The sequence below is a fragment of the Haemophilus parainfluenzae genome, from assembly GCF_014931375.1.
Lineage (GTDB): Bacteria > Pseudomonadota > Gammaproteobacteria > Enterobacterales > Pasteurellaceae > Haemophilus_D.
In genome coordinates, this window is the sequence record NZ_CP063117.1 from 692,060 (window position 1) to 749,730 (window position 57,671).

Genomic DNA, 57,671 nt, shown 5'->3' on the forward strand with positions numbered 1-57,671 from the left:
GCCATCGTTTTGAGAAATTAGGCGGATTAATGATGAATGGTGATAGCGCATTAAAAGCTCATTTTCATGGCAACAAAGTTCGTGCTATTCAAACGCGTTTGCACGAAGAGGAAGAAATCACGGCTGAGCATTTTGTCTTAGCTTCCGGCAGTTTCTTCAGTAAAGGTTTAGTCTCTGAATTCGATAAAATCTACGAGCCGGTATTCCATTCAGATATCATCGGTGTAGAAGGTTTTAACGATACTGATCGCTTTACTTGGACTGATCATCGTTTCTCAAATCCACAACCGTACCAATCTGCGGGCGTGGCGATTAATGCGAAATGCCAAGTTCAAAAGGGCGGTCAATTTTTAACGAATTTATATGCAGTGGGTAATGTGATTGGTGGTTTCAATGCACTAGAACTCGGTTGTGGTTCAGGCGTGGCAGTGGTAACAGCGCTTGCTGTTGCTGATGAAATTCTTCACAACACACATTAAGGAGGCGTTATGAACATTCAACAATTAATTGAAAATGCAAAACAATCCCTTAATGCACCACAGCATCATCATGCTTTTGATGAAAGTTTTGAGAGCTGCATTAAATGTACGGCGTGTACAGCAGTGTGTCCGGTTTCGCGTCAAAATCCAAACTATCCGGGTCCAAAACAATCAGGCCCGGATGGTGAGCGTTTACGCTTAAAATCAGCCGAGCTTTATGATGAAGCATTGAAATACTGCACTAACTGTAAACGTTGTGAAATTGCGTGTCCGTCTGATGTAAAAATTGGTGACATTATCGTTCGCGCAAGAAACAAATACCTTGCTCAACAACACAAACCAGCCGTGCAAAAATTACGTGATGCGATTTTAAGTAACACCGATATTATGGGGTCACTTAATACACCACTTGCGCCGATTGTTAATACCATCACCGGTTTGAAAGCAACAAAATTTGTGTTGGAAAAAGCGTTAAAAATCAGCCGTCATCGTACGTTACCAAAATATTCCTTTGGTACGTTCCGTAGCTGGTATATGAAGAAAATGGTGGAAAGCCAACAAAAATTTGAACGCAAAGTGGCGTATTATCACGGCTGTTATGTGAACTACAATAATCCACAATTAGGTAAAGAATTTATTCAAGTGTTCAATGCTATGGACATTGGTGTGGTGTTATTGGAAAAAGAAAAATGCTGTGGTTTGCCATTGAGCGTGAACCAATTCCCAGAACGTGCGAAAAAAATCGCACAATTTAATACCGATTACATCAGCAAAATGGTGGATGAAAATGGCTTAGATGTGATCAGTGAAGCATCAAGTTGTTCCCTAAATTTACGTGATGAATATCATCATATTTTAGGTATCGACAATGCCAAGGTTCGTCCGCATATTCACATGGTTACACCATTCTTATATCAACTCTTTAAAGAAGGTAAAACCTTACCACTTAAACCACTCAAATTGCGTGTGGCTTATCACACTGCATGTCACGTGGATAAAGCAGGTTGGGCACCATACACCTTGGAAGTGTTAAAACAAATTCCAGGTTTAGAAGTTGTGATGTTACCATCACAATGTTGTGGTATTGCAGGAACATACGGTTTCAAAGAAGAAAACTACGAGGTTTCCCAATCTATCGGTAAAAACTTATTCGATAACATCAATGCAGGTGGATTTGATTACGTGATTTCTGAATGCCAAACTTGTAAATGGCAGATCGATATGTCATCTAACGTGACTTGTATCCATCCATTGACGTTATTGTGTATGTCGATGAATCAAGCTTAGTGAAAAGAGCGGAAACTGATAAAAAAGTGACCGCTCTTTTTGTTATTCAATCCAATATGGAGAATTAATTATGCAAAAAATCTTCAAGGTTTCTTTACTTGCTGTGCTTTCATCTCTTGCAGTAAACAGCTTCGCCAGCACGGCAGAAGTGAAAGTGCTTGAGCCTCAATTAAATTATCAACAACTTCTTACTCAAAGACAGGTTGTGGATGAGTTGCTTGAACAAGCGGTGAAAATCCAAAACTCACCGGCTCGTGTTTCAAATGCAGGTTTTACCGCGAAACTTCCTTCCAATATGGAGCGTATTGCGGATCTTTTATTAGAAGCGTATAAGCTTGAGCCTTATCGTGTGGATTTTTTGTTTGGTGCAGCGAATGCCAATATTTATAACGGTAATACAGATAAAGCCATTGAGCTTTACCAAAAAGTGCTTGATGTGGCGCCAGATGATGTGAAAGCACACACTTACTTGGCCGCATGGAATCGTTTTAAAGGCGATCAAGCGGAAGCGACAAAACATTTAGAACGCTTAAAACAACTTTCACCTGAAAGTGCGAGCAAATTAGAGAAAGTTTTTGCCGTAATTGACAAAGCAGCTAATCAACCAATTACCGACAAACTCGAAACCAAGTTACCAGAGCAATCGGCGATTATTACATTGGGCTATGCGTTAAATCCAGACGGCAGCATGCATGATATTTTAGTGCAACGTTTAGAAAAAACCTTAGAAATTGCGAATCAAAATCCAGATGCGTTAATTATTGTGACAGGCGGTGTGCCGCAAAACAATAAAACAGAAGGGGATTTGATGAAACAATGGTTGATTGAGAAAGGCGTTGATGCAAGCCGTATTTATTCTGATAACTATGCACGTTCAACAGTCGAAAATGCGCTTTTCTCTCGTTACTCTTTAGCGAAACACAAAATCAAACATGCCGTGTTGATTAGCTCAGGTAGCCATGTTCGTCGTGGACAAGCATTATTTGAAATTGCCACACAAGAATCCGGTCCACAAGGTCTTGTAATTGAAACGGTCGCCGCATTAGATAAACCGTTAGATCAGTTACAAAAAATTACGGAGAAAGACTTGCTGGGTATTTATCGCGATAGCTTAAAAACCATGGGATTGCCAATGTTTAACAGTGGGGCATTACAAGATTAATTAATTTCCTAAAAACAAAAGTGCGGTGAAATTTCACCGCACTTTTTTATTTTCTCTTTTGATTAAAGAATATGTTGATATTGTTCTAACATTTCTTTTGGCCATACGCTTGATTGCACTTCACCAATGTGTTTTTTGTGAAGTAAAAGCATTGCCATACGAGATTGACCGATACCGCCACCGATAGTGAGAGGTAATTTACCGTTTAATAAATCTTGGTGCCAATCCATTTTTAAGCGATCTTCATCACCGGTTAAACTAACTTGTAAACGTAACGCGGATTCATCCACACGAATACCCATTGAAGAAAGCTCAAATGCTTTACCTAACTCAGCGTTCCACACCAAAATATCACCGTTTAAGCCTTTGTAGCCGTTTTCAGATTCTGTTGTCCAGTCATCGTAGTCTGGGGCACGGCCATCATGTGGTTTACCGTCTGACAATTTGCCACCGATACCAATTAAGAACACGGCGCCATATTCTTTACAAATGGCGTTTTCACGCTCTTTGCTTGAAAGATCTGGGTAGCGTTTCACTAAATCTTCACTGTGAACGAAGGTGATTTCTTTTGGCAAGCTTGATGGGATATCAAAGCGAGCTTCTACGGCTAATTCAGTTAAACGGATTGCACGATAGATAGAACGTACCGTTTCTTTTAAATAAGCAAAGTTACGGCGACCTTCAGGAATCACTTTTTCCCAGTCCCATTGGTCCACATAAACAGAGTGAGTTTGATCCAATGAATCTTCATCTGGACGTAATGCTTTCATATGAACAAATAAGCCTTCACCTTCTTTAAAGTGGAAACGAGCGAGAGTATGGCGTTTCCATTTAGCCAATGAGTGAACCACTTCATAAACCGCATTTGGGATACATTTCACGTTTACTTGAACAGCTTTCTCAATGCCTGATAAGTTATCTTGCATACCGTTACCAACTTCACTAAGGATTGGACCTTGTACTTCGATAATGCCAAGTTGTTCAATCAAGTTTTGAGTAAAGGTGTTCTTCACAAAGCTAATTTCTTGTTGTTGTAAAATAAACGTCTTTTTCATATTTATCCTTCTTTTTATAATAACTGGTAAGATTTGTTGAGCATTATTCAATAAAATGACAAATTATTTCAAGTAATTTCTTTACATTGTTTTAAATGTTGAATATTATCAAAAATAAATAAGATATTTTGAAAAAGATCTAATAAGGAGTGTTTTATGAACAATATCGATACACTTGATCGCCAAATTCTCCGTGTGCTGACTAAAGATGCTCGTACACCTTATGCAGAAATGGCCAAAAACTTTGGCGTGAGCCCGGGGACAATTCATGTTCGTGTAGAGAAAATGCGTCAGTCTGGCCTGATTGAAGGCACAAAAGCGATTATTGATGAGCGTAAGTTGGGTTACGATGTGTGTTGCTTTATTGGCATTATTTTGAAAAGTGCAAAAGATTATGAAAAAGTGATTAAAAAGCTAGACACCTTTGATGAAGTGGTGGAAGCCTATTACACCACGGGAAATTATTCTATTTTTATCAAAGTGATGACACACACCATTGCTGAATTACATTCCGTGCTGGCGACTAAGATCCAGTTAATTGATGAGATTCAATCAACGGAAACCTTGATTTCCATGCAAAATCCTATTTTACGAGACATTAAACCTTAAATGTCATCGAAACAATAAAGGCGTGTTTGATACACGCCTTTGCTTTTTTTGATTAACGATAACGATCGAGGAATTTGTAATAGAGTACGCCGATCTTGGTGGCTAAGTTTTTGAGGGATTTTCCACCGTAAAACGAAGGCACTTTCAATCCTTCAAAAATTCTCAAACGTTCGTCATTGCCTAAAATCGCTTCGGCAATAATGCGTCCAGCAAGTCCAGTGAGTGCGACACCGTGTCCAGAATAGCCTTGAGCAAAATAAATGTGCGGTGAGATACGCCCGAAATGTGGGCTTGCGTTGAGTGTCATATCAATCGGTCCAGCCCAGCCATAGTCAATTTTGACGTTTTCCAATTGAGGGAAAACATGCAACATATTGCCACGCATAATTTTTACCATATCTTTTTCAGAACTCGAGTCACTACCAAATAACAAACGGTTATCCGCACTCAAACGATAGTAATCGAGCAAGATATTATTATCACAAACAGACATGCCATTATTGATCACGGAATCAGCTGTAGCTTGATCTAAGGGTTCGGTCGCAATAATAAAGCTTTCTACTGGCAAAATTTTACGATTAATGCCTCGATGAATGGATTTTGGTAGCGCATCAATATAAGCGTTGGTGGCTAAAATAACGTCTTGAGAAATGACCGCACTTTTATCGGTTTTAACTTCAATACAACCTGATTTTTCCACTAAATCCACAACGGGTGATTGCTCGTAAATCTGCACGCCCAAATCTAAGCAGGCTTTTGCTAAGCCTAAGCAATAGTTTAATGGGTGTAAGTGGCCAGAATTGCTATCGTATAAACCGCCTACATAAATATCACTGCCTAGATGTTGTTTCAGTTTGGCCTTATCCCAAAGTTGCATTTTGTCATAGCCAAAAGTCGCGTGGCTGGCTTTTTCCATTTCAATGAGATCGTCCATTCGACGTTCATTTAACGCCAATGTGGCATAGCCTTTTTTCCAATCGCATTGAATACCATATTTCGCAATGCGTTCATCAATAATATCAATGGCTTCTAGCGACATATTCCAAAGTTGTTTCGCTTTATCAAAGCCTACTTGAGCAATATATTCATCAATGCCTTCTTCAAAACCGTTGATGGCTTGACCGCCACTTCTACCAGATGCACCAAATCCGACTCGCGCGCCTTCTAGCACAATCACTTTTTTGCCTTTTTCTGCTAATTCAAGGGCAGCAGATAAGCCAAAGAAACCCGCACCGATGACACAAACATCCGCTTCTTCTTGCTGAGAGAGAGGCGGCAGTTCAAAGGTTTGATTCCGACTATCGAGATAATAAGATTTGACGTGTTCTTGATGAGCAAATTCGAGCATAGTTGATGACTGATTAACATAAAATAGAGATGAGAGAAATCTTACCCTGATGGGAAAATATGTCAAACCTTTTGCAAAAAAGGTGCTATACTCCCCAAGTTTACATAGGTAAACGATTGCTTAAGGTTTGTTTTGATTGTCCTGAGGAGGTCAATAAATTGAAAAAAAATGCTGTTCAATACATTAAATCTCTTTGTCTGTCTGCCGTCGCATTCGTCGCAACCTCTGCGGCATTTGCTGCTGAAAAACTTTATGTTTATAACTGGACTGACTATGTGCCATCTAATTTGGTTGCGGAATTTACCAAAGAAACCGGCATTGAAGTGATTTATTCAACATTTGAAAGTAATGAAGAAATGTATGCTAAATTGAAGCTGACCTCTAGTACAGGTAGTGGTTATGATTTAGTTTTCCCATCAAGCTATTACGTCAATAAAATGGCGAAAGAAGACATGTTACAAGAGCTTGATCACAGCAAATTAAGTAATTTTAAACAAATTCCAGCAAATTTATTAAACAAGGAATTTGACCCAAATAACAAATATTCTCTGCCTTACGTTTATGGCTTAACCGGTATCGGCGTGAATGCGGATGATATTGACCCAAGCAAAATTACGAGTTGGGCTGATTTATGGAACCCAGAATTTAAAGGCAAGGTATTATTAACCAGTGATGCGCGTGAAGTGTTCCACATTGCATTACTTTTAGATGGCAAATCACCCAATACCACGAATGAAGAAGACATTAAAGCGGCTTATGAGCGCTTAGTGAAATTATTACCAAATGTGGTGACCTTTAACTCTGACTCGCCAGAAGTGCCGTTTGTTCAAGGTGAAGCTTCTATCGGTATGTTATGGAATGGTTCGGCTTATTTAGCACACAAAGAAAATCCAAGTATCCAATTTGTGTATCCAAAAGAAGGCGCGATTTTCTGGATGGATAACTACGCGATTCCAAAAGGTGCGAAAAATACAGAGGGCGCTTATAAATTTATCGACTTCTTACTTCGTCCTGAAAATGCGAAATTAGTGGTTGAAAAAATGGGCTTCTCAATGCCAAATGAAGGCGTGAAAGCGTTACTTTCACCTGAAATGGCGAATAACCCAACCTTGTTCCCATCTGCTGAAAACATTGAAAAAGGCATTATGCAAGGCGATGTGGGTGAAGCAGTGGACATTTACGAAAAATATTGGAATAAATTAAAAACCAATTAATCAAATATTGATGAAAAGTGCGGTGAATTTGACCGCACTTTTGCTTTGTAAAGGATGACAAATGAGTTTTCTTGAGCGACTTTTTCATGCAATCTTGTTTGAAACCACGGTTGTGTTGCTTTCTGTTTTCGCTTTGTATTTCTTTACAGAAGAAAGTGTTTCTATTCTCTTTGGGTCCATGGTACTGGTTTCCTTAACCGCCATGCTATGGAACCTCGTCTTTAATTATTTTCTTGATAAAGTCTTTACGGGGCCGCGAGAAAAGCGAGGCGTCATATTTCGTACTTTACATGCCATTTCATTTGAGGGCGGTTTGCTTATTTTCACCGTGCCGATCATTGCTTACTTTTTAAAAGTGGATTGGATAACGGCTTTTATGATGGATTTCAGCTTAACGGTGATGGTGACCGTTTATACCTTTATTTTTAATTGGGTGTATGATCATGCGCGATTGCTGTTTATTAAGCGTGAATGATGCAATAGGTAAGAGAAGAAAGAAAAAAGTGCGGTCAAAATCTAAAATGTTTTTGACCGCACTTTGACTTTTTAGGGCATGAAAAGCTGCCCTTTTCTTTATTAAAGTTTTTCCACTAACTCAATGGCGGCACCAATATAGGTTGCAGGAGTGAGTTGTTGTAAACGTGCTTTTTCATCTGCTGGGATAGCCAGTTTTTCGATGAATTCACGCATTGCTTTTTCATCAACACGTTTACCACGTGTAAGCTCTTTTAATTTTTCATATGGTTTTTCAATACCATATCGACGCATCACCGTTTGAATTGGCTCAGCTAAAACTTCCCAGTTTTGGTTGAGTTCATCACGGAGATGTTGTTCGTTCACTTCTAATTTGCTGATACCTTTACGCGTTGCGGCATACGCAATTAAGCAATAACCTAAACCCACACCTAAATTACGTAATACAGTGGAGTCGGTTAAGTCACGTTGCCAGCGAGAAATTGGTAATTTTTGACCTAGGTGAGTCATCACGGCATTGGCTAAACCTAAGTTACCTTCTGAGTTTTCGAAGTCGATAGGATTCACTTTATGTGGCATGGTGGATGAACCAATTTCACCTGCGATAGTGCGTTGTTTAAAGTGATTTAACGCAATGTAGCCCCATAAGTCACGATCGAAGTCGATGATGATGGTATTAAAACGTACCACGGCATCAAAGTATTCAGCAATATAATCGTGAGGTTCAATTTGCGTAGTGTATGGGTTCCAATCTAAACCTAATGAAGTGACAAATTCTTCACTGAATTTATGCCAGTTAATATTTGGATAAGCTGATAAATGCGCATTGTAGTTACCCACAGCACCGTTGATTTTACCCAAGATTTCATTTTGTTGGAGTTGTTTGAATTGGCGTTTTAAACGGTAAACCACGTTCGCCATTTCTTTACCCACAGTACTAGGTGAGGCAGGTTGGCCGTGTGTACGAGAAAGTAATGGGATGGTTTTGTATTCGTTCGCTAGACGGGTGATTTCATCAATCAGTTTTTGCCATTCCGGTAAGAACACTTCTTCACGTGCTGTTTTTAACATTAGGGCGTGAGAAAGGTTGTTAATATCTTCCGAGGTACAAGCAAAGTGAATAAATTCAGAGACTTTGGCTAATTCTGGTAAAGCTTCACTTTTTTCTTTTAAGAAATACTCAACGGCTTTTACGTCGTGATTCGTGGTGCGCTCAATTTCTTTGATACGTTCAGCATCTTGAAGACTGAATTCTTCCACAATTTTATTAAGGTAATCGTTTGCTTCTTTGGACAAAGAAGAAACTTCTTGGATTTCAGCGGTCGCCGCCAATTTTTGTAACCAACGTACTTCCACGGTGACACGGAATTTGAGCAAGCCAAATTCACTAAAAATACCACGCAATGCAGTGGCTTTATCTTGATAACGACCGTCAATCGGGGAAAGAGCGGTTAATGCGGAAAGTTGCATAAGAGTTCTCCAAGGATTAATTTAAAGTTAAGTAGAGTTGTCGTGCCGCTTGCACTAATTTTTTACGATGAAATAACAGTTGCCATTTGCTGCCGCCGACTTGACGCCACAAAACGGCAGAACGAATGCCGGCAAGTAAACACGCACGAATTTTGTCTTGTACGCTTTGTTGCTGTAAATGATATGCCGAACCAATAATGTGGATGCGTTTGCCTAAAGGGCTAATCGTATCGACGTAAATGTTTGCCATGATAGAAAACATCTCATCATCAAATTGATTGTCGTGATAAGCAAGTTGTTCCGGTAAGCGAGCAATACGGCGGCCAAGTTCTTGTTTGATTTCAGGTTGTTTGTTTAATTTGCTCTCTAACGCTAACAAGCTGCCCCAATAATTTAATAAATTTTTATCGTTTAATTGGGTGAGTTGCTCGATAAGTGTGTTTAATCCCACTTTAAGATGTTGAACATCACCGCCAAATACGGCTAATGTATCTTCGGGTTGAGTAATGAGAAGAGAATGAATGGTGGTTTGAAATGCATCTTGGTTATCAACTTCGCCTTTTTGTGCTAATTGACTGATTAATAAGACTGATTGACAAACACCGGCAAGTGCCAGAGCCATATCATTATAATTTTTCATTGGGATTATAAATTGTGAGCTGCAGAAATTTTTGGCGTAATATAGCATTTTTACACATTGTTTTGAACTCAATCATTAAAAAACGCCCTATCTTTTGTTATCATAGCGCCAATTCAGTTTACAGAATAAAAGGATAACCAATGACAAAACCAATTGTATTCAGTGGCGTGCAGCCTTCCGGCGAATTAACTATCGGGAATTATTTAGGTGCACTTCGCAACTGGGTGAAAATGCAAGAAGATTATGAGTGTATTTTCTGTGTGGTGGATTTACATGCCATCACGGTACGTCAAGATCCTGTAGCACTTCGCAAAGCCACCCTTGATGTGCTCGCCCTTTACTTGGCTTGTGGCATTGATCCGAATAAAAGCACGATCTTCGTGCAATCTCATGTACCAGAACATACTCAATTAAGCTGGGTATTAAACTGCTACACCTATTTTGGTGAAATGAGCCGTATGACTCAATTTAAAGATAAATCAGCACGTTATGCCGAAAATATTAACGTGGGTTTATTTGATTATCCGGTTTTAATGGCAGCAGATATCTTACTTTATCAAGCGAAAAGCGTGCCAGTAGGGGATGACCAAAAACAACATTTAGAAATTACCCGTGATATTGCCGCTCGTTTTAATGCGCTTTATGGTGATATTTTCACTATTCCTGAAATCTTCTTAGGCAAAGCCGGTGCGCGTATTATGTCTTTGCAAGATCCTGATAAAAAAATGTCTAAATCTGATGATAACCGTAATAACGTGGTGACCTTGCTTGAAGATCCAAAATCGGTGGCGAAAAAAATCAAACGCGCGGTAACTGACTCGGATGAACCGCCTGTTGTACGTTATGACGTGAAAAACAAAGCGGGCGTGTCTAACTTATTAGATATCCTTTCTGCAGTGACGGATAAATCTGTGGCAGATCTTGAAAAAGAATTTGAAGGTAAAATGTACGGTCACTTAAAAACAGCGGTGGCTGACGAAGTGTCAAACTTACTTGCGGGTTTACAAGAACGTTTCTATCAATATCGTAACGATGAAGCACTTTTAGACGAGATTTTACGTCAAGGTGCAGAAAAAGCCCGCGCAAGAGCGAAAGAAACTCTTGCCAAAGTGTACGAAGCCGTCGGCTTTGTTGCTGCAAAATAATTTTAAACTTAATAAGCCGTGTTATATCACGGCTTTTTTAGATAAGGAGAAAAAGATGGCCATTCAAACTGAAAAACCAATTGAATGTGTAGGCTGTAATACTTTCGATATGAAATCATTGTTTGATAACAGTGATTGTAGTTTACCTATCGAACAGTTTTACGCGACTCGTCAAGATGCAGAAGGCGCATTGGAATATTTCACATTAAAAGCACGTGATGTAGAAAGTGAACCTTGTCAAATTCAATCTGAAATTCAACAGGTTGAAGAGGGATATGTACTTAAAGCGGTTTTCACATTCTGCTGCCAAGCGGAATTAGTGATTTTCCAAATGAAGCTTGTGTAAGTGATAACTTACTTTAGAAAATAGCGTTTTTTGTGACCGCACTTTCTGATATTTATGTTCCCCTGCATCGTATTATTCCTTTTTCTAATGTAGAAGGGCAGGGGAATCGTACCAGTATTTTCTTACAAGGTTGTAAGTTAAACTGCCTTTATTGCCATAATCCAGAAACCATTCCTCGTTATGCAGAAGGCGCTCATCAAGTCAGCCTGCAGTATTTGTATGAGCAAGTAATGGATGCAGTACCTTTCATTCGTGGCGTAACCGTTTCAGGTGGAGAACCCACCATTCATCATAAAAAGCTTGCTCCATTGTTTCAAAAGCTACGTGAGGAAGGGCTAACTTGCTATTTGGATAGTAGTGGTTTCTTTGAATTTGAAGTAATTCGTCCTTTAATTGAGGTTACAGACAAATTTCTCTTTGATTTGAAAGGAGAAGGACTTGGCTTACAGAGTTTGTGCTTTGATAGACAAAATCGCCAAGGCATTGTCCCGAAAAATATCATCCCCACTCATCAACATATTAAGCAAGAAAACTTAGATCGCAATTTGAAGAACTTGGCGCAATTATTACCATTAAATAAAGTGGAAGAAGTGCGGTTAGTTTATGTGGCAAATTTTTTTGATGCTGAAAAGTTGGTGGAACAGGTCGCTGCCTTATTGAACGACTATCCAGATGTGTTGTTCAAAATTATCCGAATGCACACAAAAGGTGCACGAGATGCCGAAGGGCTCACCCCTTATGTCCCAACTGTTGAACAGACCCAAGCACTTGAAAACTATGCGAAATCTTGTGGTCTGACCAAAATTGTGGCCATTTTATAAGCAAACATACCGAAAAGTAGCAAAAATATTCCGACTTTTTCCCGAAAAACAAGTAGAATAGGACAATTTTATTCACTTACTTATCTAACCAACCTAGGGGAAAAAAATGGGTATTTTAGGTAGCGTTTTAGGCATTGTCGTATTACTGGTCATTGCCGTATTATTTTCAAATAATCGTAAGGCGATTAATTTACGTACTGTATTAGGGGCTTTGGCGATCCAAATCGGATTTGCGGCCCTTATTTTGTATGTGCCGTTTGGTCGTGATGCATTACAAGCGACAGCAAATGGTGTATCAAATGTTATCGCTTATGGTAATGAAGGGATTAACTTCGTCTTTGGTGGCTTAGCAGATCCTTCAAATGCCGGCTTTATCTTTGCGGTGAAAGTGTTACCAATCATCGTCTTTTTCTCTGGTTTAATTTCTGTGCTTTATTACTTAGGCATTATGCAAGTTGTCATCAAAGTGATTGGTGGTGCATTGCAAGCGGCGTTAGGTACATCTAAAGCAGAATCAATGTCTGCAGCAGCGAATATCTTCGTTGGTCAAACTGAAGCACCTTTAGTGGTTCGTCCTTACATTAAAAATATGACCCAATCTGAATTGTTCGCTATTATGGCGGGTGGTACAGCTTCTATCGCGGGCTCAGTCATGGCAGGTTATGCAGGAATGGGCGTGCCGTTGACTTACTTAATCGCAGCATCTTTCATGGCTGCACCAGCAGGTTTATTATTTGCGAAAATTTTATTCCCACAAACTGAACAATTTAACGATAAACAACCTGAAACGGATGATAGCGAAAAACCAACCAACGTGCTTGAGGCCATGGCGGGTGGTGCTAGTGCCGGTATGCAATTAGCGTTAAACGTAGGTGCGATGTTAATCGCGTTCGTGGGTTTAATTGCTTTAGTTAATGGTATTTTAGGTGGTGTAGGCGGCTGGTTCGGTTACGGTGATTTAACATTACAATCAATCTTTGGTTGGATCTTCAAACCATTAGCGTACTTAATTGGTGTATCTTGGGATGAATCTGCAATCGCGGGTCAAATGATTGGTATGAAATTAGCCGTAAATGAATTCGTGGGTTACTTAGAGTTCGCGAAATACTTACAACCAGATACAGCAGTTGTATTAAGTGAAAAAACTAAAGCCATCATTACTTTCGCATTATGTGGTTTTGCTAACTTCAGCTCTATCGCAATCTTAATCGGTGGTATCGGTGGTATGGCACCAAATCGTCGTGGTGATGTTGCGCGCTTAGGTTTAAAAGCAGTTGTAGCGGGTACATTAGCTAACTTAATGAGTGCGACTATCGCAGGTTTATTCATCGAGTTAAGCGGCGTAGCAATGTAATTAAAATGTGGTGAATTTTGACCGCACTTTATCTCTCAACACCACGAATCATTCGTGGTGTTGTACTTTAAAGCAAGCGAAAACGTTTGCTTAAATGACTTTTTATTTATCAACAAGAGGAAAAAACAATGACTCCACATATTAACGCTCCTGAAGGCGCATTTGCAGATGTTGTGTTAATGCCAGGCGATCCGCTTCGTGCAAAATATATTGCTGAAACATTCTTAGAAGATGCGAAAGAAGTGACTAACGTTCGCAATATGTTGGGTTATACCGGTACTTATAAAGGTCGTCGTATCTCTGTTATGGGTCACGGTATGGGTATCCCATCTTGCTCAATTTATGCGAAAGAATTAATTACTGAATACGGCGTGAAAAAAATCATCCGTGTTGGTTCTTGTGGTGCCGTACGTATGGACGTTAAAGTACGTGATGTTATCATCGGCCTTGGAGCATGTACTGATTCAAAAGTAAACCGTATCCGTTTCAAAGATAACGATTTTGCTGCAATTGCTGATTTTGATATGGCACAAGCAGCGGTTCAAGCTGCGAAAGAAAAAGGTAAGCAAGTTCGCGTAGGGAATCTTTTCTCTGCAGACCTATTCTACACGCCAGATTTCGAAATGTTTGATGTGATGGAAAAATACGGCATCTTAGGCGTAGAAATGGAAGCGGCTGGTATCTATGGCGTAGCAGCAGAATATGGTGCAAAAGCACTTTGTATCTGTACCGTTTCAGACCATATTCGTACACACGAACAAACTACAGCAGAAGAACGCCAATTAACCTTCAATGATATGATTGAAATTGCGTTAGAGTCTGTATTAATTGGTGATAAAGCATAATTTATCCGATTGATAGAATAAAAAAGAGCGGTCAATTTTGACCGCTCTTTTGTTTTTCTACTTCGCTATTTTTCATACCAAATTCGGTTCACATAGAGCACCACTTTGCCTGAGGGGGTTTCCACATGAATTTCATCATCAACGCCTTTTCCGATTAAGGCACGTGCGACGGGAGAATCAATGGAAATCCAGTTTTTAGCGGGATCGAATTCATCGCAGCCGACAATGCGGTATTGCTTCACTTCACCTTCTTCATCTTCTAGCTCAACCCAGGCACCGAAAAACACTTTGCCTTCTTGTTTCGGGTGGTAATCCACGATTTGTAACACTTCTAAGCGTTTGGAAAGGAAACGCACACGGCGATCAATTTCACGTAAACGACGTTTACCGTAAATATATTCTGCGTTTTCACTGCGGTCACCAAGCGCAGCAGCATCTGAAACCGCTTGGGTAACTTTAGGACGTTCTTCTTTCCACAAAAATTTAAGTTCTTGGTCAAGCGCAAGCCAGCCTTGACGGGTAATGTAATTTGATTTTGCCATGATAAAAATAAAAGAAATTTTTTTGAATTATATTTGAGCCTGTTGTCTAAAACCAGTATTCTATTCCCGTTTTTATCGAATCCTTTAATAACAAAGAAGTATGACAATGTTAAATCAACAAATTAGCCAAATTATTGCGGCAGAATTAACCGTTCAACCCCAACAAATCCTCGCCGCTATTCAATTATTAGATGATGGCAACACCATTCCATTTATCGCCCGTTATCGTAAAGAAGCCACAGGTGGCTTGGATGACACTCAACTTCGTCATTTTGAAACTCGTTTAATTTATTTACGTGAATTAGAAGATCGTCGTCAAACCATTTTGAAATCTATTGAAGAGCAAGGGAAATTGACCGATGAATTACGTGACAAAATCCATGCAACACAAAGCAAAACCGAATTAGAAGATTTGTATTTGCCATACAAACCTAAACGTCGTACGAAAGGGCAAATTGCGATTGAAGCCGGTCTTGAGCCATTGGCTGATTTACTTTGGAACGAGCCGAAGAATGATCCTGAAACGGCCGCAGCTGAATTTGTGAATGATGATAAAGGCGTAACAGATACTAAAGTCGCGCTTGATGGCGCTCGCTATATTTTAATGGAGCGTTTTGCTGAAGATGCGGGTTTATTAGCGAAAGTCCGTGATTATTTAGCGAAAAATGCCGTTATCGTATCTAAAGTGATAGAAGGCAAAGAAACAGAAGGCGCAAAATTCCAAGATTATTTCGATCACCAAGAATTATTGAAAAATGTGCCTTCTCACCGTGCATTAGCCATGTTCCGTGGACGTAATGAGGGCATTTTACAATTAAGCTTAAATGCGGATCCTGAGGCAGAAGAGGGAAGTCGTCAAAGTTATTGTGAAGAAATTATTCGTGATTATTTAGATGTCCGTTTCACGGGGCAGCCTGCAGATAAATGGCGTGAGCAAGTGATTGCGTGGACATGGAAAATCAAAGTTTCGTTGCATTTAGAAACGGAATTAATGGCAAGTTTACGTGAAAAAGCGGAAGAAGAGGCCATTGATGTTTTTGCCCGAAATCTGACCGCACTTTTAATGGCTGCACCTGCTGGCGCGAAAAGTACCATGGGCTTGGACCCTGGCTTACGTACAGGGGTTAAAGTCGCCGTAGTAGATAACACAGGTAAATTATTAGATACCACCACCATTTATCCACACACGGGTCGTGAAGCCGAAGCGCAAGTGGCGATTTTCAGCTTGATCCGCAAACACAACGTAGAGTTAATTGCCATTGGTAACGGTACCGCTTCTCGTGAAACCGAACGTTTTGCGAAAGAAGTGATTAAAGAAATCAAAGAAAATAAACCTCAAACCGTTGTGGTGAGTGAAGCGGGCGCATCCGTTTATTCCGCCTCTGAATTTGCGGCAAATGAATTCCCGAATTTAGATGTCTCTTTACGTGGTGCAGTATCTATCGCCCGTCGTTTACAAGATCCATTGGCGGAATTAGTGAAAATCGAACCGAAAGCCATTGGTGTAGGGCAATATCAACATGATGTAAATCAAACCCAACTTGCGCGTAAACTCGATGCGGTGGTGGAAGACTGTGTAAACGCGGTGGGTGTGGATTTGAATACAGCATCCGCGCCATTGCTTGCTCGCGTGGCAGGGATGACGAAAACTTTAGCGCAAAACATTGTGGAATATCGTGATGAAAATGGTCGTTTTGAAAGCCGTGCAGAATTGAAAAAAGTGCCTCGTTTAGGGCCAAAAGCCTTTGAGCAATGTGCAGGCTTTATGCGTATTGCAGGTGGGAAAAATCCACTTGATGCTTCGGGTGTTCACCCAGAAGCTTATCCTGTGGTCGAAAAAATCTTGCAAGCGACAGCACAATCTATCCAAGATTTAATGGGCAATGCGGGAGTGGTACGTCAGCTTGATGCAAAACAATTCATTGATGAGCAATTTGGTTTACCAACGGTTCAAGATATTTTCAAAGAACTAGAAAAACCGGGGCGCGATCCGCGTGGTGAGTTTAAAACTGCCGTATTCGCAGAAGGCGTGGAAGAAATCACTGATTTAAAACCAGGTATGATTTTAGAAGGTACCGTCACCAATGTGACTAACTTCGGTGCATTTGTGGATATTGGTGTTCACCAAGACGGTTTAGTACACATTTCATCATTAAGCGATAAATTCGTTGAAGATCCACATCAAGTGGTGAAAACCGGCGATATCGTGAAAGTGAAAGTATTAGAAGTAGATGTGCCGCGTAAACGTATTGCGTTGACGATGCGATTAGATGAAAGTGCGGTCAAAAATGACGGCAAATCTGACCGCACTTTAAGTGCAAAACCAAGAAGTAATGCACCTCGCCAAGATCGTAATCCTAGAGGAAATAGTGCAATGGGTAATGCCTTTGCCGATGCGTTGAAAAATTGGAAAAAATAATTTCGTCATTTAGATGAACATTGTGGCCAAATAGGCGTACAATGAAGGGGATCTGGTCAATCATCCAATCCCCTTTTTTATTTCAACGAAAGGAATATTCTTATGGAAAAAGGTATTCTTGGGCCGCATGAAGGCAAGGAGCTGGAATTAATGTTAAGGGGCGAAAAGCAAGTGGCATTATTCAATCAGGAACTCGGCATTCCTGACGCCTTTCTCCCTTATCTTGAGCTAGGAATGCTTCATTCAAAAACAGTGCAACGTCATGTAAATGATGTTTGCTTAACCGATTTTATTGTCTATTTACCTCAATCTCTTGCACTCGCTGAACAAATGGAAGTGCTACTTCCTGCAAGCACTGTGAATGGTTTTGATCCCAAAGTGGAACGTGAAATCGGCCGAATTCTTGGCTACCCAGAAAAAGATATCGAATACTACATTCAGCATTTTCAAGATAATTTAGAGAAGTATCGGCAGCAGTATAGTTGATTGATAAAATAAAAGTGCGGTCAAAAACATAAGAAATTTTGACCGCACTTTTGTTTCCAAAGATGATTATTCTAAGTAAACCTTATAATTTCACATTCATTTTTCTGTAGAAATATCACTATAGATAGCATAACAAGTCAAAGTGGTAAATTAGGTAATTGTTTAATGTATACTAGATCTAAAGGAACTAATATTATTGTTACTAAGGTAAATTAATATGACTAAACCTAAAGCTGCTTTTGTCAGAATTAATAAAGATTTCTTATTGGTTACCTCTTTTATTAGAGGAATGATTGCGATAACAGATCCAGATCAAGATTTTATTTTTAATGAAGTTGATATTTCTGATTTAGATCTAGGAAGGTTAATTAAAGAAAAGCTTAATGAAAGTAAAGAAATTTCGTTCGAAGAGTTTCAGGCTATCTTTAATTCTGAAAAAATGAAAGGACTACAAAAAAATCTCGAAGAAGAGATGAAAAAACGCTATGGATATAAAAATAAAAAATCGATCTATAAGGATATGTCTTTTTTATCTTTAGAACAGGACGCTAGTTTTATAATTATAGCGCCACTTCACCAGGATTCTCTTGGTGGGTACTCAGGAATTTCACTTCCTGACAATTCACCATTAGAATTTAAATATGATAAGAGTATTTCGGATGAAGAATTAGGGAAAGCCATAAGACAAGCCCTGACGTATTGTACGAGTATTTATCGGTAATATATTTCCTCAAAATAAAAGTGCGGTCAAAAACACAAGTGATTTTGACCGCACTTATTATTAGAAGGAAGAATTATTCCGCGTCTTCTTTTGCCCACTCTAATGAGCGTTTCACCGCTTTTTTCCAACCTTTATAACGACGTTCACGTTTTTCTTCGTCATTATCTGGAGTAAAAGTACGTTCTACACGTGCTTTGTCGTGAAGCTCATCTAAATCTTTCCAGAAACCAACGGCAAGACCTGCAAGGTAAGCGGCACCAAGTGCGGTTACTTCTTTCACTACTGGACGCTCAACATTCACATCTAAAATATCCGCTTGGAATTGCATTAAGAAATTGTTGTTGGTTGCGCCACCATCGACACGTAAATATTGTAAGCGTTGACCTGAGTCAGATTGCATTGCTTCTAACACATCACGGGTTTGGTAAGCAATGGATTCAAGGGTTGCGCGTACAATATGGTTACGGTTAGAACCACGAGAAAGACCGAAAATTGCACCGCGTGCATACGGATCCCAATATGGTGCGCCTAAACCAGTGAAGGCTGGTACGACATATACCCCGTTGCTGTCAGGAACTTTTTGTGCGAAGTATTCGGAGTCATGGCTGTCATGTACGATTTTGAGTTCATCACGTAACCATTGGATTGAAGCACCAGCGATAAATACCGAACCTTCAAGCGCGTATTCTGGTTCGCCTTTAGCGTTACACGCGATGGTGGTTAATAGACCATTTTTAGAGGTAATAGCTTTATCACCGGTGTGAAGCAACATAAAGCAGCCTGTACCATAGGTATTTTTTGCTTGGCCTGCGCGTGTACATAGATGGCCGTAAAGTGCTGCTTGTTGGTCACCCGCGATGCCCGCAACTGGAATACGTACACCGCCTTTACCCCCGATATTGGTTTGGCCATACACTTCGGAAGAATTGCGTACTTCAGGCAACATAGAGCGTGGAATATTTAATAATTCCAACATTTTGTCATCCCATTTTTTCGTATGGATGTTAAATAACATGGTACGGGATGCGTTAGTGTAATCCGTTACGTGAACACGGCCTTGGGTTAATTTCCATACAAGCCAGGTATCTACGGTACCAAATAGAAGCTCACCGCGTTCCGCTTTTTCGCGTGCACCTTCTACATTGTCCAAAATCCATTTCACTTTTGTACCGGAGAAGTATGGGTCTACCACTAACCCAGTGGTGTTGCGGATATATTCTTCGTGACCATCCGCTTTAAGTTTGTCTGTAATATCTGCGGTACGACGACATTGCCACACAATCGCATTATAAACCGGTGTGCCGGTTGCTTTTTCCCACACAATGGTGGTTTCACGTTGGTTAGTAATACCAATTGCCGCGATTTCATCTGAGGTAATGCCTGCTTTTGCAACCACTTCGTTTAATGTTGAACTTTGTGTTGCCCAAATTTCCATTGGATTATGTTCCACCCAGCCTGCGCGTGGATAAATTTGTGTAAATTCACGTTGGGCGATTTCGACAACATTCGCATTGTGATCTAATAATACTGCACGAGAGCTTGTGGTACCTTGGTCCAAAGCGATGATGTATTTTTTGTCTGTCATGGTGCTATTCCTTAGAGTGCTTGACACTCTCATTAAATGAATGAAGAAATTTTGAGCTTAAACGAACAAATTGCGAACCTAACTTAATTGAATTCGAACCTAATTGGAACAAGCAATGTTGGGTTTTGTGATAGGTGTCACAGATTTCTCCCCGAAAAAATGTAAACAATTGTGTTAACGCACAAAATAATGTGATCGCTCTCTCATTTTTAGAAAATAGATCGGTTTCATCTATTGAATTAATTGGTAAAAACTAGATAATGGCGCCACTCACTTTGAGTATCTCAATATTTGATCAAACAACGAAACGAATTGCAAAGCAAGATTTCTTTAATGAAATCATTAAGTTAATCATTATTTGGAGATTCTCTTATGAATGCCTATTTTGCAGAATTTTTTGGCACAGCGCTCTTAATCCTGTTAGGTAACGGTGTGGTAGCCAACGTATGTTTAAATAAAACGAAAGGGCAAAGTTCTGGTTGGATTGTGATTACTACCGCGTGGGCATTTGCAGTGTATGTGGCCGTCGTTGTGACAGGTCCTTACAGTGGGGCGCACTTAAATCCAGCGGTAACACTTGGTGTGGCAATGAAGGGTGCATTTGCTTGGGAACTGGTACCAGGCTACATCGCGGCACAAGTTGTGGGGGGCATGGTAGGTGCGTTGTTGGTTTATATTATGTATAAAGATCACTTTGCAGCGACCGAAGAAGAGGGTTTAAAACGCGCTTGTTTCTGTACTGAACCAGCAATTCGTAACTATCCAATCAACTTAGTAAATGAAATCGTTGGTACCTTCGTGCTTGTTTTCGTGATTTTCTATCTTGCGGGAGCAAACATCACTTTACCAGGCACGGCAGAAAGCACGCCAATTGGTTTAGGTTCTATCGGAGCATTACCAGTAGCGATTTTAGTTTGGGCAATTGGTTTGAGCTTAGGTGGCACAACCGGTTATGCGATCAATCCAGCTCGAGATCTTGGTCCGCGCTTAACCTTAGGTCTTTTCCTGGGTGGTACATTAAAAACTAAAGCTGACTGGGGATACAGTTGGGTGCCGGTTGTAGGGCCATTTATCGGTGCGGCTTTAGCAGCAGTATTCTATAATGCGATTATGTAATTTATTCAAATAGAAAGAGCGGTCAAAATTCATGATGTTTTTTGACCGCTCTTTTTATATTTAGGAGGGATTAAATACAATAATCTTCGAATTCCATTGGCATTTTAGCTTGCAATAAGAATTGTTTGGTGCGTTCTTGCTGTGGATGACTGAAGAATTCAGCCGCGGTATTTTGTTCAACTACCTGACCATTTTCCATGAGAATCACGCGATCTGCCACATCTTTGGCAAAATTCAATTCATGAGTGACGATAATCATTGTCCAACCTTCTTGCGCGAGCATTTTGAGCGCTTGTAACACTTCACCGACGAGTTCAGGGTCAAGAGCAGAAGTAGGCTCATCTAACAAGATAATATCGGGTTTAACGGCTAAAGCACGGGCGATCCCGACACGTTGCTGTTGACCACCAGAAAGTTGAGAGGGATATAAATCCGCTTTCGCTTTTAAACCAACTTTTTCCAATAATGCTAAGGCTTTTTCACGTGCAATCTCTTTCGCTTGTTTTTGCACAACTACCATGCCTTCCATCACATTTTCGAGAGCTGTGCGATGGGGAAATAGATTGTATTGTTGGAATACCATTGAAGAACGACGACGCAATTTTAGTTCATCGGATTTGCTGATCTTCTTGCTGAAATCAATAGTTAAGCTTCCATCAGTAAATGCTAATACCCCTTTTTCTGGGCGTTCGAGCAAATTTAAACAGCGTAAAAAAGTCGTTTTGCCTGAACCTGATGGACCCAGAATGGCAACCACTTCACCTTTATTAATTTCAAAATCAATGCCTTTTAATACATGGTGGCCATTAAAACTTTTCTGAATATTCGTGACTTTTAACATAACCAGTCCTTATAAATGGCGAGAAAGGCGTTTTTCTAAACGGGTTTGTCCCATCGACAGCACAAAACAGAAAACCCAATAAATGAGAGCCGCTTCACTATAAATTAAAATAAATTCGTAGTTTTCAGCTGTGATGTTTTGCGCCACACGAAATAATTCCGCAATCCAAACGAGTGAAGCAAGGGATGTATCTTTCACTGTGCTAATAAACGTATTTGATAGCGAAGGGACGGAAATACGTAACGCTTGCGGCATAATGGTACGCACGAAAGCTTGTGTGTAATTCATGCCTATCGCATAAGAGGCTTCCCATTGACCTTTAGGAATCGCAAGAACGGAGGCCCTCACCGTTTCTGCTGCATAAGCACCAATGTTAATGGAGAACGCAATAATTGCGGTTGGAAAAGGTTCTAGCTTGATACCAACCTCAGGTAAACCATAGAAAATAATGAAGATCTGCACCAACATTGGGGTGCCACGAATAATTGAAATATAAGTGCGACAAATGCCCTGCAGAATTTTGGTCATTAAATTGGGATGCGGTAATGTGCAAATCACAGCCACGATAACCGCAATGAATAAACCACAAAAGAAGGAAATGACCGCCAGGGGAATCGTATATAAAATTGCCCCTTCCATCATAGGCCAAAACGAGCTGATTACATAATCAGCTCGTTCTGTGGTCATAAATGGAAGGCTGGCTAACCAATTATTGAGTAATGTCATCGCCAAACCATTTGATTGAAATTTGTTTTAAAGTTCCGTCTTTGCGTAGTTCTTCAAGTGCTTGGTTCACTTTTGCAATAAGCGGTTCTTCACCTTTCAAGAAAGCAAAACCAGTTGGGATTTTTTTATCACTTTCTACAGCAATTTTTAAGCCTGCATTAGGTTGTTTTTTGAAGTAATCTAACACCGCGAGTTTATCATTTACAGTTGCATCAACACGACCTTGTTTTACTGCTTCAAGGTTTTGCGCCAAGCTATCAACGGTCACAATAATTGCACCATTATCACGAGCGTCTTTACTCCAGTTACTGGTTGCAGATTGTGCAGATTTTTTACCTTTTAAATCAGGGAATGATTTAATGCTATCGTTATCGGCTTTCGTCACGATTACGCCAGCAGAGTAGTTATAAGGTGCACTGTAATCATATTTTTTTAAACGTTCTGGGCTTGGATTGGTTTGGTTCGCAATAACATCAAAGCGTTTTGCGTTCAAACCTGCATACATGCCGTCCCAAGCGGTTTCTTTAAATTCGACTTTCCAACCTAATTTTTGCGCCACTTTTTCGATAATTTCCACATCAAAACCGGTTAACTTGCCATCTTTGTCGTGGAAAGTAAATGGTGCGTAAGTACCCTCAGTACCAACTAATAAGGTTTTAGTTTGTTCAACGCGATCAGCAATTTCACCGGCGTTAGCAAAAGTAGAAAGGGCTAATCCTGCCGCTAAAAGTGCGGTGCTAAAAAATGATTTTTTCATAAGTATTCCTTTTTTAGATAAATAACGAAAGTGAAATGAATTATAAGAAGCGAAAAAGAAAAGAAAAGTATTATTTATTTATGAATTATTTCCTTTAGTTATATCAAATAAAATTTGTTTAATTAATAAACAAAAAAGGTCTGTAAAAACAGACCTTAGATTAAATGAATTCAATCAATCGATTAAGCTTCAATACCTTCAAATAACGCCGTACTTAAATAACGTTCTGATGCAGAAGGTAAGATCGCAACAATTAATTTATCTTGGAATTCTGGTAGTTTTGCTAAGCGGTCAGCCGCTGCCACTGCAGCACCTGAAGAAATACCCGCAAGAATACCTTCTTCAGCCATTAAGCGACGAGCGGTCGCAATTGCCGTATCGCTATCTACAGTTTCCACACGATCAATTAATGATAAATCTAAGTTTTTCGGAATGAAGCCCGCACCGATACCTTGAATTTTGTGTGGACCTGGTTTCACTTCTTGACCAGCAAGGGTTTGGCTAATAACAGGTGATTCTGTTGGTTCAACCGCTACAGAGGTAATTTTTTTACCGTGATCTAACTTGATCGCACGAGAAATACCGGTAATTGTACCACCGGTACCCACACCGGCAACTACGACATCAACTTTACCTTCAGTATCTTTCCAGATTTCTTCACCAGTAGTTTGACGGTGAATGTCCGGGTTAGCCGGGTTTTCAAATTGTTTTAGCATCACATAATGATTTGGGTTAGACGCCACAATTTCTTCAGCTTTGGCAATCGCACCTTTCATCCCTTTTGAGCCTTCAGTAAGCACAAGATTCACGCCTAAACCACGTAATAAACGTTTACGTTCAAGACTCATGGTTTCAGGCATGGTTAAGGTGATTTTATAACCGCGCGCTGCTGCTACATAAGCTAAAGCAATACCGGTGTTACCGCTGGTTGCATCTACAATTTCTTTACCCGCTGTTAAAATGCCGTCTTTTTCTGCTTGCCAAATCATATTGGCACCAATACGGCATTTCACGCTAAAGCTTGGGTTGCGACCTTCAATTTTTACGACAACGTTACCATTGTGTCCGAAGTGTTTTAAACGAACTAATGGAGTATTACCGATTGAGTATGAGTTATCTGCATAAATTGTCATTTTACTGTCCTTTTATATTTTGGAATGAGTTGATGCAGTAGTTATAACACCGGCTTTTATATAAAAAAAATAGTTAATAGCTATATTTTATAACTAAATGCTATTTATTCACGATGTTATTTCCTGAAGGCTTAATTTCTGTACTCGTAGAACGTGTCACAATTTGTGTTGAACCTGAAGTGCGGTCAAAATTCATATCAAATTTTAATTGTGAGCGATAATTTTCGACCCACATTACTGTTGCACCACAGACGGCCACAGGAATAATTACTAAGTTCACGATCGGCAATGCGGTACAAAGGGTAATTAATGCCCCGAATATCAGGCTTTGAGAACGTCTTTCGCCTAACGCATTTTTCATAATGCCAAAAGAAATTTTATGGTTATCAAACGGGTAGTCACAGTACTGAATCGCCATCATCCAACAAGTAAATAGGAAGGTTAGTACTGGAATAATGGTTTGTCCAATAACTGGGATAAAACTCAATAAGAACAAGCCCACGAATTTCGGTAAGCTGTACCATAGTTTTTGCCATTCACGATTTAGCATACGCGGCACATCTTTCATAATTTCAGCAAAACCATCATCATTAACAGCTTCGCCAGTCAGCATTTTTTCGACTTTTTCTGCTAACAATCCATTAAACGGTGCGGCAATAAAGCCTGAAAGTGTTGTAAAGGCAAAATAGAAAAATAAGAGAATTGAGCCAATAGACAGCACGAGCAAAATCACACTTAAAAAGCTTAACCAATCAGGAATAAAGCTCATCACCCAGTCGATCATCGTGGAGATTTGTGAAACAAATAGCCAAAATAAGCCAGTGAGTAGGACGACGTTAAGTAAAATCGGCATAATCACAAAACGGCGGAGGCCTTTTTGCGTAATGAAATGCCAACCCATCACGAAATGATTGAAAGCAGATTTTATTTCATTTTGATCGATCATCATTGTTCCTTTAAATTGAAAAGTAAAAAATACAAAATGTCACAGAAAGACAATATTTTTTGAGAAAAATTCCATCTCATCCCTTTTAATATCTTGTTTGCTTTCCTATTTTTTCACCTGTGGAAATGTGGTAGGATTAGCAAAAAATCATTGCGTTAAGGAGCAACAAGAATGGACTTAAATACCATTTTGATTATTTTAGGGGTAATTGCTTTAATTGCCTTAGTGGTACACGGATTATGGTCAAATCGCCGTGAGAAATCAAAATATTTTAAAAGCGCGAATACATTTAACCGCACTTCTAAAAACGGTGAGGTCAATCCTTTTTCGCAAGCTGCTGATCCTAATGCGGATATTCGTTTAACACATCGTGCTCAAGCGGCACAGCCTGTACAACAAAGTGTTCAACCTAAAGTGGCACCACAGGCAGCAAGCCAACAGCAATTTAATTTTGATGAGCAACGTGCTCAAGTGGATGCGCGTCAAATAGAAAAAAGCGTCGATGATATTAAAATCTCCTTACCAAATCAGCCGGTTTATGAGATGAACACGGCGCAACCTGCTCCTGCGCCACAGCCTGAACCTGTGGTTTATCCTGAAACGAATGTACAACCGAAACCACGTTTGGCAGAAATGACAATCGAAGAGTTAGAAGCTCAAAGCAATGATTTTGATGGTGTGAATTCTTCTTCGACTGAATTGCGTGAGCAGTTAGCCGAGATGTCATTAAATCCAACTCAAGAACCTACTCATGAGAACGTACATTTTAACTATCACGAACCGGTAGAAGTGGAAAAACCAAAACAAACCACTGGCTTTGTTCAACTTTATGTCATTTCAAATCAAAATCGTGAATTCTATGGTCCGCAATTATCTCAATCTTTAGAAAACTTGGGATTCATTTTTGGTGAGCGTCAAATGTATCACCGCCACTTTGATTTAAGTGTGGCAAGCCCGGTTTTATTTAGCGTGGCAAACATTGAACAGCCAGGTACGTTTGATTATTACAATATGGCCGAGTTTTCAACTATGGGCGTGGTACTCTTCATGCAGCTACCATCGCCAGGTAATAATTTGGCTAACTTACGTATGATGATTCGCGCAGCGAAAACCATCGCAGAAGATTTAGGTGGCGTGGTGTTGACTGATCAGCAAGAGATTTTTGATGATGTAGCTGAGCAGGATTATTTATCTCGCATCGCATAAAACGCACTAAAAAATAACCGCACTTTGGGCGAGCCGATCGATGGTTCGCCCATTTTAATTCAATGAGTAAACCGTTAGAGAACATTATGAGCCTTCAGCAACAAATTGATACATTACGTCAGGATCTTCGTCGTTATGAATATGAATATCACGTGTTAGATAACCCAACCATTCCTGATGCAGAATATGACCGTTTATTTCATCAACTTAAAGCCTTAGAAGCCGCCCATCCGGAACTCATTACGGCAGATTCACCTACTCAACGTGTGGGTGCAAAACCGCTGTCAGGCTTTGCACAAATTCGTCATGAAATTCCAATGCTCTCTTTGGATAATGCTTTCTCAGATGAGGAATTTTATGCATTCGTAAAACGTATTGAAGATCGTCTTATTCGTTTGCCTGAACCTCTCACTTTCTGCTGTGAGCCGAAATTAGATGGTTTAGCCGTGAGTATTTTGTATGTAAATGGCGTACTGACTCAAGCCGCAACCCGTGGTGATGGGACAACAGGGGAAGATATTACTGTGAATATCCGTACAATTCGAAATATTCCCTTGCAGCTTTTAATGGATAATCCGCCTGCACGTTTAGAAGTGCGTGGCGAAGTGTTTATGCCACATGAAGGCTTTGAGCGTTTAAATCAACAGGCTTTAGAAAAAGGCGAGAAAACCTTTGCTAATCCACGTAATGCAGCCGCAGGTTCGTTGCGCCAGCTTGATCCAAAAATTACGAGTAAGCGTCCATTGGTATTGAATGCTTATGGTCTTGGTATTGCTGAAGGGGTTGATTTGCCGAATACGCATTATGATCGTTTGCAATGGTTGAAGTCTATTGGGATTCCGGTAAACCCAGAAATCCGTTTATGTAACGGCACAGATGAAGTGTTGGATTTTTATCGTGATATTCAAAATAAACGTAGTGCTCTTGGCTACGATATTGATGGTACCGTGCTGAAAATCAATGATATTGCGTTACAAGAGAAATTAGGTTTTATCTCAAAAGCGCCACGTTGGGCGATTGCTTATAAATTCCCTGCACAAGAAGAATTAACTCGCCTAAATGATGTAGAATTCCAAGTGGGCAGAACGGGGGCAATTACACCTGTTGCCAAATTAGAACCGGTATTTGTGGCAGGGGTAACGGTAAGTAACGCCACATTGCATAATGGTGATGAAATTGAACGCTTGGACATTGCTATTGGCGATACGGTAGTGATTCGCCGTGCGGGGGATGTGATCCCACAAATTATCGGCGTATTACACGACCGTCGCCCAACAGATGCGAGACCGATCATTTTCCCTAAAACTTGTCCTGTATGTGATTCGGCCATTGTTCGTATTGAAGGCGAAGCGGTAGCGCGTTGTACGGGTGGTTTATTCTGCGCAGCACAGCGTAAAGAAGCGCTTAAACATTTCGTTTCTCGCAAGGCCATGGATATTGATGGCGTAGGGGGTAAATTAATCGAGCAGTTGGTGGATCGTGAATTAATTCATACGCCAGCCGATTTATTCAAGTTAGATTTAACCACACTGACTCGTTTGGAAAGAATGGGCGCAAAATCTGCTGAAAATGCATTGGCTAGCCTTGAAAAAGCGAAAAATACGACGTTAGCACGTTTTATTTTTGCTTTAGGGATTCGTGAAGTGGGTGAAGCAACGGCATTGAATTTAGCCAATCATTTCAAAACCCTAGAAGCGTTGCAAAATGCAGATTTAGAAGCCTTACAGCAAGTGCCTGATGTGGGCGAAGTAGTGGCAAATCGTATTTTGGCGTTTTGGCATGAACCACATAATGTGTCGGTAGTGAATGATTTGATCGCTCAAGGCGTACATTGGGAAACCGTGGAAACTAAAGAAGTCACAGAAAATCGTTTTAAAGGCAAAACGGTTGTGTTAACCGGAACCTTAACTCAAATGGGCCGTAATGAAGCTAAAGCCTTATTACAAGACATGGGCGCGAAAGTGAGCGGCTCAGTTTCAGCGAAAACGGATTTCGTGATTGCAGGAGATGCGGCGGGTTCTAAACTGACAAAAGCGCAAGAATTAGGCGTGGCTGTTTTAACGGAAGAAGAGTTCCTTGCAGAAATGCAGTCATAATTAAACAGTTAGAAAACAAAATGGGGCGTAAAAATTACGCCCCATTTTTTATCTCAAAAACACGCTCTAAATTGACCGCACTTCATCTCATCTCAAGATTAAGTGCGGTTTAACTTTTCTTCTTAATAAACAATAGCGGACATTTTAAGCTCTTAATTTACTGGCTCCGCGTTCCAGTTGTGTCGCCAAGCATTCTTTGGAGGCAATAATTTGTTTACCAAAACGTTTATATAAACGTTGTTTTAATTTTGCCAATCCTTTCACTTTAGCACTTTTTTCTGCCCCAAATAGCTGCTTAATATGGAGTGTCACCTGGCCAATCTCTTGTAAGGCTACACCTGTTTTGGCTTTTAATTCGTTTAATTGGAACGTGATTTTTTCTTGTACATTCTGTTCCAATCGTTGCGTTAATTCTGTCGTATCGGCGGTTTCATTTTGACACAACTGTTCAAATTCGGCGATTTCTGTACTGAAATCTAGCTGTAACCCTTGTTCCAGTTCAATTAATACTGCCGTGCCGTATTCCAATTGTGACGTTAATTGCTGTTGGCTTTGAACTAATTGATTTTGAATGGCTTCACTTTGCTCAATACATTCATTTAATGACTGTTTTATTTTTGTTTGTTGTTGCATAGCAGAGGCTTTTAGTGAATCAATTCGTTCTTGAATTTGCTGCATAAGATCTGACATTGTTTGTACGTTTTCCATTTTCTTCTCCTTTGGGATTTTTAACCGCACTTAAGAAAAGTGCGGTCATTTTGTTACTTATTTTTTGATGATTTGTTTCACATCAATATCTGTTTTATTCCATTCTTTATCGACTTTACCGATAATTTGAATGTTATCTTGAGGTGCTATCGTTTGACCATTCCATGCTTTTTTGCTGACTTCAATTTGGATTTCTTTTCCACTTGCATCTTTAAATAAGAAATCCTTTTTACCAATTTGTTTTACAATTTGTCCGTCTAAACGAACTGGAGTGTTATCATTGGCATTTAATGCATCAGCGACGGTTTTCACAATGACGCTTTCATCTACAAAACCTTGTTGAGTGACTTGATTCTTGCCATCATTAAATCCTTGCGCCATTGCGGTGTTATATACGGCAACAGAAGATAATGCGATAGCTGCAACAGTAAGTAATTTTTTCATAGTTTGTTCTCCTAAATAAGATAATCATAAAGTAAGTTGAAAGTTTTGCTTTCAGATGTATTAAATCATTCAAATCTTAATCTTTTCTTAAGTGATTAACATTTTTCAGATTTATTTATCGATTGGGTTGTTTGCCTTTCAATGAGTGTATTTAAACAAGAGAATCTTAAGGAAAGATTAAGAGAGGTAAAAAAAATGAAAACTTTTTGAAAATAAAAAAATAGGGCGTTTAAGCCCTACTTTTTATAAGAAAAATGCCTTGAAAATCTACCGCACTTTAGCCTGCCACAGCCGGTAGGTAACCCGCTTGAATTAAGAATGGCACGATCATAATCGCTACACCAATAATTAATGCAATCACTAAAGTCACACTGCCACCGATTACACGATAAGGCAGATTTGGATTCGATTGACGTGTTTTCCATGCTAGTCCGATAGGTAAAATCAAGCAGTAGAACGCACAGAGTAAGCCTGCATAGCTTAATGCGGCAATAAAACCTTCAGGATAATACAAGGCAAACGCAAGCGGTGGAGTGAAGGCGGCAACAGTCAGTGTCAAACGGTTGTGTGGCAATTTGTAACGTTTAAATAAATCGCCTAAACCTTCAAATACCCCGAGCATCACACCTAGGAAAGAAGTGATTAATGCAAGTGCAGAGAACACACGAACGATTTCGCCCATGATGTGGGAGTTCGTGATTTGACGTGTTGCATTGACCAAGCCGTTAAGGGTTGGATCCGCTTGTAACACTTGCACGAATTCATTTTGACTTAATACGCCGTGAGTCGCTAATTGCCACACTAAATAAGCGACGAGTGGAATTGCTGTACCAATTAAAATCGCTTTACGGAATTGGGTAACACTACCATCTAAATAGCTGTTTACGCTGCCCATGATGATGTGGAAGCCAAAGGAGGTAAAGAAAATTGGCGCTGCAGAGATCACGAAAGCATAATTTAAAGGTAAGGCCATCAGGTTATCGACAGACACTTTGGGTAACATCATGAATAACACGAAAGCAAAGGCAATTAATTTACCGATGAACAGAATGCGAGTGGCACCATCAACGCCTCTTGTACCTACAACCACAAAGGCACCGAGTACGACAGTAAATAAAATAATTGAAAGTTCGGAGGAAAAACTTTCAAAGCCAAAAGCGGTAGGTAAACCTGATAATAATGAACCGCCACCGGTGATGTAGGCCGCAGAAAGGGCATAAAGTAAAATGAGCAAGCTAAAAGTCGCTAAGACACGCCCAGTGATGCCGAAGTATTTCTCAGCGAGAGTCGCCACACCATCATTCAAGCGATCGGCAGTTTGATACACTTCAACAAAAAGCAAACCGCTGTAAACCAAAAGTGCCCATAAGCCGACTAATAATAAAACGGTGTAACCAAAACCAATTCCGGCAGAGGTTAATGGCATCGCGAGCATCCCGGCTCCGATGGTCGTGCCTGCAATGATTAAGGCACTGCCGAATGTTTTGTTCTTTAGCATAAAATTGTCCTCCGAGTATAAATTGAAAAATGAGGTTAAAGCTGACCGCACTTTTCTTTGTAATGATAGCGGCAAACCGAAAGATAAGAGTCATTTCCACCGATTTGGATTTGTTCCCCTTCCTTAATGACTTCACCTTGTTCATTTAAACGTAAAACGAAATTGGCTTTACGCCCACAATAACAGATTGTTTTTAATTCTTCTAGTTGATCTGCCCAAGCAAGTAAATACTTACTGCCTTCAAATAGCTCTGCTTGGAAGTCGGTACGCAAGCCATAGCAAAGCACTGGAATTTTCAGTTTATCCACAACATCACTTAATTGATACACTTGTTGTTTCGTTAAAAACTGAGCTTCATCAACCAAAACACAATGAATTTCTTCTTGTTGTAAACGTTGACTCACTTCAGTAAAGAGGTCCGTTGTCGATGTAAATAAATTCGCCTCTTCGTGAATACCAATACGCGATGTGACTTTGCCGACACCAAAGCGGTCATCAATCGCTGCCGTATAAACCATGGTGTTCATATTGCGTTCACGATAGTTATAGGAAGACTGCAGTAAAGTAGTTGATTTGCCCGCATTCATCGTCGAGTAGTAAAAATAGAGTTTTGCCATTATTTAATCACCCATTTCCAGAAATAATAGGCGATGAATCCTGCAACAGGTGGACAGGCAGCTAACATAAAGGTCCCGTAAGTGGCACCGCCTCCTACCATTTTTCCTGCTTCAGCAAGAGCGTCAACAATATCACTGCTTGGCGTGGTAAAAATCCATGCACCAATAATCGCGAGCATCAAAAAACAAGCGATACCGGCTGCACGCATGGCTCTTACTTTAATCATATTTTCCATATTTTTTCCTTAAATTGCAGGGAGTTCGGCCATTGCCCAACGAGGTTTGACATCAATGGCGAGATCGCTGTGCTGACCTTGTTTTAAACGTAAAAAGCCCGTATAGGCAATCATGGCGCCGTTATCGGTACAAAATTGAGGTTGAGGATAAAACACTTCACCGCCAAGATTTTTCATCATAGTGCCAAGGGTTTCACGTAATTTTTTGTTTGCACTCACGCCGCCAGCAATGACTAAACGCTTATAGCCGGTTTCTTTTAAGGCACGTTTACATTTAATGGCGAGTGTATCCACGACGGAATCTTGGAAGGCAAAGGCAATATCAGCTTTGGTTTGTTCGGTTAATTCACCTTCTTGTTTGATCGCCTGATTAATGGTGTTTGCCGCTGAAGTTTTTAAACCTGAAAAGCTAAAATCAAGGCCAGGGCGATCCGTCATTGGGCGAGGGAACACAAAGCGATCTTTTGATCCTTTTTCGGCTAAACGTGAAAGTGCTGCACCGCCAGGATAATCTAACCCTAATAATTTCGCAGTTTTATCAAAGGCCTCGCCTGCCGCATCATCAATGGATTCGCCAATGACTTCATATTTCCCTACGCCATCAACGCGCACTAACTGTGTGTGTCCACCTGAAACTAAGAGAGCAATAAACGGAAAGTGAGGTCGGTTTTCATCAAGCATTGGAGCAAGTAGATGACCTTCCATGTGATGTACGCCAATAGCGGGCACATTCCAGGCATAAGCCAGTGAACGCGCGATCGTTGCGCCCACTAATAATGCCCCCACTAAACCCGGACCGCTTGTATAAGCGATGCCATCAATTTGATCAGCGGTTAAATTGGCTTCTTCTAATGCGGCTTTAATTAATGGCGCCGTTTTGCGAATGTGATCGCGGGAAGCCAGCTCTGGCACCACTCCGCCGTAATCCGCATGCAAGGCAATTTGCGTGTAGAGCTGATTGGCAATTAAGCCCTTATCTTCATCATAAATCGCGACACCTGTTTCATCACAGGAGGTTTCGATTCCTAAAATACGCATTTTATTCTCATTTTATTAAAAAAATTGGCAAAGATTTTACCTTGTTTAGCCCGCTTAAACCAGTTCAAACGCCAAATTTTCAGCAAATAGGCGATCTTTCCTTTGCTTTTGCAGGGAAGATCGATTAGAATTGCGTCCTTTATTGAATTTGCCGTTCATTCGGCAGTAATAAAAATTTAAAATTGCAATTAAATTAAACTCATTGAGGTGATTGGCTTATGCCTGTAATTAAAGTACGTGAAAACGAATCATTCGACGTAGCTTTACGTCGTTTCAAACGCTCTTGCGAAAAAGCTGGTATTTTAGCAGAAGTTCGCGCTCGTGAATTCTATGAAAAACCAACTACAATCCGTAAACGTGAAAAAGCAACACTTGCTAAACGTCACGCTAAACGTAACGCTCGCGAAAACGCGCGCAATACCCGTTTATACTAATTTGTAGTATTTTCTAACTCGAGTTAAGACAAACCGTGAAACCTTTTGGGTATCACGGTTTTGTTGCTTTAAACTCATCGAAAAAAAAGTCACGCAAAATCAACCGCACTTTCGCATCGTATTCAAGGAGGCAAGGCAATGAAAGGCTCTATTCCACGCCAGTTTATTGATGATCTGCTCACAAAATCGAATATTGTCGATGTGATTAATGCACGCGTGAAACTCAAAAAAGCGGGACGAGATTATCAAGCTTGCTGTCCGTTTCATCACGAAAAAACACCCTCCTTCACAGTAAGTGAAAAAAAACAATTCTATTATTGCTTTGGTTGTGGTGCGAAAGGCAATGCGATTTCATTTTTAATGGATTATGACAAATTAGAATTTGTTGAAGCCGTTGAAGAACTTGCTGCTTCGGCAGGAATTGAAGTGCCTTATGAAAAACGCCCAAATCAATTCGGCAATAAACCGGATGTGAGTTATCAGACAAAACGTAATTTATACGATTTGATGCAAGAGATTGCGTCGTTTTATCAAGCGCAACTCCCACTAAATATTCCGGCTCAAAGCTATCTTCAGCAACGTGGTTTATCGCCAGAAATTATTGCTCGTTTTCAAATTGGTTATGTACCCAATGCGATGGATACGGTGTTACGTCAATTCGGCAAAAATCGAGAAGAACAGAAAAAGCTGTTTGATTTAGGTATGCTTTCTCGCAACGATCGTGGAAATGTGTACGATAAATTCCGTAATCGCATCATGTTTCCGATTCGAGATAAACGTGGTCGTACGGTCGCCTTTGGTGGACGTGTTTTAACGGATGAAAAACCCAAGTATTTGAACTCCCCCGAAACCATTACATACCATAAAGGTAATGAACTTTATGGCTTGTATGAAGCCTTACAAATCAATGATGAGCCAGAAAAATTACTGGTGGTTGAAGGCTACATGGACGTGGTGGCATTAGCGCAATTTGGTGTGAATTATGCAGTGGCTTCTCTTGGTACATCGACGACCTCGGAACAAATTCAATTATTGTTCCGTTCAACAGAGCAAGTCATTTGCTGCTACGATGGCGATAGAGCAGGGCGTGATGCTGCTTGGCGTGCACTTGAAAACGCCTTGCCTTATCTGGAGGATGGACGACAAATTAAGTTTATTTTCCTGCCAGATGGAGAAGATCCGGATACTTATATTCGTCAATATGGTAAAGAAAAGTTTGAAGAATATATTGATCAAGCTCAGTCTCTCACAGAATTCTTATTCGCGCATTTAAGTCCACAAGTAGATTTCTCGACGCAAGAAGGACGAGGCAAATTAGTGGCACTCGCGGCGCCTTTAATTCGTCAAATCCCTGGTGATATGCTGCGTCTTTCATTGCGGAATATGTTGGCGCAAAAGCTTGGGATCTTTGATCAATCACAGCTTGAAAGCTTAATACCAAATCAAATAGATAAGGCTGAACCCAAACCTAAAACGCCACAAAAAACCATTAAGAAAACACCAATGCGCATGGTGATTTCGCTGTTATTACAGAATTCACAATTAGTGAATCGTATTTCTGATGTGGGTTTACAAGCCTTAAAGCATGAGGCGGGTTACGAATTACTCGAAAAATTGACCGCACTTTGTCGAGAACGAGAAGGCATTACAACAGGGCAAATCTTAGAGTATTTTCGTGATACAGAATTCAGCAAGCCCCTTGAAATATTAGCCTCTTGGGATCATCTATTAGATGATTTAGAAATCATTAATGCATTCTCTCAAAACTATCGTCGATTGAATATTCAAGCGATTGAACGTGATATTGAGATGCTTATCGCCAAAGAAAGGGCGGAAGGCTTAACTGATCAAGAACGAGCAATTTTAGTGAATTTGCTCAAGGGAAAAGAAGAGCAGAAAAAACAGTTAGTTAATCCGTCATAACAATGGTAAAATCTCCTGTTCAAAACAAGGGATTTTATCTTCCAAAAATAACGCAAAACGGGAATAAAAATGGAACAAAATCAACAATCTACCGCCGATCAATATTCAGAACAAATTGAACAGCTTATGGAATTAGGTCGTACGCAAGGTTATTTAACTTATGCGGAGATCAATGACTTGCTTCCAGAAGATTTGATCGATCCAGAATATTACGATAAGTTGTTGCAAACTTTACAGCATGATGCGGGTATTCCGGTTCTTGATGAAGCACCGGAAAGTGATGAAATGATGTTGAATGACACGATTCCGGATGAAGATGCTGTGGAAGAAGCAACGCAGATTTTATCCAATGTGGAATCTGAAATCGGTCGTACAACCGATCCTGTGCGTATGTATATGCGTGAAATGGGAACGGTTGATCTTCTTACCCGTGAAGATGAGATCAGCATTGCAAAACGTATTGAAGAAGGGATTGATGAAGTTCAAACCGCCATTGCAGCATATCCAGAAGCGTTAACAGAGCTATTAAATAATTATGATCAAGTTGAAGCGGGTAATTATCGTTTAGCTGATTTAATTACCGGCTTTGTGGATCCAAATATTGCCGCAGAGGAAGCAGCAAATATTGATGAGAATTTTGCTGACGAAGAGGAAAGTGTTGAAGCCGCTGCAGCTGCAGAAGTTGATGATGAGAGCGATGAGGAAGATGAAAGCAATAGCAGCTCAAGTTCTGATGAGAGCGATTCTGATAACAGCATCGATCCTGAAGTAGCGCGTGAAAGATTTGCGGCATTAAGAGAGCAACACACTAAAACATTAGCAACTATTGCAAAACACGGACGTAGTGGTAAACGCGCAAAAGATCAAATTGCTCTACTCGCAGATATTTTTAAACAATTCCGTTTAGTGCCAAAACAATTTGATGTACTTGTTTTATCAATGAAGAATATGATGAAACGTGTACGTGCAGAAGAGCGTCAACTACAAAAAGTATTAGTTGATATCGCGGGTATGCCGAAAGATGAATTTGAGGCACTCATTGTTGCTAATGGCAGCAGTGATGCATGGGTAGCAAAAGCATTAAAATCAACGAAAGCTTGGGCAAAACGTTTACCAAAATATGAAGAACGTATCCGTTTATCTTTAGATAACTTAGCGAATATTGAGCAAAATACCAATCTAACCATTCAACAAATGCGTGAGATTTGTGATGCGGTATCTCGTGGTGAACAAAAAGCTCGCCGTGCGAAAAAAGAAATGGTTGAAGCCAACTTACGTTTGGTCATTTCTATTGCGAAAAAATATACAAACCGAGGTTTACAATTCTTGGATTTAATTCAAGAAGGGAATATTGGTTTGATGAAAGCGGTAGATAAATTTGAATACCGTCGTGGTTATAAATTCTCAACCTATGCAACCTGGTGGATTCGTCAGGCAATTACGCGTTCCATTGCAGACCAAGCACGTACAATTCGTATTCCGGTTCATATGATTGAAACGATTAACAAATTAAATCGTATTTCTCGTCAAATGTTACAAGAAATGGGACGTGAAGCGACGCCGGAAGAGCTTGCTGAGCGTATGGGAATGCCAGAAGATAAAATTCGTAAAGTGCTTAAAATTGCGAAAGAGCCAATTTCAATGGAAACCCCAATCGGTGATGACGATGATTCACATTTAGGTGACTTCATCGAGGATTCAACTCTTGAATTGCCATTAGATTCTGCAACTGCGCAAAGCTTGAAAGTGGCAACTCATGAAGTGCTAGAAGGATTAACCCCTCGTGAAGCAAAAGTATTACGTATGCGTTTTGGTATTGATATGAACACCGACCACACGCTTGAAGAAGTGGGTAAACAATTTGATGTAACCCGTGAGCGTATTCGTCAGATTGAAGCGAAAGCATTGCGTAAATTACGTCATCCAAGTCGTTCAGAAACCTTAAGAAGTTTCTTAGATGAGTAATTATTCATTCATGTAAAAAATAAAGGGCAGAAATATCTGCCCTTTTTATTTGATTACATTTTACTATTTACCAAAAAAACACATTCCCTTAAAATACGCGCTTTCATCATTTAAAAAAACAAGGAACTTTATGGAAGAATCTCAAGAACTAGAAAAGCTGCCTAGAGTAGTAACTAGTGTATTAAAAGTGATATTAAGTTTTTCACTTATTGCTTTGGCTTTAGTGTTGATTATTGCTTTAGCTAAAATTACCTATACCTTAGCAATTATGGTGTTCAATACATCAAGCGTAGTGCCTTATGATGTTGCTGAACAAGCCGTGATGTTTTTCTTATATTTCGGTTTTATTGGCCTAATCGTGCAATATTTTAAAAGTGGTTATCACTTTCCTTTGCGTTATTTTATTTACGCGGGGATTACCGCCATGTTGCGCCTGATTATTGTGAATCATGAGAGCTCAGTTGATACTATCTTATTCGCAGGCGCGATTTTAATTATGGTTATTGCACTTTGTTTAGTGTTGTATTCCAATAAAATTAAAATTTAAAAGTGCGGTCATTTTGACCGCGGTTTTGGAATGGATTATTCCGGTATAATCCATTCCACTGTCCAACTTCCCGTACCTTCAGGGACGAGCGTTTGGGTCAAATAAGGCAAAATAGACTTCATTTGTTGTTCTAATTGCCAAGGTGGATTAATCACTACCATTCCACTTGCGGTCATACCACGTTGATCGCTATCAGGGCGAACAGCCAATTCAATTTTCAGAATTTTACGAATTCCCGTTGCCTCTAATCCTTTAAAAATGCGTTTTGTTTGTTGGCGTAGAACCACTGGATACCAAATCGCATAAGTGCCTGTTGCAAAGCGTTTATAACCTTCTTCGATCGCTTTCACCACCAAATCATAATCCTCTTTTAATTCATAAGGTGGATCAATAAGCACTAAACCGCGGCGTTCTTTTGGTGGAAGTGTCGCTTTGAGTTGTTGGAAACCATTTTCTGATTTTGTGGTGATATTCTTAAACTCTTTAAAGTTATTGCGTAATAATGGAAAATCGCTAGGATGTAATTCTGTCAGTAATGCACGATCTTGAGGACGTAATAGTTGGGCGGCAATCATTGGAGAGCCTGAGTAATAACGTAATTCTTTACCACCATAATTGAGCTTTTTAATAAGATCTACGTAGCGTGCAACTTCTTCGGGTAAATCCTTTTTTTCCCAAAGTCTCCCAATTCCCTCTTTGTATTCGCCGGTTTTTTCTGATTCGGTAGAACTTAAACGATAGCGTCCGACCCCAGAATGGGTATCGAGATAGTAAAAACCTTTTTCTTTCAGCGAAAGATTTTCCAAAATTAGCATTAACACAATGTGTTTTAGCACATCGGCATGGTTGCCGGCATGGAAGCTGTGACGATAACTTAACATGGTTTGTCCTTTTGACGTAAAAAAGTGCGGTCAAAATTAACCGCACTTTTAGTATTTAAATCAGGGTTAGAATAATTCTTCTGGTTGCGTTGCTGGAATGGCATCTTTAGTTTTACCTGTTCCACCGTTTAGACGTTGTTGTAACTCTGGTGGAACATAATAACCACGCTCTTGCATTTCCGCAATGTAAGTACGTTTAGGCTCAGTACCGACGATAAAGTATTCTTTGCGACCACCACCTTCAGAAAGTAAACCAGAGTTACTATCAATGGTTTTTTCCATGATGTTTGGTGGAAGTGTGAGTTGACGTTCTGGTACATCAGAAAGTGCCGCTTTCATATAAGCGACCCAAGCAGGCATTGCGGTTTTCGCACCCGCTTCACCTTTACCTAATACGCGTTTGTTATCATCGAAACCGACATAGGTCGTTGTCACTAAGTTAGCACCAAAGCCCGCATACCAAGCAACTTTCGCACTATTCGTGGTACCGGTTTTACCGCCGATGTCACTACGCTTAATGCTTTGAGCAATACGCCAGCTGGTACCTTTCCAACTAAGTCCTTGCTCACCATAAATCGCCGTATTTAATGCACTACGAATTAAGAAGGCTAATTCACCACTAATCACACGAGGTGCGTACTCTTGTTTTGCCGCACCGTCTTTCGCATCCGCCATTAAATCAACAGAACCGTCATTTAATGCTGATGTTTGAAGCTCTGGTAAGTCAGGTACATTCTCAGGTTGCTGATCACCTTCATCTGTATCGGTGTTGCTATTACCTTTAGCAGATTTTAGATTGTCAGGATTAGCCACTTCTGCAACATCTTTAAAACCGTCGATTTTGTCTTTGGTTTCACCATAAATCACAGGAATGTCATTACAAGTGATACAAGCAATTTTCGGGTTAGCAATAAATAAATCTTTACCCGTGTTATCTTGAATTTTTTCGATGAGGTAAGGATCAATCAAGAAACCACCATTATCAAAGACCGCGTAAGCACGTGCCATTTCAAGTGGAGTGAAAGAAGCCGCACCTAATGCAAGCGCTTCACTCGCAAAATATTGGTCACGCTTGAATCCAAATCGTTGTAAGAATTCAGCGGTGAAATCAACACCCGCAGTTTGTAACGCTCTGATCGCAATCATGTTTTTAGATTGGCCTAAACCCACACGTAAACGCATTGGACCGTCATAACGATCAGGTGAGTTTTTCGGTTGCCACAAAGGTTGTCCTGGTTTTTGAATGGAGATAGGACTATCTTGCAATACGCTTGAAAGGGTTAAACCTTTTTCTAATGCCGCAGCATAAATAAATGGTTTAATCGAAGAACCTACTTGCACTAAAGATTGGGTTGCACGGTTAAATTTACTTTGTTCGTAACTAAAACCACCCACCATGGCCTCAATTGCACCATTATCTGAGTTTAATGAAACTAATGCAGAGTTAGCTGCTGGAATTTGGCCTAACACCCACTCACCGTTATCACGTTTACGAATCCAAATCTGTTCGCCCACTTTAACGGGTGATTTACCAGCCCAACGCATTGCATTTGAAGAAAGCGTCATTGTTTCATTATTAGCTAAAAGTAATTCCGCGCCATTTTTACCCAATGCAGTTACCGCTGCCGGAATGAATGGTTCTGAATCAGGTAATTTTTTCAAGAAAGCGACAATGCGTTCATTATCCCATGGGGCTTCATCTTTTTTCCAAAGTGGTGCACCGCCACGCCAGCCATGACGCATATCATAATCGATCAAGTTATTACGTACGGCTTTTTGAGCTTCCGCTTGATCTTTTGAAAGTACTGTCGTGAAGACTTTATAACCTTTGGTGTAAGCATCTTCTTCACCAAAACGTTTTACCATTTCTTGACGAACCATTTCAGTCACATAGTCTGCACGGAATTCAAATTTTGCACCGTGATAACTCGCGACGATTGGCTCTTTGATGGCTGCATCATATTCTGCTTTGGTGATTTTGTTTTCATCCAACATACGACCTAATACCACATTACGGCGTTCTTCCGCACGTTTTGGTGAATATAATGGGTTCATTGTTGAAGGTGCTTTTGGCAAGCCCGCAATCACAGCCATTTCAGAGAGCGTTAATTCATCTAAGTTTTTACCAAAGTAGGTTTGTGCAGCGGCTGCGACACCATAAGAACGATAGCCTAAGAAAATTTTATTCAAATAAAGCTCTAAAATTTCCTGTTTGCTCAAGGTATTTTCAATTTCAACCGCTAATACCGCTTCACGTACTTTACGAATAAGTTTTTTTTCTGGGGTTAAGAAGAAGTTACGCGCAAGCTGTTGTGTAATGGTACTTGCACCTTGAGAGGCTCCACCATTACTGACTGCAACATAAATTGCACGGGCAATACCAATTGGGTCTAAACCATGATGGTCATAAAAACGACTATCTTCCGTTGCTAAGAAAGCATCTTGCAAACGTTGAGGCACATTTTCTAATTTCACCGGAATACGGCGTTGTTCACCCACTTCACCGATTAATTTGCCATCAGCCGTATAGATTTGCATTGGTTGCTGCAATTCAACGGTTTTTAAGCTTTCTACCGACGGTAAGGAGGATTTTAAGTGAAAATAAAACACTCCACCGGCAACTAATCCCAGTATACATATCGTAAATAGGGTACTTAATATTAATTTTGCGATCCGCATCGTAAAATTCTCTCTGGTTTAATGAATATTCAAAAAATCAAAATTATGATCTTGGCTGCTAAGTATAAAAGATTAATCCCTTAAAGAATAGGAAAGAATATGGGAATTGCTCATAGAAAGCAGCGAAAACAACAAATTGGTGTGAGTAAACAACAAGATAACCTCTATTTTGTTTGGCTAGATGAATTCCACAAAGTTCAATCTATTTGCTTGAATGGACAACAAAAGGACATTTTTTCCCAGTTATTGCCTCATTTACCACAAAAAACGAACCAATGTTGTTTTATCGGCGCCATTTCCCCCCATTTAACTTGGTCTAAAACGCTTATTTTACCGCAAACACTCAATGCTCAGGAGTGTGAACAACAATGTCGTTTCATTTTGCAAAAAGAATTACCGATTCCGTTGGATGAATTATGGTTTGATTATCTGACCACGCCATTAAAACAAGGTTTTCGTTTGGATATCACGGCTATTCGAAAAGAAAGTGCCAATGCAGAATTAGCAAAATATTTGCCGCTAAAATTGACCGCACTTGATTTACTGAATCACAGCATTTTGCGTGCATTTTATGCCATTTTAGGGCAAGAGCCGACGAACGCCTTGTTTTTATATCAAGATCAACAAGGTTGTCTCGCCGTTTGTGAACGCTTACAACAACGACAAGTCTTACAATCTCAAAGTGATTTATCTGAGCTTTATCAACAATTTATCCAGCGTTTTCCTGAAACAATAGAACAGATTTATGTGTATCAAACGCCCGATATATTAAATTCACGCACAATCGAATTACTGCCTCAGGATTGGCCACGAATCGAAACAGATTTACCTTTCATCGCTTTAGGCAATGCACTCTGGCAAACCGATTTAAAGCTCGTGGATTTATCCTCAAAAACGACCGCACTTTTGACTCCAAGTAATCGGGAGAGTGGTGATGTTAAGCCTTAATCTATTGCCTTGGCGCTTAGAACAACATCAAAAGGCCTTTCGTCGTTTTATGTGGCAAGGTTTAATTTGGCTAGCTTGTTTAGTTTTGATTGTTGTTGGATTGAACCAACTCAATGAACAACAAGGGCAAGCCCTAAGCCAGACAAAAGAAAAACTGACACAAATTACTCATCAAGTCCATCAGAAACGCATTCAAGTTCAGCAACTACAAAGTAACTTAAAAGAACTGAATGAGCTGACAGAAATGGAGACGGAATATGTGTATCGAATGCTTAATTTATTAACTGAGTTGCCATTACAACAAGGTGAGTTAGATGAATTTACGCTCAATGCTAAGCAAGTTGTCCTTTCAGGCATGACAGAAAGCCAACAAGAGTTTGAAGAGATACATCAATTTCTCAAACGCCATTTTACAGAGGTTAACTTAACTAAGTTTCAACCAGTGCAACAGCAGTTGTTCTTTCAATTTGATATTCATTTATCGGAGCTTGTGCAATGAGAAACCTTATCAACGAGATCGTTCAAAAAAGTGCGCAAAGTTGGTTTGGGCGATGGCTTCGATTACCTCAAATGGTCCATGCTGCCTTTTGGTTGAGTGCATTAAGTGCGGTCATCTTTTTACCTGTTTTTCGTTACGTTGAAAACAGTAATGAACGACATCGACTTGACGCAGAATTGAGTTTGCAACAACAAGAGTGGGAGAAACAGGAAAAGATTTTACAAACCTTAAGACAAAAGTCAGACAGCCGACAACTTTCTCCAGAATTGGCTAATTCTGTGTTGCCGATAAATCAGCATGTGCAGGCGTTGTTAAATGGGCGACTTCGAGCGTTGGATTTGCGTTGGGATTTTTCTCAACATACTTTGTTCCATTTGTCGTTACAAGGCTATTTTGTCGATTTACAGCAATTTTTGATCGCACTTTTAAGCGATGTTCCTACACTTTCGTTAACGCAATTAAACATTGAAAAATTAGATGAAGAGGAAAATGCTTCTATTACATGTGAGTTAATTTTCCAATTAAATAAGGATAAATAATGAAAAAGCTCTTCTTAATCTTGATAGCGTTTTTTTCTGTATCGTCATTTTCGCAAGATCCTTTTGATCGTAAACAAAGAGAACAAACCGAATATCCAAAAGAGGGGCTCACCCTACCGCCAGTGTCGGCTTGCGTATATTCGGAGCCGAGACTGGCGGAGGAACGCCCATTGGCTCAGCTACATATTGTAGGTGTCTTGCAATACGGTAAACAGGCAGAAGTGTTATTTAATGATGATGGGCATATTTTGTTGGTTCAAGTCGGGCAGAGAATTGGAAAGGAAGGCTATTTAATCGAAAAAGTGAGTAAAAACAGCTTGACGCTTCAAGGTTATAAAGCAGGACAATGTGAACAAACGACATCAATCATCATGAGATTTTAAAATGATAAAGCAGAAAATAAAAACAAAGTGCAGTCAGTTTTTAATGTGTTTTTTGATCCTATGGACAACTTACTCTGCGGCTGAAAATCGCGTATTTTCACTTCGCTTAAAACAGGCGCCAATGGTGGCGACACTCCAACAACTGGCTATTGAGCAAAACGCTAATTTAATGATTGATGATGAGCTAGAAGGAACACTTTCATTACAATTAGATAACGTAGATTTTGATCGATTATTGCGTTCTGTCGCAAAAATCAAAGGTCTCTCTTTTTATCAAGAAAATGGTATTTATTATTTGGGTAAACCTTCTCAACATGAACAATATGCAGAGAAAATGACAGAACCGATGGCGATTAGCGGAGAAAGTTTGCCTAGTGAAACACCACTTGTGAGTACAACGGTTAAACTGCATTTTGCCAAGGCCTCTGATGTGATGAAATCTTTAACAACTGGTAGTGGTTCTTTGCTTTCACCTAGCGGCACGATTACATTTGATGACCGAAGCAATGTATTACTGATTCAGGATGATGCACGTTCTGTCAAAAATATCAAAAAGTTAATCGCAGAGTTGGATAAACCCATTGAGCAAATCGTGATTGAGGCACGTATTGTGACGATTACTGATGAAAGCCTAAAAGAATTAGGTGTGCGTTGGGGCATTTTTAATCCTACTGAGGCAGCCCATCGAGTGGGTGGCAGTTTAGATGCGAATGGGTTTAGCAATATCAGTAATAATTTAAATGTGAATTTTGCGACAACGGTCACGCCAGCTGGCTCATTAGCTCTTCAAGTAGCCAAAATTAATGGTCGATTGTTAGATTTAGAATTGACCGCACTTGAACGTGAAAATAACGTAGAAATTATTGCAAGCCCTCGCTTACTCACGACCAATAAGAAAAGCGCAAGCATCAAACAAGGGACAGAAATTCCTTATGTGGTGACAAATGGGAAAAATGACACTCAATCAGTAGAATTTCGAGAAGCGGTGTTGGGATTAGAAGTGACACCGCATATTTCGAAGGATAATAATATTTTATTGGATTTATTAGTGAGTCAAAATTCCCCAGGAAATCGCGTGGCTTACGGGCAAAATGAAGTCGTATCCATTGATAAACAAGAAATCAATACACAAGTTTTTGCCAAAGATGGGGAAACAATTGTATTGGGTGGTGTATTCCACGATACCATCACGAAAGGTGTCGATAAAGTGCCATTATTGGGCGATATTCCTGGTATTAAGCGCTTATTTAGTAAGGAAAGTGAACGTCATCAAAAACGAGAGCTTGTGATTTTTGTGACACCTCATATTTTGAAACAAGGTGAAAGAATGGAAATGGCTAAGAAAGAAAAGCATTTTAAGCAAGTTGAAAAAGCGAAAAAATAAAGTGCGGTCAATTTCTTTTATGTTTTCCCATTTTTTTCAGTTTAGCTGTGTGTATTGCAAGCGATCTATTCATCTTGGTCGAAACGGGTTGTGTAGTCGATGTCAGAAGCAAATTAAAACTTTCCCTTATTGTGGTCGATGTGGTTCACCCTTGCAGCATTATGCAATGGGCTGTGGACATTGTTTGAAAAATGAACCTGCTTGGGATCGCATTGTGATCATTGGGCATTACCTTGAACCACTTTCTTCACTTATTCATCGTTTTAAATTCCAAAAACAGTTTTGGTTAGATCGCAGTTTATCGCGTTTGCTTTATCTTGCGGTGCGACAGGCGAGACGAACACATGGGCTCTCGCTGCCACAGGCGATTATTCCCGTACCGTTATATCATTTTCGACAATGGCAACGGGGCTATAACCAAGCTGATTTATTGGCTAATTGGTTAAGTCGCTGGTGTGATGTGCCTAACTGTCATCATGTGGTGAAACGGATTAAACATACCCATACTCAGCGAGGTTTAACGGCGAAAGATCGACGACAAAACCTTAAAAATGCTTTTACAGTGAATACCCAAAAGCCTTTTCCTTATGAACGTGTTGCGTTGGTGGATGATGTGATTACAACCGGTTCAACATTAGCAGAAATAGCTAAACAGCTTCGAAAATTAGGTGTAAAAGAAATTCAAGTATGGGGCTTAGCTCGAGCCTAAAATCTGTTAAGGATAGGATTTACCTATATCTATAAAAATAGGAATAAATGTAGAAAAAATTGCCGTATAGGAGTATCATTCTTGATATATTGCATCAAGTATTAGGACTTTATTTATGGAACAAATTTTTATTTCAGATGCTGCACAAGCACATTTTCGGAAACTTTTAGATACACAAGAAGAAGGTACAAATATTCGTATTTTTGTCGTGAATCCTGGTACGCCTGGGGCAGAATGTGGCGTTTCTTATTGCCCGCCAAATTCAGTTGAAGCGACTGATACCGAAATGAAATACGATACTTTTTCAGCGTTTGTAGATGAAATCAGTTTACCGTTTTTAGAAGATGCGGAAATTGATTATGTAACCGAAGAGCTTGGCGCTCAACTGACTTTAAAAGCACCTAACGCTAAAATGCGTAAAGTTGCAGATGATGCGCCTTTAATTGAGCGCGTAGAGTACGTGATCCAAACACAAATTAATCCACAATTAGCCAGCCATGGCGGTAAAATCACATTAATTGAAATTACCGATGATGGTTATGCGGTTCTACAATTCGGTGGTGGCTGTAACGGTTGTTCAATGGTTGATGTCACCTTAAAAGACGGGGTAGAGAAACAGTTAGTTTCGCTCTTCCCGAATGAATTAAAAGGTGCAAGAGACGTCACAGAACACCAACGTGGTGAACATTCTTATTATTAATAGAGATAAAAAAGGGCGAATTATTCGCCCTTTTATTTTTTAAGCAGCAGATAATTTCTGTAACAACCGATCCATCGCTCGATATCCTAGCGCTTCTGCTAAATGAGGTTGTTGTATTTCTTTTTCGCCATTTAAATCGGCAATTGTGCGTGAGACTTTTAAAATCCGATGGTAGGCTCTAACAGAAAGCCCGAGTTTATTTAAAGCATTCTCCAGAAATAATGCATCTTTATCTTGTAATTTACAGTCTCGTTCAATTTCTTTGCTTAAAAGATACGCATTTATTTTACCGGCTCGAGCAAGTTGAATTTCTCTCACTTTTAACACTTTTTCTCGCACTTGTTGGCTTGTCTCACCTCTATCTCCCGCATTTTGTAAGCTACCTTGTGGCAGAAGAGGGACTTCAATAGATAAATCAAAACGATCTAAAAACGGCCCTGAAAGGCGATTTAAATAACGCATCACTTGCTGCGGTGAGGTGCGGTTATGTGTTCCGGTATAATGCCCCGTTGGACTTGGGTTCATCGCCGCAACTAATTGAAAGCGAGCAGGGAATTGGATTTTCGCATTGGCACGAGAAATAATAATTTCTCCACTTTCTAAGGGTTGTCGTAGAGCGTCCAGTACTTTACGCTCAAATTCAGGTAGTTCATCAAGGAAAAGTACACCATTGTGTGCAAGCGATATTTCGCCTGGTTTGGGAATGGTTCCTCCACCCACTAAGGCTGGTAATGAGGCACTATGATGTGGTGCTCGGAATGGTCGTTGTTTCCAGTTATGAAAATTTAATTCATTTTGTACTAAACTCGTAACCGAAGCGGTTTCAATGGCTTCTAAATCCGTCATTTCAGGGAGCAATGCCGTGAGGCGACTTGCCAACATGGTTTTACCCGTCCCAGGTGGCCCTAAAAAGAGTAGGTTGTGCTGACCAGCTGCCGCTATCGTTAGAGCTCGTTTAGCATGTTGCTGACCAATAATATCGGTCAAATCCAAGTGATTTTTAGCTGAAAATCCGACCGCACTTTCTTGTGCAAGTAATGAAGCCAAAGGTAATTTTTCTTGATTATTTAAGAATTGCACGACTTCTAGCAGATTTTTAGCGAAATAAGTCTCTTGCTCTGAGACAAGCGACGCCTCATTGGCATTTTGATAAGTGATAATGGGGGCACGTTTGGCTTTTTGTGCCGCTAAAATGGCAGGAATGACACCGTGTACGCCACGTAATTCCCCCGTCAAGGCGAGCTCGCCAACGAATTCAAATTGTTTTAAACGGCTACCGTCTAATTGATCTGATGCAGCTAAAATACCGATTGCAATAGGTAAATCAAATCTCCCTCCTTCTTTGGGTAAATCAGCCGGTGCAAGATTTACGGTGATGCGTTTGGCAGGATATTTGAACTGCGCATTCATTAATGCACTTCTGACACGATCTTGCGCTTCTTTTACGGTTTTTTCGGGTAGACCAACTAAGGTAAATCCAGGCTTTCCGTTACTTAAGTGTACCTCAATGGTAACAAGAGGGGCTTGTACCCCCATTGATGCACGGCTATAAACAATGGCAAGAGACATTCAGATTCCTTAAAGTGCGGTCAAAAATAATCAGATTTTTGCACTATAAAAAAAGCACAGAATGAAATCATACATTCTGTGCCTTTTTTGCGATCGAGATCGCAGAAATCATTTTTTCTTGATAAAAAACTACACGAAAAGTGGCGCAAACCAACTATCTAATTTGCCCGCTAATTTATCAATACCAATTTTATTTTGTGCAGAAAAAGCCTCGACTTGAATATCACCTTGGAAGGGTAAAATCGCTTCACGTACCATTTTAACTTGTTTACTACGCGCACTTTGACTGAGTTTATCCGCTTTAGTTAAAAGTAACATAACCGGTAAATCAGCAGAAACTGCCCATTCGATCATTTGTTGATCGAGATCTTTTAACGGATGGCGAATATCCATTAAAACAACAAGTCCGCCTAAACATTCGCGTTTTTGCAAATATTCTCCGAGGGATTTTTGCCACTCGATTTTCATTTTTTCAGGAACGGCAGCATAGCCATAGCCAGGTAAATCCACTAGTTTACAATTCGGCTCCACCTCAAAAAGATTGATGAGCTGTGTACGACCAGGTGTTTTAGAGGTTCGAGCTAAGCTTTTCTGATTGGTTAATGCATTAAGTGCAGTCGATTTTCCTGCATTTGAACGCCCAGCAAAAGCAATTTCAATTCCAGTATCCTCTGGAATGGAACGAATATTGGGGGCGCTAGTAAGAAAATGCGTTTTATGATAATTCAGTTTAATTTCAGACATAATAGTTCCTTTCATCAATTGCCCTAGCATATCACAAATAGAAAAATTGCTGAAATTATGAGAGAATGCGAGCTTTGCGTGATTTAAAGCATCTTTAATTATATTAATAACTATGGAATCTCAAGAAAATCAATATCGCTGGCCAAAAGAGGAAGCCATTTATCCCGATAGGCCAGGGCGTTCTTATGCGCTTAAGCGCCTACGTTATCGTCTTCGATCTTTTTTACATCAAGGCTCAATTGTTCACTTTGAGCAATTTATTAATCAGCATCCTTTTCTTGTTACATTATTAAATGAGCATGCAGATTATAGCTACCCATTAGTTTATCGTTTTTTAGATAAACGTTTTAATAGCAAACAGCGTTTCCAAGCTATCTGCGACAATCTACTTTTTTTACCTGAAAAATTAACCGCACTTTCAGCTCCCATTTATAAAACGCCATTAAGTTTTGGTGAAGTGATTCCTGATTTTGAAATGACATTATCGATGACTACACACCAACCGATGGAAGGTTATTGGGTATTGGAGTTATGGCATAAACCACGTAATGAATTAGTGTATTTGCTTACTTTTGCCAAACTTGGTGAGGCATTACTTATTTCTGTGGTGCAAGGCCCCAATTTTGAAGGTTCCAAAGAGATGGTGAAGCAATTGACAAAAACGTGCCATGGTTTACGCCCTGCTTATTTGATGGTAGAAGCGATGAAAGCATTGACGAAAGCATTAGGTTTCAAAACGTTATTAGGCATTCCTCAAAAATATCAAAATAAATCGCGTTTTATTCAAAGTTCACATTATGTTGTAGATTATGATGCGATTTTTTCTGAATCAGGTGGACAGTTGAAAGACTATTGGGAATTGCCTTTAGAGATAGACAGAAATCTTGACGATGTGCCGAGTAAGAAGCGTTCTATGTATCGTAAACGTTATGCGATGTTGGATGATTTAGCTAGAGTAATCGAAGAAAAGTTAGAATTGTAAAAGTAAAAAGTGCGGTGAATTTTAACCGCACTTTTGGTTTTATAAGACTTTCAAACATGCCACAAAATGGCTGTTGTTTTGGCTGGTGAAAGGTGGTTTTTGTTTCGCACAATTTTCATCGGCTTTTAGGCAGCGAGTACGGAACACACAACCAGACGGTGGATTAATTGGCGAAGGTAGCTCGCCTTCAAGTAATTCGATAGACTTATTGCGTTCCAATTTTGGATCGGGAATTGGAACTGCAGACATTAAGGCTTTGGTATAAGGATGTTTGGTATTGTTATATACTTCCTCATCGCTGCCTAATTCCATGGCATTACCTAAATACATCACCAATACGCGGTCAGAAATATGTTTTACCACCGCTAAATCATGGGCGATGAAAATTAAGGAAAGCCCCATTTCTTTTTGCAGGGATTTCAATAAATTTACCACTTGAGCCTGAATGGACACGTCTAACGCAGAAACAGGTTCATCACAAATGATCATTTTCGGCTCAATGATTAACGCACGAGCGATACCGATACGCTGACATTGACCACCAGAAAACTCATGAGGATAGCGGTTAATCAAGTTTGGTAAAAGCCCGACTTTTAACATCATCGCTTGTACTTTTTCTTTCACTTCAGCGGCACTTAAGTGCGGTTGGTAGATCTTTAATGGTTCGGCAATGATTTCGCCAATGTTCATTCGCGGGTTGAGAGAAGCGAGTGGATCTTGGAAAATCATTTGAATATCTTTACGAGTATCTTTCCATTGTTTAGCTGATTGTTTTCGTAAATTTTTACCAAGCCACAAGATCTCCCCTTCACTCGCTTCGACTAAGCCGATGATGGCACGTGCAAGCGTGGATTTACCACAGCCCGATTCACCTACTACACCGAGGGTTTCACCTTCATAAAGCTTAAAGGAAACATCCTTTACTGCTTTTAAGGTTTGAGGTTTGGCGAAGAAAAGGGATTTATCATTTTTAATTTTAAAACTGACGCCTAAGTGATTGACTTCAAGGAGTAATTCTTTGTTATTTGAAACTGTCATAGGATAAATTTCTCCACGGGTAACCAACAATTGCGTAATTGACCTTCATTAAATGCGGTCAGTTTTGGCGCAGTTTGGCATTGTTCTGTTGCAAATTGGCAACGGGGCGAGAATGGACAACCTTTTGGCAAATGCAATAAATTCGGCGGATTGCCTGGAATGGTGACCAAGTGTTCTTCATTGCCATCTAAGCGAGGAATCGCATCCATTAAGCCAATAGAATAAGGATGAGTTGGATGATAGAAAATTTGCTCTGCTGTGCCGTATTCCATGGTTCGTCCGGCATACATCACCATCACTTGATCGCAAATACCCGCCACGACACCAAGATCATGGGTAATCATAATAATCGCGGTATTAAACTCACGTTTTAACTCATTTAACAAAGTCATGATTTGCGCTTGAACAGTCACATCCAAAGCGGTTGTTGGTTCATCGGCAATAAGTAGTTTTGGACGGCATAATAAAGCCATCGCAATCATCACCCGTTGACGCATACCACCTGAAAACTCGTGTGGATACATGCCCATGCGTTTTTTAGCTTCTGGCATTTTTACCGCATCCAGCATTTTCACGGATTCAGCAAAGGCGGTTTGTTTATCATAGCCTTTGTGCAACTGCAGGACTTCCATGAGCTGTTCACCGATTTTCATGTAAGGGTTGAGAGACGTCATCGGATCTTGGAAAATCATGGAAATTTGCTCGGCACGGATTTTATTCAATTCAGCCTTCGGTAAATTAACCAATTCTTTACCTTCAAAGATGGCGGAACCTTCCACTGTACCATTGGCCGCCAATAAGCCCATTAAAGCAAAGGCAGTTTGTGATTTGCCTGAACCACTTTCACCCACGATGCCTAGCGTGCTTCCCGCATTAAGCGTGAAGTTTAAATCATTCACTGCAGTGACGGTACCATCGGGTGTTTTGAAGCGAACGTAGAGATTTTTTACATCTAATAAAGGATTCATGATTCGCTCCTATCTATCTTTTGGATCGAGCGCATCACGCAACCCGTCACCGATAAAGTTAAAACAAAACAGTGTGAGACAAAGGAAAAATGCCGGGAAAATTAATAGCCAAGGCGAGACTTCCATTTGTGCTGCTCCATCACTTAATAGTGCACCCCAGCTACTCATCGGCTCTTGTGTTCCTAAGCCTAAGAAACTTAAGAATGATTCGAAAAGAATAAGTCCAGGTACTTCAAGTGAGGCATATACTGCTACTAAGCCCAATACATTTGGAATAATATGTTTGAAAATGATTTGGCGACGTGACACGCCACAAACGATGGCGGCTTCGACGAATTCTTTATTTTTCAAACTAAGGGTTTGACCACGTACGATACGTGCAAGACCAAGCCAAGCAATGGCACCAATTGCGATAAAAATTAAGAAAATGTTTTGGCCAAAAAGGGTCACTAATAAAATGACGAAGAACATAAATGGAAATGAGCTAAGAATTTCCAAAAAGCGCATCATCAACATATCCGTTTTACCACCTACATAGCCGGAAATCGCACCATAAATTGTGCCGATAGTGACGGAAATGAAAGCACCCGCGATACCGACCAATAATGAAATCCGTCCACCGATAGCGGTACGCACCAGTAAGTCTCGACCAGAAGCATCCGTACCGAAGAAGTGATAGCCTTCCATTGTTGGTGGAGAGCTCATCATATTCCAATCGGTATCTTCATAGGTAAAGGGGAAGAACCAAGGTGCTACGGTAATAAATACAATAATAAACGCTAAAATAATCAGACTGGCAACGGCCGCTTTGTTGCGGAAAAAACGGCGTTTCGCATCTTGCCAGAGACTGCGGCCTTCCAGTTGCATTTCTTCAATACGGTCAGCTACTTGTTCCACAAAATCCGCATTTTTCTGATTAATCGGCTGAGTACGATAATCTGTCATAATTTATCCTTAATAACGAATTTTTGGATCGATGATGGCGTATAAAATATCCACAATCGCATTAAATAAAATGGTTAATGTGCCCACTAAAATAGTAAGACTTAAAACTAAAGAATAATCGCGGTTTAATGCACCGTTTACAAATAATAAGCCCATGCCAGGCAAACCAAATACACTTTCGATAACCATTGAGCCAGTAATAATCCCTACGAAAGCCGGGCCTAAATAGGTAATCACGGGTAAAAGAGCAGGACGTAAAGCATGTTTTAAAATGATTCTTGAGGTTGAAAGTCCTTTTGCTTTAGCGGTACGAATAAAGTTGGAATGCAGTACTTCAATCATGGATCCGCGCATGATACGTGCAATCCCTGCAACATAAGCGATAGTTAATGAGGCAACGGGTAAAATAATGTACATTGCTGAACCGCCATTCCAACCGCCAGCAGGTAACCAACCTAAATAAATGGCGAAAATCAGCACTAAGACTGGTGCGAAGACGAAGCTTGGCATAATGACGCCAAGCATTGAGAAACTCATCAAAATATAATCCCAACGGCTATTTTGATTGAGCGCGGCAAGCGTACCCGCTGTGACACCTAATACCACTGCAAAGGCGAAGGCGACCATCCCTAATTTTAAGGAAACAGGGAAGGCTGATGCGATTAAATCATTGACCGATTGATCTTTATATTTAAAAGAGGGACCAAAATCGCCTTTGGAAAGATTTTCCAAATAAAGGAAATATTGTTTATGTAATGGTTCATTTAAATGATACTTCGCTTCGATATTTGCCATGACTTCTGGTGGATAAGCACGTTCCGATGTGAACGGGCTACCAGGGGCGAGACGCATCAGAAAGAAGGAAAAAGTAATCAAAATAAACAGCGTTGGTAAGGCTTCCAACAGCCGTTTAAAAATAAATTTGAGCATAATAACTCCAACCAAAATGGGCGAAAAGTGCAGTCAAAAAACACGATAATTTTTAACCGCACTTAAATACGAGCAACGAATTAATGTTTAATAATATAAAGGTTGCGTAAGTAAATGTGATCTTGTGGATCTTTGCCTGAATAGCCTTTTACGTAAGGTTTCACTAAGCGTGGATTCACATAGTTAAAGATTGGCACGATACCGAAATCTTTTGCAAGAATTTCTTCGGCTTTCGCGTAGGCTTTTGCGCGTCCTTCCGCATCCGTTGCAACGTAAGATTCAGCAATGGCTTTATCATATTCTGGGTTCGCATATTTTGCGGTGTTGTTACTCGAATTAGATAAGAAATAGTTGCCGAATGTTGTGGCTTGGTTGTAATCCGCATTCCATCCTGCACGTGCTGCATCATAACGGCCTGCACGACGGCTATCAATGTAGGTTTTCCACTCTTGGTTTTCTAATTTCACATCAATTAAACCTTTGGTGTTGGCTTTCCACATAGATGCTGCGGCAATGGCCACCTTTTTGTGGTTTTCATTGGTGTTGTAAAGAATGCTGAATTTCAACGGATTTGCTTTGCTGTAGCCAGCTTCTTCTAAGAGTTTAATGGCTTCTTCATTACGCTGCGCCATTGGTTCTTTTGAATAAGCAGGTTGTTGAATGAGCTGACCTTCTTCGATGTAAGTCGGCGTAAATACATAGGTTGGTGTTTGACCTTGACCTAAAACTTTATCGGTGATCACATTACGGTCAAGGGATAAGTTCAAGGCTTTACGAACATTCACGTTATCAAAAGGCGCTTTCTTATTGTTTAACTCATAAGAATAGGTTGCAAGCGTACGTGTCGTGAATACTTCACCAGGCAATTCTTTTTGTAATTTCGCAAATTGTTCTGGTGGTAAGGCGTAGCTTGTTATATCCAAATCGCCTGCACGATAACGCGCCACATCAGTACTTGGGTTTTCAATTGCAAGGAAGGTTGCACTGTTAATGACAGTCTCTTTATCGTTCCAGTAGAGCGGGTTACGTTCAAATTCGATTTTTTCGTTAATAATATGGTTAGCGAGTTTATAGGCACCATTACCCACGTAATTTTCTTTTTTCACCCATGCATCACCCAATTTTTCGACTACTTTTTGCGGTAATGGCAATAAGGATTGGTGAGTCGTTAAACTGACTGCGTAAGGCACAGGATTGGTTGCATGAACCACAAAGGTGTAATCATCTTTTGCTTCAACACCTAATTCAGCCGGTTTTTTCTTACCGTCAATGATGTCTTGTGCATTTTCTACTTGTAAGTAACTTAAGTAACTTGCATAAGGGGCTGCTGTTGCAGGATCCACTAAACGACGCCAAGCAAACACGAAATCGTGCGCGGTAACGGGATCACCATTTGACCATTTGGCATCTTTACGTAAATGGAATGTCCACGTTTTGAAGTCCGGCGTGTTTTCCCAGCTTTCAGCTACACCCGGTTGAAGTTTACCTTCAGAGTCTGAGGTGACGAGGCCTTCAAGTAATTGATAAGCAACGTTAGATTCAGGTACACCTTCAGTTTTTTGTGGGTCAAAACTTTGTGGTTCAGCCCCGTTATTGATCACGATATGTTGTTTTTCATCTAATTGCGTTCCCTCAGGTACTATAACCGCTTGCGCAGAATAGGAAAGAGCAAGAGCAATTGCAGAGAAAAGTAGTTTGTGTTGCATTTGAGCCTCCTTGTCATTAGGCGATATTTTTATAAAGAGTCCTTCTCTTATTAGCTCAAAAATTCATGTTTGTAAAGATTTGTAAGGTGATTATTTAAAGAAAAATAACGTTTTGTGATTTGTATCTAATAAATCGCGAAAAAATTGCTAAAAGTGATGGTATGAGAGGTAAATCTAGAATGTATTGGTTTTTCCTATCGTAAATATTTTCCTGGACGAATTACCCTTTTAAAGCTAATTATGCTATCGTAAGACAGTTGAATTCAAACAAATCCATTCAAGGAGAATATAATGACAACTCAGTTAGATTCACTTCGCAACATGACCGTCGTTGTGGCTGATACGGGCGATATTGATGCAATTAAAAAATACCAACCTCAAGATGCAACAACAAACCCATCTTTAATTTTAAGTGCTTCAGCATTACCACAATATGCCCCATTAATTGATGAAGCGATTGCTTATGCCAAAGCACAAAGTGCGGATAAAGCTCAACAATTAATTGATGCTGAAGATAAATTAGCAGTAAACATCGGTTTAGAAATTTTAAAAATTGTCCCAGGACGTATTTCAACTGAAGTGGATGCACGTCTCTCTTACGATACTCAAGCAACCGTTGAAAAAGCACGTAAACTTATCGCACTTTATAATGCGGCAGGTATTTCAAATGATCGTATCTTGATCAAAATTGCTTCAACATGGCAAGGTATTCGTGCAGCAGAAATTCTTGAAAAAGAAGGTATTAACTGTAACTTAACCTTATTATTCTCCGAAGCACAAGCACGTGCGTGTGCCGAAGCAGGTGTTTACTTGATTTCCCCATTCGTCGGTCGTATCTTAGACTGGTACAAAGCAAATACTGATAAAAAAGAATATGCTCCAGCAGAAGACCCAGGTGTCATTTCTGTAACCAAAATTTATAACTATTACAAAGAATATGGTTATAAAACCGTGGTGATGGGCGCAAGTTTCCGTAATGTCGGTGAAATTATTGAATTAGCAGGTTGTGACCGTTTAACTATCGCACCCGCTTTACTTAAAGAATTACAAGAAAATTCAACCGCACTTGTACGTAAACTAGACTACAAAGGTGAAGTAAAAGCGAAACCTCAACCATTAACTGAAGCAGAATTCTACTGGCAACATAACAGCGATGCGATGGCTGTTGAGAAATTAGCAGAGGGAATTCGCAAATTTGCAGTTGACCAAGAGAAATTAGAATCAATGCTTTCAGCAAAACTTTAATTTTAAGAACATGAAAGTGCGGTTAGAAATAACCGCATTTTTTATTCTTATCATAAAATGTTCTAACTCTTAATAATTAGTTCTTGACTAACAAGTCAAAGTCATTGAAAATCAAAGACAAGTTTTGCTAAAGCAAAATGGGAACCGCGACTTTTGATATAAAGTGCGGTCATTTTTTTTCTTTTTTCGGAGCAAATATATGTCAGGTATTTTTGAGCAAACTCCTGCTAATCGTCGTCGTTATGGCGTAGCAATTTTTGTTGGTATTATTGCAGGTTTAATTTCTGCATTCGTAAAATGGGGTGCTGAGCATCCATTCCCACCGCGTAGTCCAATCGATTTCTTCGCAGCAGCATGTAAAGTAGACATCACAGGTTTAAGCCAAGATCAAATTCTTCAAGTCTGTTCACGTGCATTCTTAAACCCACCACACGTATTCTTACGTGATTATTTAGGTATTGACCCAACTCAAGCAGCATTCACTTTTGCAGATCATGGTTTTGACTGGATTGGGGTGACTCACATTACTTTCTCATTAGTATTTGCTATTGCTTACTGCTTAGTTGCAGAACGTTTCCCTAAAATCAAA

At 40.0% G+C, this 57,671-nt stretch carries 56 protein-coding genes and 2 pseudogenes (2 of these 58 running past the window's edge); 31 read left to right on the forward strand and 27 right to left on the reverse strand.

The features are described from left to right. The 3 genes from glpB to INP95_RS03350 all read left to right on the forward strand — a co-directional run. Positions 1-479, forward strand: the end of a protein-coding gene (gene glpB / locus INP95_RS03340; protein WP_197559937.1) for a glycerol-3-phosphate dehydrogenase subunit GlpB. The gene continues 811 nt to the left of window position 1, outside the view; only the last 479 of its 1,290 coding nucleotides appear in the window; its start codon lies off the left edge, out of view; it ends in the stop codon at positions 477-479. A gap of 9 nt (positions 480-488) precedes the next feature. Next, positions 489-1,766, forward strand: coding sequence for an anaerobic glycerol-3-phosphate dehydrogenase subunit GlpC (glpC, locus tag INP95_RS03345; RefSeq protein ID WP_054420328.1), 1,278 nt, complete (start codon positions 489-491; stop codon positions 1,764-1,766). 70 nt (positions 1,767-1,836) lie between these two features. Next, complete coding sequence (locus INP95_RS03350; RefSeq protein WP_197560899.1) at positions 1,837-2,928, forward strand: YdcF family protein; 1,092 nt, start codon at positions 1,837-1,839, stop codon at positions 2,926-2,928. A gap of 62 nt (positions 2,929-2,990) precedes the next feature. Here INP95_RS03350 and asnA read toward each other — a convergent pair whose 3' ends face one another. Next, positions 2,991-3,983, reverse strand: coding sequence for an aspartate--ammonia ligase (gene asnA / locus INP95_RS03355; protein WP_005697449.1), 993 nt, complete (start codon positions 3,981-3,983; stop codon positions 2,991-2,993). 156 nt (positions 3,984-4,139) lie between these two features. On the opposite strand from asnA, the gene asnC reads away from it, so the two are divergent. Continuing rightward, on the forward strand, positions 4,140-4,592 hold the full coding sequence (gene asnC / locus INP95_RS03360) for a transcriptional regulator AsnC (RefSeq protein ID WP_005697406.1): 453 nt from the start codon (positions 4,140-4,142) through the stop codon (positions 4,590-4,592). 52 nt (positions 4,593-4,644) lie between these two features. Here the strand turns inward: asnC and INP95_RS03365 are convergent, their stop codons facing one another. Further along, positions 4,645-5,940 (reverse strand): NAD(P)/FAD-dependent oxidoreductase, encoded by a 1,296-nt coding sequence (locus INP95_RS03365; protein ID WP_197560900.1) that lies wholly within the window; start codon positions 5,938-5,940, stop codon positions 4,645-4,647. 158 nt (positions 5,941-6,098) lie between these two features. Between INP95_RS03365 and INP95_RS03370 the strand changes: the two genes are divergently transcribed. Together INP95_RS03370 and INP95_RS03375 are read left to right on the forward strand one after the other, a co-directional pair. After that, a complete protein-coding gene (locus INP95_RS03370) occupies positions 6,099-7,154 on the forward strand; it encodes an extracellular solute-binding protein (protein WP_197560901.1) in 1,056 nt (351 codons plus the stop codon). Between the two features lie 61 nt (positions 7,155-7,215). After that, positions 7,216-7,629, forward strand: a complete 414-nt coding sequence (locus INP95_RS03375; RefSeq protein ID WP_065286240.1) for a PACE efflux transporter — start codon at positions 7,216-7,218, stop codon at positions 7,627-7,629. A 101-nt stretch (positions 7,630-7,730) separates the two neighbouring features. Here the strand turns inward: INP95_RS03375 and purB are convergent, their stop codons facing one another. Both purB and hflD read right to left on the reverse strand, forming a co-directional pair. Then, entirely contained in the window at positions 7,731-9,098 is a 1,368-nt protein-coding gene (purB, locus tag INP95_RS03380) for an adenylosuccinate lyase (RefSeq protein WP_070776008.1), read from the reverse strand. A gap of 16 nt (positions 9,099-9,114) precedes the next feature. Beyond that, entirely contained in the window at positions 9,115-9,738 is a 624-nt protein-coding gene (hflD, locus tag INP95_RS03385; RefSeq protein WP_005694773.1) for a high frequency lysogenization protein HflD, read from the reverse strand. Positions 9,739-9,878: 140 nt separating this feature from the next. Here hflD and trpS point away from each other — a divergent pair, with 140 nt between their 5' ends. The 5 genes from trpS to deoD all read left to right on the forward strand — a co-directional run bounded on the left by trpS (position 9,879) and on the right by deoD (position 14,249). Next, positions 9,879-10,883, forward strand: a complete 1,005-nt coding sequence (gene trpS / locus INP95_RS03390) for a tryptophan--tRNA ligase (RefSeq protein WP_049367590.1) — start codon at positions 9,879-9,881, stop codon at positions 10,881-10,883. A gap of 55 nt (positions 10,884-10,938) precedes the next feature. Then, positions 10,939-11,229 (forward strand): YfcZ/YiiS family protein, encoded by a 291-nt coding sequence (locus tag INP95_RS03395; RefSeq protein ID WP_005697358.1) that lies wholly within the window; start codon positions 10,939-10,941, stop codon positions 11,227-11,229. Positions 11,230-11,261: 32 nt separating this feature from the next. Further along, positions 11,262-12,050, forward strand: a complete 789-nt coding sequence (locus tag INP95_RS03400) for a 4Fe-4S cluster-binding domain-containing protein (RefSeq protein ID WP_197560902.1) — start codon at positions 11,262-11,264, stop codon at positions 12,048-12,050. Positions 12,051-12,156: 106 nt separating this feature from the next. Next, positions 12,157-13,404 carry a NupC/NupG family nucleoside CNT transporter gene (locus INP95_RS03405; protein ID WP_197560903.1) on the forward strand — a complete coding sequence of 416 codons (1,248 nt, stop codon included), beginning with the start codon at positions 12,157-12,159 and terminating at the stop codon, positions 13,402-13,404. Positions 13,405-13,532: 128 nt separating this feature from the next. Continuing rightward, positions 13,533-14,249, forward strand: coding sequence for a purine-nucleoside phosphorylase (gene deoD / locus INP95_RS03410; RefSeq protein WP_005697435.1), 717 nt, complete (start codon positions 13,533-13,535; stop codon positions 14,247-14,249). Positions 14,250-14,314: 65 nt separating this feature from the next. Here deoD and greB read toward each other — a convergent pair whose 3' ends face one another. Next, complete coding sequence (gene greB, locus INP95_RS03415; RefSeq protein WP_049375836.1) at positions 14,315-14,791, reverse strand: transcription elongation factor GreB; 477 nt, start codon at positions 14,789-14,791, stop codon at positions 14,315-14,317. A 106-nt stretch (positions 14,792-14,897) separates the two neighbouring features. Between greB and INP95_RS03420 the strand changes: the two genes are divergently transcribed. The 3 genes from INP95_RS03420 (at position 14,898) to INP95_RS03430 (ending at position 18,417) form a co-directional block, all read left to right on the forward strand. Then, positions 14,898-17,210, forward strand: a complete 2,313-nt coding sequence (locus tag INP95_RS03420) for a Tex family protein (RefSeq protein WP_197560904.1) — start codon at positions 14,898-14,900, stop codon at positions 17,208-17,210. Positions 17,211-17,312: 102 nt separating this feature from the next. Further along, entirely contained in the window at positions 17,313-17,696 is a 384-nt protein-coding gene (locus INP95_RS03425) for a hypothetical protein (protein WP_049362435.1), read from the forward strand. 217 nt (positions 17,697-17,913) lie between these two features. Beyond that, complete coding sequence (locus INP95_RS03430) at positions 17,914-18,417, forward strand: contact-dependent growth inhibition system immunity protein (RefSeq protein WP_005697455.1); 504 nt, start codon at positions 17,914-17,916, stop codon at positions 18,415-18,417. A gap of 73 nt (positions 18,418-18,490) precedes the next feature. On the opposite strand, the gene glpK is transcribed toward INP95_RS03430, so the two are convergent. Continuing rightward, complete coding sequence (gene glpK / locus INP95_RS03435) at positions 18,491-20,002, reverse strand: glycerol kinase GlpK (RefSeq protein ID WP_005694750.1); 1,512 nt, start codon at positions 20,000-20,002, stop codon at positions 18,491-18,493. A gap of 372 nt (positions 20,003-20,374) precedes the next feature. Here glpK and INP95_RS03440 point away from each other — a divergent pair, with 372 nt between their 5' ends. Next, a complete protein-coding gene (locus INP95_RS03440) occupies positions 20,375-21,118 on the forward strand; it encodes an MIP/aquaporin family protein (RefSeq protein ID WP_005697447.1) in 744 nt (247 codons plus the stop codon). A gap of 70 nt (positions 21,119-21,188) precedes the next feature. Here the strand turns inward: INP95_RS03440 and INP95_RS03445 are convergent, their stop codons facing one another. The 5 genes from INP95_RS03445 to cysZ all read right to left on the reverse strand — a co-directional run bounded on the left by INP95_RS03445 (position 21,189) and on the right by cysZ (position 25,521). Next, positions 21,189-21,959 (reverse strand): amino acid ABC transporter ATP-binding protein, encoded by a 771-nt coding sequence (locus INP95_RS03445; RefSeq protein WP_115179982.1) that lies wholly within the window; start codon positions 21,957-21,959, stop codon positions 21,189-21,191. Between the two features lie 9 nt (positions 21,960-21,968). Continuing rightward, the gene (locus INP95_RS03450; RefSeq protein WP_197560905.1) at positions 21,969-22,685 is read right to left on the reverse strand and encodes an amino acid ABC transporter permease; all 717 of its coding nucleotides are present in this window, start codon (positions 22,683-22,685) and stop codon (positions 21,969-21,971) included. Next, positions 22,669-23,442, reverse strand: coding sequence for an amino acid ABC transporter substrate-binding protein (locus INP95_RS03455; protein WP_054420342.1), 774 nt, complete (start codon positions 23,440-23,442; stop codon positions 22,669-22,671). Before INP95_RS03455 ends, INP95_RS03450 begins: the two co-directional genes overlap by 17 nt. A 182-nt stretch (positions 23,443-23,624) precedes the next feature. Beyond that, positions 23,625-24,575: a cysteine synthase A gene (gene cysK / locus INP95_RS03460; protein WP_005694743.1), complete on the reverse strand. Its 951-nt coding sequence runs from the start codon at positions 24,573-24,575 to the stop codon at positions 23,625-23,627. Between the two features lie 100 nt (positions 24,576-24,675). Beyond that, positions 24,676-25,521 carry a sulfate transporter CysZ gene (gene cysZ, locus INP95_RS03465; protein ID WP_197561030.1) on the reverse strand — a complete coding sequence of 282 codons (846 nt, stop codon included), beginning with the start codon at positions 25,519-25,521 and terminating at the stop codon, positions 24,676-24,678. A 171-nt stretch (positions 25,522-25,692) separates the two neighbouring features. Here cysZ and zipA point away from each other — a divergent pair, with 171 nt between their 5' ends. Together zipA and ligA are read left to right on the forward strand one after the other, a co-directional pair. Beyond that, complete coding sequence (zipA, locus tag INP95_RS03470) at positions 25,693-26,727, forward strand: cell division protein ZipA (protein ID WP_197560906.1); 1,035 nt, start codon at positions 25,693-25,695, stop codon at positions 26,725-26,727. Between the two features lie 86 nt (positions 26,728-26,813). Beyond that, positions 26,814-28,823 carry an NAD-dependent DNA ligase LigA gene (gene ligA / locus INP95_RS03475; protein WP_197560907.1) on the forward strand — a complete coding sequence of 670 codons (2,010 nt, stop codon included), beginning with the start codon at positions 26,814-26,816 and terminating at the stop codon, positions 28,821-28,823. Positions 28,824-28,967: 144 nt separating this feature from the next. Here the strand turns inward: ligA and INP95_RS03480 are convergent, their stop codons facing one another. From INP95_RS03480 to tsaD, 6 genes are all read right to left on the reverse strand, one after another. Then, positions 28,968-29,531, reverse strand: a complete 564-nt coding sequence (locus tag INP95_RS03480; RefSeq protein ID WP_197560908.1) for a hypothetical protein — start codon at positions 29,529-29,531, stop codon at positions 28,968-28,970. A 57-nt stretch (positions 29,532-29,588) separates the two neighbouring features. Then, positions 29,589-29,975, reverse strand: coding sequence for a YgiW/YdeI family stress tolerance OB fold protein (locus INP95_RS03485; RefSeq protein ID WP_197560909.1), 387 nt, complete (start codon positions 29,973-29,975; stop codon positions 29,589-29,591). 277 nt (positions 29,976-30,252) lie between these two features. Beyond that, a complete protein-coding gene (locus INP95_RS03490; protein WP_197560910.1) occupies positions 30,253-31,473 on the reverse strand; it encodes an aromatic amino acid transport family protein in 1,221 nt (406 codons plus the stop codon). Positions 31,474-31,508: 35 nt separating this feature from the next. Beyond that, complete coding sequence (locus INP95_RS03495; protein WP_197560911.1) at positions 31,509-32,090, reverse strand: thymidine kinase; 582 nt, start codon at positions 32,088-32,090, stop codon at positions 31,509-31,511. Further along, on the reverse strand, positions 32,090-32,326 hold the full coding sequence (locus tag INP95_RS03500; RefSeq protein ID WP_049385087.1) for a hypothetical protein: 237 nt from the start codon (positions 32,324-32,326) through the stop codon (positions 32,090-32,092). Before INP95_RS03500 ends, INP95_RS03495 begins: the two co-directional genes overlap by 1 nt. Positions 32,327-32,335: 9 nt before the next feature. Further along, positions 32,336-33,364, reverse strand: a complete 1,029-nt coding sequence (gene tsaD, locus INP95_RS03505) for a tRNA (adenosine(37)-N6)-threonylcarbamoyltransferase complex transferase subunit TsaD (RefSeq protein ID WP_049371367.1) — start codon at positions 33,362-33,364, stop codon at positions 32,336-32,338. Positions 33,365-33,582: 218 nt separating this feature from the next. Here tsaD and rpsU point away from each other — a divergent pair, with 218 nt between their 5' ends. From rpsU to psiE, 4 genes are all read left to right on the forward strand, one after another. After that, positions 33,583-33,798, forward strand: a complete 216-nt coding sequence (rpsU, locus tag INP95_RS03510; protein ID WP_005694732.1) for a 30S ribosomal protein S21 — start codon at positions 33,583-33,585, stop codon at positions 33,796-33,798. Positions 33,799-33,936: 138 nt separating this feature from the next. After that, positions 33,937-35,721: a DNA primase gene (gene dnaG / locus INP95_RS03515; protein WP_049385085.1), complete on the forward strand. Its 1,785-nt coding sequence runs from the start codon at positions 33,937-33,939 to the stop codon at positions 35,719-35,721. A 69-nt stretch (positions 35,722-35,790) separates the two neighbouring features. Continuing rightward, on the forward strand, positions 35,791-37,686 hold the full coding sequence (gene rpoD, locus INP95_RS03520; protein WP_049385084.1) for an RNA polymerase sigma factor RpoD: 1,896 nt from the start codon (positions 35,791-35,793) through the stop codon (positions 37,684-37,686). Positions 37,687-37,816: 130 nt separating this feature from the next. Beyond that, positions 37,817-38,233 (forward strand): phosphate-starvation-inducible protein PsiE, encoded by a 417-nt coding sequence (gene psiE / locus INP95_RS03525; RefSeq protein WP_049365746.1) that lies wholly within the window; start codon positions 37,817-37,819, stop codon positions 38,231-38,233. 35 nt (positions 38,234-38,268) lie between these two features. Here the strand turns inward: psiE and INP95_RS03530 are convergent, their stop codons facing one another. The 3 genes and pseudogenes from INP95_RS03530 to INP95_RS03535 form a co-directional block, all read right to left on the reverse strand. Beyond that, positions 38,269-39,114 (reverse strand): 23S rRNA (adenine(2030)-N(6))-methyltransferase RlmJ, encoded by an 846-nt coding sequence (locus tag INP95_RS03530; RefSeq protein WP_197560912.1) that lies wholly within the window; start codon positions 39,112-39,114, stop codon positions 38,269-38,271. 66 nt (positions 39,115-39,180) lie between these two features. Continuing rightward, positions 39,181-39,873: pseudogene (locus INP95_RS09935) on the reverse strand (penicillin-binding protein 1A); the annotation flags it as partial. A gap of 68 nt (positions 39,874-39,941) precedes the next feature. Continuing rightward, positions 39,942-41,793: pseudogene (locus tag INP95_RS03535) on the reverse strand (penicillin-binding protein 1A); the annotation flags it as partial. A 99-nt stretch (positions 41,794-41,892) separates the two neighbouring features. Between INP95_RS03535 and INP95_RS03540 the strand changes: the two are divergent. From INP95_RS03540 to nfuA, 7 genes are all read left to right on the forward strand, one after another. Then, on the forward strand, positions 41,893-42,741 hold the full coding sequence (locus tag INP95_RS03540) for a pilus assembly protein PilM (protein ID WP_070776022.1): 849 nt from the start codon (positions 41,893-41,895) through the stop codon (positions 42,739-42,741). Further along, positions 42,728-43,240 (forward strand): PilN domain-containing protein, encoded by a 513-nt coding sequence (locus INP95_RS03545; RefSeq protein ID WP_070592528.1) that lies wholly within the window; start codon positions 42,728-42,730, stop codon positions 43,238-43,240. The genes INP95_RS03540 and INP95_RS03545 overlap by 14 nt, the downstream gene beginning before the upstream one ends. Next, positions 43,237-43,779 carry a competence protein ComC gene (locus INP95_RS03550; RefSeq protein ID WP_070592526.1) on the forward strand — a complete coding sequence of 181 codons (543 nt, stop codon included), beginning with the start codon at positions 43,237-43,239 and terminating at the stop codon, positions 43,777-43,779. The genes INP95_RS03545 and INP95_RS03550 overlap by 4 nt, the downstream gene beginning before the upstream one ends. Then, positions 43,779-44,162 carry a pilus assembly protein PilP gene (locus INP95_RS03555; RefSeq protein WP_049385075.1) on the forward strand — a complete coding sequence of 128 codons (384 nt, stop codon included), beginning with the start codon at positions 43,779-43,781 and terminating at the stop codon, positions 44,160-44,162. The genes INP95_RS03550 and INP95_RS03555 overlap by 1 nt, the downstream gene beginning before the upstream one ends. 1 nt (position 44,163) lies before the next feature. Beyond that, positions 44,164-45,546 (forward strand): type IV pilus secretin PilQ, encoded by a 1,383-nt coding sequence (gene pilQ / locus INP95_RS03560; protein WP_049385074.1) that lies wholly within the window; start codon positions 44,164-44,166, stop codon positions 45,544-45,546. A 19-nt stretch (positions 45,547-45,565) separates the two neighbouring features. Next, entirely contained in the window at positions 45,566-46,255 is a 690-nt protein-coding gene (locus INP95_RS03565; protein WP_070592520.1) for a ComF family protein, read from the forward strand. 115 nt (positions 46,256-46,370) lie between these two features. Next, entirely contained in the window at positions 46,371-46,955 is a 585-nt protein-coding gene (gene nfuA, locus INP95_RS03570) for a Fe-S biogenesis protein NfuA (RefSeq protein WP_005694707.1), read from the forward strand. A gap of 39 nt (positions 46,956-46,994) precedes the next feature. Here nfuA and INP95_RS03575 read toward each other — a convergent pair whose 3' ends face one another. Together INP95_RS03575 and yihA are read right to left on the reverse strand one after the other, a co-directional pair. Next, the gene (locus INP95_RS03575; protein ID WP_197560914.1) at positions 46,995-48,524 is read right to left on the reverse strand and encodes a YifB family Mg chelatase-like AAA ATPase; all 1,530 of its coding nucleotides are present in this window, start codon (positions 48,522-48,524) and stop codon (positions 46,995-46,997) included. A 129-nt stretch (positions 48,525-48,653) separates the two neighbouring features. Further along, a complete protein-coding gene (gene yihA, locus INP95_RS03580) occupies positions 48,654-49,268 on the reverse strand; it encodes a ribosome biogenesis GTP-binding protein YihA/YsxC (protein WP_049385069.1) in 615 nt (204 codons plus the stop codon). Between the two features lie 112 nt (positions 49,269-49,380). Here yihA and INP95_RS03585 point away from each other — a divergent pair, with 112 nt between their 5' ends. Beyond that, on the forward strand, positions 49,381-50,250 hold the full coding sequence (locus tag INP95_RS03585) for a VirK/YbjX family protein (protein ID WP_197560915.1): 870 nt from the start codon (positions 49,381-49,383) through the stop codon (positions 50,248-50,250). A 39-nt stretch (positions 50,251-50,289) separates the two neighbouring features. Here INP95_RS03585 and oppF read toward each other — a convergent pair whose 3' ends face one another. The 5 genes from oppF to INP95_RS03610 form a co-directional block, all read right to left on the reverse strand. Then, positions 50,290-51,288, reverse strand: a complete 999-nt coding sequence (gene oppF, locus INP95_RS03590) for a murein tripeptide/oligopeptide ABC transporter ATP binding protein OppF (RefSeq protein ID WP_005700062.1) — start codon at positions 51,286-51,288, stop codon at positions 50,290-50,292. After that, entirely contained in the window at positions 51,285-52,256 is a 972-nt protein-coding gene (locus INP95_RS03595; RefSeq protein ID WP_049385065.1) for an ABC transporter ATP-binding protein, read from the reverse strand. The genes oppF and INP95_RS03595 overlap by 4 nt, the downstream gene beginning before the upstream one ends. Before the next feature lie 9 nt (positions 52,257-52,265). Continuing rightward, positions 52,266-53,201 (reverse strand): oligopeptide ABC transporter permease OppC, encoded by a 936-nt coding sequence (oppC, locus tag INP95_RS03600; RefSeq protein WP_049385064.1) that lies wholly within the window; start codon positions 53,199-53,201, stop codon positions 52,266-52,268. 9 nt (positions 53,202-53,210) lie between these two features. Further along, the gene (gene oppB / locus INP95_RS03605) at positions 53,211-54,131 is read right to left on the reverse strand and encodes an oligopeptide ABC transporter permease OppB (protein ID WP_005700169.1); all 921 of its coding nucleotides are present in this window, start codon (positions 54,129-54,131) and stop codon (positions 53,211-53,213) included. A gap of 80 nt (positions 54,132-54,211) precedes the next feature. Further along, positions 54,212-55,837: an ABC transporter substrate-binding protein gene (locus INP95_RS03610; RefSeq protein ID WP_014064667.1), complete on the reverse strand. Its 1,626-nt coding sequence runs from the start codon at positions 55,835-55,837 to the stop codon at positions 54,212-54,214. Positions 55,838-56,128: 291 nt separating this feature from the next. On the opposite strand from INP95_RS03610, the gene tal reads away from it, so the two are divergent. Beyond that, positions 56,129-57,082 carry a transaldolase gene (tal, locus tag INP95_RS03615; protein ID WP_197560916.1) on the forward strand — a complete coding sequence of 318 codons (954 nt, stop codon included), beginning with the start codon at positions 56,129-56,131 and terminating at the stop codon, positions 57,080-57,082. 199 nt (positions 57,083-57,281) lie between these two features. Beyond that, a protein-coding gene (locus INP95_RS03620; protein WP_005700166.1) for a YagU family protein crosses the window boundary here: on the forward strand, positions 57,282-57,671 show its 5' portion. Its footprint extends 234 nt past the window's final position; 390 of the gene's 624 nt are visible here — the first part of the coding sequence; the start codon lies at positions 57,282-57,284; its stop codon lies beyond the right edge, outside the window.

Bases quoted from the DNA above. Each gene is read 5' to 3' on its own strand.
- INP95_RS03445 (WP_115179982.1), bottom strand. From the start codon at position 21,959: ATGTTAAAAGTCACGAATATTCAGAAAAGTTTTAATGGCCACCATGTA.
- INP95_RS03545 (WP_070592528.1), top strand. From the start codon at position 42,728: ATGTTAAGCCTTAATCTATTGCCTTGGCGCTTAGAACAACATCAAAAG.
- INP95_RS03575 (WP_197560914.1), bottom strand. From the start codon at position 48,524: ATGTCTCTTGCCATTGTTTATAGCCGTGCATCAATGGGGGTACAAGCC.
- INP95_RS03455 (WP_054420342.1), bottom strand. From the start codon at position 23,442: ATGAAAAAATCATTTTTTAGCACCGCACTTTTAGCGGCAGGATTAGCC.
- INP95_RS03595 (WP_049385065.1), bottom strand. From the start codon at position 52,256: ATGAATCCTTTATTAGATGTAAAAAATCTCTACGTTCGCTTCAAAACA.
- INP95_RS03500 (WP_049385087.1), bottom strand. From the start codon at position 32,326: ATGGAAAATATGATTAAAGTAAGAGCCATGCGTGCAGCCGGTATCGCT.
- zipA (WP_197560906.1), top strand. From the start codon at position 25,693: ATGGACTTAAATACCATTTTGATTATTTTAGGGGTAATTGCTTTAATT.
- INP95_RS03425 (WP_049362435.1), top strand. From the start codon at position 17,313: ATGGAAAAAGGTATTCTTGGGCCGCATGAAGGCAAGGAGCTGGAATTA.
- INP95_RS03350 (WP_197560899.1), top strand. From the start codon at position 1,837: ATGCAAAAAATCTTCAAGGTTTCTTTACTTGCTGTGCTTTCATCTCTT.
- ligA (WP_197560907.1), top strand. From the start codon at position 26,814: ATGAGCCTTCAGCAACAAATTGATACATTACGTCAGGATCTTCGTCGT.
- glpC (WP_054420328.1), top strand. From the start codon at position 489: ATGAACATTCAACAATTAATTGAAAATGCAAAACAATCCCTTAATGCA.
- INP95_RS03490 (WP_197560910.1), bottom strand. From the start codon at position 31,473: ATGCTAAAGAACAAAACATTCGGCAGTGCCTTAATCATTGCAGGCACG.
- INP95_RS03440 (WP_005697447.1), top strand. From the start codon at position 20,375: ATGAATGCCTATTTTGCAGAATTTTTTGGCACAGCGCTCTTAATCCTG.
- INP95_RS03485 (WP_197560909.1), bottom strand. From the start codon at position 29,975: ATGAAAAAATTACTTACTGTTGCAGCTATCGCATTATCTTCTGTTGCC.
- oppC (WP_049385064.1), bottom strand. From the start codon at position 53,201: ATGACAGATTATCGTACTCAGCCGATTAATCAGAAAAATGCGGATTTT.
- hflD (WP_005694773.1), bottom strand. From the start codon at position 9,738: ATGAAAAATTATAATGATATGGCTCTGGCACTTGCCGGTGTTTGTCAA.
- asnA (WP_005697449.1), bottom strand. From the start codon at position 3,983: ATGAAAAAGACGTTTATTTTACAACAACAAGAAATTAGCTTTGTGAAG.
- rpoD (WP_049385084.1), top strand. From the start codon at position 35,791: ATGGAACAAAATCAACAATCTACCGCCGATCAATATTCAGAACAAATT.
- yihA (WP_049385069.1), bottom strand. From the start codon at position 49,268: ATGTCTGAAATTAAACTGAATTATCATAAAACGCATTTTCTTACTAGC.
- oppB (WP_005700169.1), bottom strand. From the start codon at position 54,131: ATGCTCAAATTTATTTTTAAACGGCTGTTGGAAGCCTTACCAACGCTG.
- oppF (WP_005700062.1), bottom strand. From the start codon at position 51,288: ATGACAGTTTCAAATAACAAAGAATTACTCCTTGAAGTCAATCACTTA.
- rpsU (WP_005694732.1), top strand. From the start codon at position 33,583: ATGCCTGTAATTAAAGTACGTGAAAACGAATCATTCGACGTAGCTTTA.
- INP95_RS03420 (WP_197560904.1), top strand. From the start codon at position 14,898: ATGTTAAATCAACAAATTAGCCAAATTATTGCGGCAGAATTAACCGTT.
- asnC (WP_005697406.1), top strand. From the start codon at position 4,140: ATGAACAATATCGATACACTTGATCGCCAAATTCTCCGTGTGCTGACT.
- INP95_RS03550 (WP_070592526.1), top strand. From the start codon at position 43,237: ATGAGAAACCTTATCAACGAGATCGTTCAAAAAAGTGCGCAAAGTTGG.
- tsaD (WP_049371367.1), bottom strand. From the start codon at position 33,364: ATGCGTATTTTAGGAATCGAAACCTCCTGTGATGAAACAGGTGTCGCG.
- cysZ (WP_197561030.1), bottom strand. From the start codon at position 25,521: ATGATCGATCAAAATGAAATAAAATCTGCTTTCAATCATTTCGTGATG.
- INP95_RS03540 (WP_070776022.1), top strand. From the start codon at position 41,893: ATGGGAATTGCTCATAGAAAGCAGCGAAAACAACAAATTGGTGTGAGT.
- INP95_RS03405 (WP_197560903.1), top strand. From the start codon at position 12,157: ATGGGTATTTTAGGTAGCGTTTTAGGCATTGTCGTATTACTGGTCATT.
- glpK (WP_005694750.1), bottom strand. From the start codon at position 20,002: ATGACAGACAAAAAATACATCATCGCTTTGGACCAAGGTACCACAAGC.
- INP95_RS03480 (WP_197560908.1), bottom strand. From the start codon at position 29,531: ATGGAAAACGTACAAACAATGTCAGATCTTATGCAGCAAATTCAAGAA.
- INP95_RS03430 (WP_005697455.1), top strand. From the start codon at position 17,914: ATGACTAAACCTAAAGCTGCTTTTGTCAGAATTAATAAAGATTTCTTA.
- pilQ (WP_049385074.1), top strand. From the start codon at position 44,164: ATGATAAAGCAGAAAATAAAAACAAAGTGCAGTCAGTTTTTAATGTGT.
- INP95_RS03565 (WP_070592520.1), top strand. From the start codon at position 45,566: ATGTTTTCCCATTTTTTTCAGTTTAGCTGTGTGTATTGCAAGCGATCT.
- INP95_RS03450 (WP_197560905.1), bottom strand. From the start codon at position 22,685: ATGACATTACTCAATAATTGGTTAGCCAGCCTTCCATTTATGACCACA.
- purB (WP_070776008.1), bottom strand. From the start codon at position 9,098: ATGCAACTTTCCGCATTAACCGCTCTTTCCCCGATTGACGGTCGTTAT.
- INP95_RS03585 (WP_197560915.1), top strand. From the start codon at position 49,381: ATGGAATCTCAAGAAAATCAATATCGCTGGCCAAAAGAGGAAGCCATT.
- INP95_RS03395 (WP_005697358.1), top strand. From the start codon at position 10,939: ATGGCCATTCAAACTGAAAAACCAATTGAATGTGTAGGCTGTAATACT.
- INP95_RS03555 (WP_049385075.1), top strand. From the start codon at position 43,779: ATGAAAAAGCTCTTCTTAATCTTGATAGCGTTTTTTTCTGTATCGTCA.
- INP95_RS03610 (WP_014064667.1), bottom strand. From the start codon at position 55,837: ATGCAACACAAACTACTTTTCTCTGCAATTGCTCTTGCTCTTTCCTAT.
- INP95_RS03375 (WP_065286240.1), top strand. From the start codon at position 7,216: ATGAGTTTTCTTGAGCGACTTTTTCATGCAATCTTGTTTGAAACCACG.
- INP95_RS03530 (WP_197560912.1), bottom strand. From the start codon at position 39,114: ATGTTAAGTTATCGTCACAGCTTCCATGCCGGCAACCATGCCGATGTG.
- INP95_RS03495 (WP_197560911.1), bottom strand. From the start codon at position 32,090: ATGGCAAAACTCTATTTTTACTACTCGACGATGAATGCGGGCAAATCA.
- psiE (WP_049365746.1), top strand. From the start codon at position 37,817: ATGGAAGAATCTCAAGAACTAGAAAAGCTGCCTAGAGTAGTAACTAGT.
- trpS (WP_049367590.1), top strand. From the start codon at position 9,879: ATGACAAAACCAATTGTATTCAGTGGCGTGCAGCCTTCCGGCGAATTA.
- greB (WP_049375836.1), bottom strand. From the start codon at position 14,791: ATGGCAAAATCAAATTACATTACCCGTCAAGGCTGGCTTGCGCTTGAC.
- cysK (WP_005694743.1), bottom strand. From the start codon at position 24,575: ATGACAATTTATGCAGATAACTCATACTCAATCGGTAATACTCCATTA.
- tal (WP_197560916.1), top strand. From the start codon at position 56,129: ATGACAACTCAGTTAGATTCACTTCGCAACATGACCGTCGTTGTGGCT.
- dnaG (WP_049385085.1), top strand. From the start codon at position 33,937: ATGAAAGGCTCTATTCCACGCCAGTTTATTGATGATCTGCTCACAAAA.
- nfuA (WP_005694707.1), top strand. From the start codon at position 46,371: ATGGAACAAATTTTTATTTCAGATGCTGCACAAGCACATTTTCGGAAA.
- INP95_RS03365 (WP_197560900.1), bottom strand. From the start codon at position 5,940: ATGCTCGAATTTGCTCATCAAGAACACGTCAAATCTTATTATCTCGAT.
- deoD (WP_005697435.1), top strand. From the start codon at position 13,533: ATGACTCCACATATTAACGCTCCTGAAGGCGCATTTGCAGATGTTGTG.